Here is a 54,927-nt window from a genome sequence, read left to right as displayed (position 1 = left end):
GCGCATTAAAGTCACCACGTAGCAGCGAGGCCAGCGCCACGCCTGCCGCCACCATCAAACCACCGTAACCCAGGTACAGCAGAGGTGGATGGAGGATTAACCCGAGATGTTGCAGCATCGGGTTAAGGTCGCGCCCTTCAATGGCAGGCGGGAAGATGCGCACGAACGGATCGGACCATACCACCACAAACAGCAGCAGCAGGGCCGTTATCATTGAAAGGACGCTGAGCGTCAGCGGAAACAGCGCGTCGGTATCACGCCGATAGCGTAAAGCGAACAGCGCGCTCCAGCCGGAAAGAAACAGCACCCACAGCAGCAGCGATCCTTCATGACCGCCCCACACCGCCGCCAGTTTTAATCCCCACGGCAGCAGGCTGTAGCTGTGCTGAGCAACGTAGACCACCGAAAAGTCGCTGGTCAAAAAGCAGAATACCAGAATGGCAAAAGCCAGCAGTAGCAGGGTAAATTGCGCCCACACGCCCACCGTTGCAAGGCGCATCACCCCTTGCCAGCGCTGGCGGACACCCACCAACACGGCAAGCGGGGTCAACACGTTGACCCCAAGGCTTAATAACAGCGCCAGAAAACCGGCTTCAGGAAGGAGAACGTCCAGATATCACCTTACGCAACGGTTAGCTGACCCGCATAGAGTATAAAAAAACGCAGCAGCAGTACGCCGGTCAGGCTGGCACCGCAGACTGCCAGCACGCCATGAAACGTCGAACTGCGGTTGGCCCAGGGTTTTAGCAGCATCGGCAGTATCAGCCCAAGCCCAGCCACGCCAAGCCAGAACCACCAGGTCCAGAATCCGCCGCCCAGTGCCGCCGCCAGCGCGCGCATTTTGCCGTCATCGCCCAGCGCCAGACCGACGAAGAACGCCGCCAGCAGGAAGATCTCCAGCCATACCACCGGGACTTCCATGCGATGCACAAAGTGCGCTTCGGTACTGTGCGGGTTGCTACGATGGCGTAACGCCATGGCGATCAGCGCCACCGCGGCACCGGAGGAGATCCCAGAGAACAGGAACAGCACCGGCAGGATCGGGTTATTCAGGAACGGGTAAGATTTCAGCGCCGACAGCAGAAAACCGGTGTACGCCCCGAGCAGGACCGCCAGCACCAGCATTAACGTCTCAAGCGCACGATGGAAAGGCGCGATCAACGTCAATACTTTCTGCACGATACCTAACCGCGGCAGCCAGCGCTGTTGCAGGGCAATCACCTCTTTTTCAAAGATTTTTGCCAGCCACAGCACTAACACCACCATGTACAACTGGAACAGCATGACCCCCATCGACATCACCGAAGTGAAGCTGTAGTGGAACATCAGTTTCCAGAAAGTCCATGGCCGCGTCAGGTGGAACACCAGAATCAACAGACCGAGGATAATCGCCCCCGGCCCTAACACCAGCGTAGTGCGCAGCAGCGTGCTGTCCGAACCGCCCGCCTCCGGATGGAAGCGACGCAGCAGAATCGCCAGCGTGACCAGTCCGGCAGAGATACCTATCAGGAACAGATAGATGGCAATGGGCCAGTCCCACACCAGTGATTCAAAATGAAATGCAGAAGCGGATGTCATTGGCTCACCTCCCCAAATTTAAAGGGAACGCGGTAGACCTTCGGTTTTGTACCTAACGCCAGCTTGTAACGGTAGGTCGTTTTCTGCTGCAACAAACGGGAGATATCGCTGTTGGGATCGTCCAGATTACCAAACGTCAGCGCCTTCGTCGGACATGACTCAACGCAGGCGGGCTGTTTGCCCGCTTTCAGGTTGGTTTTCCGGCAGAAATCGCATTTATCCGCCGTTTTGCTCACCGGATGGATAAAGCGCACGCGATAAGGACACGCGGCAATGCAGTACTGGCAGCCAACGCAAAGGTCCGGGTTCACATCCACAATGCCGCTGGCGGCATCACGATACGATGCCCCCGTCGGGCAGACGTCAACGCAGGGAGCGTGGTCGCAGTGCTGGCACGAGTGACGGAAGAAGCGATACTTCACATCAGGAAACGTTCCCTGCGGCTCACTGCGAATAATCGTCAGACGCGATACGCCTTCCGGCACGTTGTTGACTTCGCGACAAGCATCCATACAGGCCGTACAGCCGATGCATAATGACTCATCATGTACCATACCGTAACGCACGCCGTTGATGTTCAGCGTCTTCGCCACAACGCGCCCCGCCGTCCCGCTCACTGCCACCAGCGCGCCGACGCCGGTGATAAACTGGCGACGAGAGCAACTCATGGATGCTCCTTAAGCAACGGAATCGACGCCGGGTTAAAGTTCGGATTGTTACGCTGATCGCTGTGGCAATCGACGCAAATCTTGATCCGTCCTTTATCGCTCAGCGTTTGCATCGTGTCTTGCTTCGGATGCAGTGAGTGACAGCTGGCACACGCCACTTTGGTTACATGGACATCGTGCGGCCAGAACGCTTTTTGCAGCTGCTCAGGCAGGTGACAGGACATACAGACGCTGTTCTGCTGCTCCACGTTGTACATCGGCTCATTAAAGCGCATCACATCTTTCACCCCTTCACGGTGGTTCGGTGATGGCTGGCCGTGACAGTTGGTGCAGGTGACCGGCAGTTTGTTATTCGGGTTGATGACTTCCGCATGCTTACCATGCATGCCTTCGGTATCCGGCTTGTGACAGTCCAGACAGGCGGCATCCGGATTACGCTGTTGGGTAACCGTCCAGCGTTGATCCGACTCCTGCGGCGTTGGCGTGGCAGTGATTCCACTCAGGCTCCATAACAAGCCTGACGCCAGCACCCCAGCAGTTAATAACGAACGTAATACGCTCATATTCACTCCGTTGAGTTATCCGCCCCTTGCGGGGCGAAATGGGGTTATTGGCTTAACAGACCGTTTTTACGCGCCTGATCTTCCCACTGCGGAATCACCGTTTTGATGAAGTCCTGCTTCTCAGCATTGATTTGCTGCATGTTCAGACCAATCGCCGCCTGGGCTTTCTCTTTGGTCGAGATATCCGGCAACGGAATTTCATGCGTGATGCCTTTGGTCGCCAGCAGACGGACCAGTTTGGTACGCGCGTCGGCGGCTTTATCCATTGCGCTACCCAGCATCCGCAGGCCTTCTTCCGGGGCGTGCATATGAATGCCGTGTGAGGCGATAGACAGGTCCCAACGCCATTGTGCGTGACGGATATCTTCCAGAATCGGCTTCATTTCCGCTTCAGTCGCGCCCGCATCCCATGCGGCTTTCGCTTCGAAGTGCGCACGAACCAGCTGATCTTCAACTTTGATTTTCAGGTCATGAATAGCCTGTTTACGCTCGGCGACCACTTTTTGCAGGGATGCTTTGTCCTGGGTGTGGCAGTTCGCGCAGGTCTGAGGGAAGTTGTCGAACGGGTTACCAATCTTATGGTCGGTATAGATCTTGCCTTCCGCGTTTTGCACTTTCGGCATGTGACAGTCGATACAGGTCACGTTGTTCTTGCCGTGAATGCCCGCGCTCCAGGTTTCATACTCCGGGTGCTGCGCTTTCAGCATCGGCGTTTTAGACAGGGAGTTGGTCCAGTCAGAGAAAGCAATGTTGTCGTAGTATTTCTCCATGTTCTCGACTTTCATGCCGTCGTCCCACGGGAACTTAACGGCTTTGTTTTTACCGTCGAAGTAGTATTCCACGTGGCACTGGCCGCAGACCATGGATTGCTGGTCAAAGCGACCGGCTTTCTCAAACGGTTTACCGATGGCTTCCATCGCGCGTTCTGCATAAGGACGCGACAGGGTCAGTTCTGGCTTGCCTTTGGCGAAGTCTGGTGACGCGGTATTATGGCAATCCGCACAACCGAGGTTGTTAACAATTTCCGGACCGCCGCGCGCCCATTTACCGTGGAAGTAGCCATCTTCACCGTCTTTCTGGATAAGACGCGCTACGTCCGGGCTTTTACAGCTCCAGCAAGCCATCGGCAGCGGACCATCTTCTGCCGTTTTTGGTGCGCCGGTACGTAAGGTTTCACGGACATCAGTCACGGCATACGCGTGTCCCCGCGGTTTGTTGTAATCGCGCGAGAATGGGTATCCCGCCCACAGGATCACCAGACGCGGATCTTCTGCCAGTGCATCTTCACGGGCTGATTGCTCAGACGTGGCTTTCCAGGAGAGATATTGATCGGGATGCTGAGGTGCGAAGGTTTCATTCTTCGCTTCAACGGTGACGGTTTTTGCAGGTACAGAAGTTTGTTCAGCGTGAACAGCAGAAATAAATAATAAAGGTAATAACAGGCTGAAGAAACGGCGTACGCGTGATTTTATCCTTGCCATAGGGGTCTCATCCAGATGACGCCATTATCTGCAATGGCGGTTCTTTTATTGTTTTCCACAACAGCAACCACACGAATACTGTCATGACATTGCTCCACCCTATTTGTAACAAGAAACCACACTGAAAATGTTGTTTTTAATCAATTGTAAGTGTATGTAAAATACCACTTTAGAGTTATAACACCCCTCTAACCTCTCACTCTTTTGTCTAATTCAGAGATAGATCACCTTTTCAACAATCCTTTAGATAACTGCATGTTATCGCGAGATTTAATCAATTTTTGCTAGTTCCCTTCAAAATTCAGTTTGTCGCTAATTTGCACAATTCGTTTATTGCGTGATCTGCCGCGCAAATACTAAACAAAACTCTCAAAGCCCCTACATTTAACGTTTATGAGACATATTATTAACATCCTACAAGGAGAACAAAAGCCATGAGCCAAATACATAAACACGCTATTCCCGCAAACATTGCGGATCGTTGCCTGATAAATCCGGAGCAGTACGCAGAGAAATACCAGCAATCCGTTAACGAACCCGACACATTTTGGGGCGAGCAGGGAAAGATTCTTGATTGGATCAAGCCGTACAGCCAGGTGAAGAACACCTCCTTCGCACCAGGCAATGTGTCTATTAAATGGTACGAAGACGGCACCCTGAACCTGGCCGCAAACTGCCTTGACCGCCATCTGCAGGCAAACGGCGATCGTACCGCCATTATCTGGGAAGGCGATGACGCTACCCAAAGCAAAAACATTACCTATCGCGAGTTGCATCGCGATGTCTGCCGTTTCGCCAATACGCTACTGGATTTAGGCATTAAAAAAGGTGACGTGGTGGCCATTTATATGCCGATGGTGCCAGAGGCTGCGGTTGCCATGCTGGCCTGTGCCCGCATAGGGGCCGTGCATTCTGTCATCTTCGGTGGTTTCTCACCGGAAGCCGTCGCCGGACGTATCATCGACTCTAATTCACGCCTGGTGATCACCGCCGATGAAGGCGTACGCGCCGGACGCGCTATCCCGTTGAAAAAGAACGTCGATGATGCGCTGAAAAACCCGAATGTGAAAACCGTTGAACATGTGGTCGTCCTCAAACGTACCGGTGGTAAAACGGAGTGGCAGGAAGGCCGTGACCTGTGGTGGTCCGATCTTATCGAGAAAGCCAGCTCAGAACACCAACCGGAAGAGATGAACGCGGAAGATCCGCTGTTTATCCTGTATACCTCCGGTTCAACCGGCAAGCCGAAAGGCGTGCTGCACACTACCGGCGGGTATCTGGTCTACGCTGCAACCACCTTTAAGTACGTGTTTGATTACCATCAAGGCGATATCTATTGGTGCACCGCTGACGTGGGTTGGGTAACCGGACACAGCTACCTGCTGTACGGTCCGCTGGCCTGCGGCGCAACCACGCTGATGTTCGAAGGCGTACCAAACTGGCCAACGCCTGCGCGTATGTCGCAGGTTGTGGACAAGCACCAGGTCAATATTCTGTATACCGCACCGACCGCCATTCGCGCACTGATGGCAGAAGGCGACAAAGCGATTGAAGGTACTGACCGTTCGTCGCTGCGTATCCTGGGTTCCGTTGGCGAGCCGATCAACCCGGAAGCGTGGGAGTGGTACTGGAAGAAGATCGGCAACGAAAAATGCCCGGTCGTCGATACCTGGTGGCAGACCGAAACCGGGGGATTCATGATCACCCCACTGCCGGGCGCTACCGAGCTGAAAGCCGGTTCTGCAACCCGTCCGTTCTTTGGCGTACAGCCTGCGATTGTCGATAACGAAGGTAATCCACTGGAAGGCGCGACGGAAGGTAACCTGGTGATTACCGACTCGTGGCCAGGCCAGGCGAGAACGCTGTTTGGCGATCACGAACGCTTTGAGCAAACCTACTTCTCTACCTTCAAGAATATGTACTTCAGCGGCGACGGCGCGCGCCGTGACGAAGATGGCTATTACTGGATCACCGGACGTGTGGACGATGTGCTGAACGTCTCTGGCCACCGTCTGGGAACGGCTGAAATCGAATCGGCGCTGGTGTCACATCCGAAGATTGCCGAAGCCGCGGTGGTGGGAATTCCGCACAATATTAAAGGCCAGGCGATCTACGCCTACGTCACGCTGAATCACGGTGAAGAGCCGTCACCTGAGTTGTACGCCGAAGTTCGCAACTGGGTGCGTAAAGAAATTGGCCCGCTGGCAACGCCAGACGTGCTGCACTGGACCGACTCACTGCCGAAAACCCGCTCCGGCAAAATCATGCGCCGCATCCTGCGCAAAATTGCGGCGGGCGATACCAGCAATCTGGGCGATACCTCGACCCTCGCCGATCCTGGCGTCGTGGAGAAACTGCTCGAAGAGAAGCAGGCCATCGCGATGCCATCATAACAAAGTCCTGAAAATGCCGGATGGCGACGCGAAAGCGTCTTATCCGGCCTACAAATCTGACCCTACCCTCTCTTCACCGGGAGGGAAATATAAAAAACCTCCCCCCAAAGGATTTCGTGTTACAGGAAGGCGGCAAGCGAGCACATCCCCAAAAGCATAGTTCACTATGTGACTGGGGTGGGCAAGTGCGGCCAACGAACTTGTAGCACGAAAGACGCAGGGGGACCTCTGGAGAGCTCTGTGATGAATGACCAAATTTATCAGCGGATAGAAGACAGTGCGCGTTTCAGGGAGTTAGTAGAAAAACGGCAACGGTTTGCCACCATTCTGTCCATCATCATGCTGGCAGTTTATATCAGCTTTATATTATTGATTGCCTTTGCGCCGGGCTGGCTGGGTACTCCGCTACACGCGGGAACCAGCGTCACCCGCGGTATTCCGATTGGGGTCGGTGTGATCCTTATCTCCTTCATCCTGACCGGGATCTACATCTGGCGGGCAAACGGTGAATTCGATCGCCTGAACAATGCGGTTTTGCACGAGGTTAAAGCATCATGAAGAGAGTCCTGACGGCGCTTGCCGCCACGCTGCCCTTCGCCGCAAACGCGGCGGATGCTATTAGCGGTGCAGTCCAACGCCAGCCAACCAACTGGCAGGCGATTATCATGTTCCTGATTTTCGTCATCTTTACGCTCGGCATTACCTACTGGGCGTCAAAGCGCGTACGTTCGCGTAATGACTACTACACCGCTGGCGGTAACATCACCGGTTTCCAGAACGGGCTGGCGATTGCGGGCGACTATATGTCGGCGGCATCGTTCCTCGGGATTTCCGCGCTGGTCTTTACCTCCGGTTATGACGGGCTGATCTATTCACTCGGCTTCCTGGTCGGCTGGCCAATTATTCTGTTCCTGATTGCTGAGCGTTTGCGTAACCTGGGTCGTTACACCTTTGCAGACGTTGCGTCTTATCGTCTGAAGCAAGGGCCAATCCGTATTCTGTCGGCCTGTGGTTCCCTGGTGGTGGTTGCGCTGTATCTGATCGCGCAGATGGTTGGTGCAGGTAAGCTGATTGAGCTGCTGTTTGGTCTGAACTATCACATCGCTGTCGTACTGGTTGGCGTGCTGATGATGATGTACGTTTTGTTTGGCGGCATGTTGGCGACCACCTGGGTACAGATCATCAAAGCCGTACTGTTGCTGTTCGGTGCCAGCTTTATGGCCTTTATGGTGATGAAGCACGTCGGCTTTAGCTTCAATAATCTGTTCACCGAAGCGATGGCGGTACACCCGAAAGGTTCAGCCATTATGAGCCCGGGCGGGTTGGTAAAAGACCCAATCTCCGCACTGTCATTAGGTCTCGGCCTGATGTTTGGTACGGCGGGCTTGCCGCACATCCTGATGCGCTTCTTCACGGTTAGCGATGCCCGTGAAGCACGTAAGAGCGTGTTCTACGCCACCGGTTTTATGGGTTATTTCTATATCCTGACCTTTATCATCGGCTTTGGCGCAATCATGCTGGTAGGTGCAAATCCGGCGTACAAAGATGCTGCGGGCGCGCTGATTGGCGGTAATAACATGGCGGCGGTTCACCTGGCGAATGCGGTGGGCGGTAACCTGTTCCTCGGCTTCATCTCAGCCGTGGCGTTTGCCACCATTCTGGCGGTGGTTGCCGGTCTGACGCTGGCGGGCGCATCGGCAGTGTCTCACGACCTGTACGCCAACGTGTTCCGCAAAGGCGCCACCGAACGTGAAGAGCTGCGGGTTTCGAAAATCACCGTGCTGGTGCTGGGCGTGATTGCCATCGTGCTCGGCGTGCTGTTCGAAAACCAGAACATCGCCTTCATGGTCGGCCTGGCGTTCGCCATCGCGGCGAGCTGTAACTTCCCCATCATTCTGCTCTCTATGTACTGGTCGAAACTGACCACGCGTGGCGCAATGTTGGGTGGCTGGTTAGGCCTGCTGACGGCAGTGGTGCTGATGATTCTTGGTCCAACGATTTGGGTCCAGATCCTCGGTCACGAAAAAGCCATTTTCCCGTATGAGTATCCGGCGCTGTTCTCCATCAGCGTAGCATTCCTCGGGATCTGGTTCTTCTCTGCCACCGACAACTCAGAAGAAGGCAACCGCGAACGCGAGCAGTTCCGTGCTCAGTTCATCCGTTCCCAGACCGGGTACGGCGTAGAACAAGGTCGCGCGCACTAACTTCCCTTCTCCTCCGGCTTTCGGGCCGGAGGATTACATCCTTTCTCAGAACATCAGCCTCGCCACCAGCGGTGCCACCAGCACCATTACCACGCCGGAAAGCATCATCACCAGGCTGGCAACGACCCCTTCCTGCTGACCGAGTTCATAAGAGCGTGCCGTGCCTGCGCCGTGCGATGCTGCGCCAAATCCTGCGCCTTTCGCCATCCCTTCACGAATGGAAAGCCGTAAAAACAGCACATCGCCGACCGCCATACCAAATACGCCGGTCACCACCACGAACAATGCCACCAGGTCCGGCTGCCCGCCCAACGGTTCTGCCGCCGCCAGCGCAAACGGTGTGGTGACGGAGCGCACCGCCAGACTGCGTTGGATCTCATCAGGCAACATAAACAGGCGCGCCAGCCATACGGAACTGGTGACGGCCACCAGCGTTGCCGTTACCACGCCCGCCGTCAGCGACATCCAGTGACGCTTAATCACGGCAAGGTTGTCATACACCGGAACAGCAAACGCGATGGTCGCCGGGCCTAACAACCACAGCAACCAGTGCGATTCACCGATATAGTTTTGCCAGGAGATATGGCCGAAGACCAGCATCAGCACCAGCAGGGCCGGGGTGAGAACTAATGGCATTAGGGGTAATTTACGAAAACGGCGATACAGGCGCTTATTGGCAAAGTAGATACCCAGCGTAATCACCAGACACAACACGCTTAACTGGAAATTACTCACGGTTTAGCCTGCGCATTTCATAGCGATACACTTTATCCACCACCCACGCCGTTGCGCCGAGCACCATCAGCGTACTGATCGCAATCACGGCAAATATACGCCAGCCATCAACCAGCAACAGCTGCGTGTAGTTCACAACGGCGACCACCGCCGGGACAAAAAATAGCAGCATTTCAGCCAGTAACCAGCGAGCACCTGCGCGAATCCAGTTCAGCGGGATAACCCGACAGACAATTAACGCCAGCATCAGCACCATCCCGACCAGGTTGGCAGGAAGCGGCAGATGCAGCCAGGAGACAAGATATTGAGCAAATACAAAAAGACCTGCGTACAACAGAACCTGAACAGGAATCTGGAGTCGATGAATAACAGCAGGCGTCACGCGGCTTATCGCCACAGCCATGAGGGTATGTCCTTAAAAAATAGAGAGCGCCAGTATAGAGAGCCCCCTTCCAGGACTGAAATGAATTAAACTCATTGCAGGCATAGTCTTAAGGAATAATCATGGATATCAGAACGCTGCGATATTTTGTTGAAGTGGTTCGTCAGCAGAGCTTTACCCGCGCAGCGGAGAAGCTTTTTGTCACCCAGCCCACCATCAGCAAGATGTTGAAGAACCTTGAAGACGAGCTTAACTGCACGCTGTTAATCCGCGATGGTCGGCGACTGCTGTTAACCGACACCGGGCAGGTCGTTTTCGAACGCGGCCTGGCGATCCTTGCCGAGTTTCGCCAGCTTGAAGCGGAACTCAGTGACATAAATCACCTCAACAAGGGCGTGCTGCGCCTCGGTATCCCGCCCATGGTGGGGATGTTAATGGCTGGGCCGATCGGCCTGTTTCGCCAGCGCTATCCCGGCGTTGAGCTGAAGGTCTCTGAATTTGGCGGCTTAACCGTTCAGCAGGCGGTAATGAACGGTGACCTGGATGTCGCGATGACCGCGCTGCCAGTTGAAGAAGAGAGCGGTCTGGCAACCTTACCGCTTTTTAGCCATCCACTCTGCGTGTTGGTTCCTCGCTCCGGTCAGTGGACAACGTGCGAATCCATTTCCCCCGAGGCGCTGGCGGAACATCCGCTGCTTATCTACAACGAAGATTTCGCGTTGAGCCGCCAATTGCTTGAGCTGTTTAGCCAACACAACGTCAAGCCCCGCATCGCGGTTCGCAGCGGGCAGTGGGATTTTCTGGCGGCAATGGTACAAGCCGGGGTCGGGATTGCCATTTTACCGGAGCCGATTTGCCAGCGGCTGGATAAGCAAACGTTGCGCTGGATTCCTCTGGAGAGCGACTTACGCTGGCAGTTGGGCATGATTTGGCGCGAAGGCGTTTATCTGTCGCACAGCGCCCAGGCGTGGCTCAAATGCTGTGAAGGGTTTTGGCTACCGCAAGCGTCGTAAAATGCCGGATAAGGCGTTAGCCGCATCCGGCCTACATCGGTATGCCGGTGTTGTAGGCCTGATAAGCGTAGCGCATCAGGCACGTTCGCCCGCATTAAAATCCATGATTTCACCTGCCCAATCTTGCGGGTACAAACCGTGCCTCACATCACGATGAAATGTTGAAAAAGGCCAATCCTGTACCTGTTTTACCCAGGCGTGCTTCACAGGGTTAATGTAAATATAATCAACATGCTGGCGATAATCATGTTCATCACGGATGGTGTGCTCCCAAAAGCGAGATTGCCAGATATGTCGGGAAGACAATGAGTGGGTGAAATGCTTCTTAATTTCCCGCCAGCGAGAGGAATAATCCGCATCATTGCCAGGTAACGTCCATATACAATGCATATGCTCGGGTAAAACGACCCACGCATTGATGCGAAAAGGCCTAACCTTTTTGACCGCAGCGATTGCACACCGAAGCGCGTGAATGTTGTCTGTCAGAAGGTGGCTTCGACGGTCCTGCAGATTTACCGTAAAAAACCAGGTTCCCCCATTGATGTAATTTCGTCGATAGTTGGACATGTTTCCCCCTTTCCTCAACCGTATGGAGAAAAGAGGGAATCGACAAGAGGGATGGATTCGTTCAGGAATGTCGCTCGCAAATTACACGATGAATAATTTCTTGCAGCCAGTTGCGCGCCATTTGGCCCACCTTTCGCCGGATGCGGCTAACGCCTTATCCGGCCTACATCGCTATTGCCGGTTTTGTAGGCCTGATAAGCGTAGCGCATCAGGCACCCCTTCGCCGGATGCGGCTAACGCCTTATCCGGCCTACATCGGTATGCCGGTCTTGTAGGCCTGATAAGCGTAGCGCATCAAGCACACCCTTCGCCGGATGCGGCTAGCGCCTTATCCGGCCTACATCGCTATTGCCGGTCTTGTAGGCCTGATAAGCGTAGCGCATCAGGCACACCCTTCGCCGGATGCGGCTGACGCCCTATCCGGCCTACATCACTATTCCCGATCTTGTAGGCCTGATAAGCGTAGCGCATCAGGCACACCCTTCGCCGGATGCGGCTGACGCCCTATCCGGCCTACATCACTATTCCCGATCTTGTAGGCCTGATAAGCGTAGCGCATCAGGCACACCTTTCGCCGGATGCGGCTAGCGCCTAATCCGGCCTACATCGCTGTTGCCGGTCTTGTAGGCCTGATAAGCGTAGCGCATCAGGCGCTATCGTTTACTGATTCTCAATCAACAGCGCTTCCAGCAAATCCAGGTCGTGCAGTAGTTTTTGCAGCGTTTCATTGCTGATTTCACGCGTGGCGCGCAGGTGATAAAGCTCCGCGCGTTCTGAACGCAGCGCTGCCAGGCGGAAACGTCGTTCGAGGTTTTCTTCCTGCATAGAGCTTTCCACATCGTTGCGCCCGTCGGCGCGTCGACGCAGGTTACCAATCACGCGTGAACTCACCTCGGTGAGCAACTGGTTATCGATGTTCTCTTCGGTGTCCGCGGCCAGTCGCTCCTCCATTTTCTGGATCGCGACAATCGCCACTTCTGCCGTGGCGGCGCGGGCAATACGTTCCTCTTTCTGCTGCTGCGAGTGGTCTGCCACTTCCAGATGTTGTAGCAGAATCGGCAGCATCACCACGCCAACAAACAACGAGAACAGGATCACGCCTGCGGCAAGGAAGATCAGCTCATATCGCGCCGGGAAGCCGCTACCGTCCGGTAACAACAGAGGAATGGAGAGTACACCGGCGAGGGTAATGGCCCCGCGTACACCGGCAAAAGAGGCGATCATGATTTCACGCGTCGTCCAGGATCCAAACTCCATCGGTTTTTTCTTCAGGAAGCGCAGACTGAACTTTTTCATGGTCCACAGCCAGCCAAAACGCACCAGCATTAGCGCCACGTAAATCAGCACGACATCGGTAAACAGCATCCAGATTTCAACATTCGGATCGGCCTCGGCCGCCGCCAAAGAAGACTCCAGAATTCCCGGTAACTGTAGCCCTAACAGCAAGAAGACCATGCCGTTAAATACAAACTCCAGCATCGCCCAGGTACTGTTAGCACGTAAACGCATCGCCAGTGGCGCGCGGCGCATCACCCCGGAACGGGTGATCGTCATCCCGGCAGCGACCGCCGCGAGGATACCGGAAACGCCGATATGTTCCGCAATCAGGTAAGACGCAAACGGCAGCAGGAACAGCAGGACGATTTGCGTTGCCGGCTCGTCACCGCCCCAGCGGCTGAGGAAGCGCAGGGAGCGGCCGTACAGCCAACTGACGACAAAACCAGCCAGGATGCCGCCAATCGCCACTTTGAAGAACTCAAGCGTTGCGCCACCAACGGTGAATACCATCGTCCCCATCGCCACGGCGACGGCAAACTTCAGAGAGACCAGACCGGAGGCGTCGTTCATCAACGCTTCGCCCTGCAGGATACCCATGATTTTCTTCGGTATACGTCCCTCTCCCACAATGCCGGAAAGTGCGACGGCATCGGTTGGCGATAGCACAGCAGCCAGCGCAAAGGCTGGGATGAGAGGGATCCCCGGCACCAGCCAGTAAATCATAAATCCAATGCCGACCACCGTGACCAGCACCAGCGCCAGTGCCAGGCCGAAAATCTCTCGCCCGTGCTCGAGAAACTCACGCGTTGGCGTCTTCCAGCCATCGGCAAAGAGCAGCGGCGGGATGAACAGAACCAGGAACAGCTCAGGATCGAATTCCACATGCAAACCAAACGTCGGCCACGCCAGCAAGGCGCCGATGGCGATCTGCATAAGGGGTAAAGGAAGTTGGAAGGGCAATACGCGAGTAAATACCCCCGACAGCGAGACCACAAGGGTCATGATGAGTATGGTGAAAAAGATTTCCATGCGTTCCCTGTTTGCGATGTTTCTTATGATTGCTAATGAGAGGCGTCGTGCCTCAATTCTATCTAATTGAGAGTAACGCAAAAGACAACGAGTGTGTTCTGAAAATGAAAACGGGCGGCCAAAGCCACCCGTTTTTAGGATCGTCAGGAAATCAGAATCAGATAGCCCAACCGCCGGCGTAGAAGGCCACCAGCGCGATGGCGATCACCACGGTGCCGATGTTCAGTTTGCGCCATTCACCAGAAACGATGCGGCCAATTACCAGGGTCGCAAAGCCAATCATGATGCCGGTAACGATGTTACAGGTCAGCACGATAAATACGGCCGTAACCAGTCCCGCCATCGCGTCGACAAAGTCAGCGAAATCGATTTTCGCGACGTTGCTCAGCATCAACAGACCCACATACATCAGCGCAGGTGCCGTTGCGTACACAGGTACAAGATAAGAGAGCGGAGAGAGGAACAGGATCAGCAGGAACAGTACGCCAACGGTGATCGCTGTCAGGCCAGTTTTACCGCCTGCCGCCGTACCCGCTGCGGATTCAATGTAAACCGCCGCCGGAGCTGCGCCCACCAGACCAGAGAACACGCTGCTCAGGGAGTCAGTGGTCAGCGCCTTACCACCGTCGATAATCTGTCCGTCTTTATCCAGCAGATTCGCCTGTCCGGCTACCGCGCGGATGGTTCCGGTTGCATCGAAGACAGCGGTCATGACCAGCGCCAGCACGCTCGGCAGGACAATCGGGTTCAGTGCCCCCATGATATCCAGGCTGCCGATCAGCGAGTTGCCGTTTTCATCACTCAGAGACGGCATGGCAAAAATGCCGGAGAAATGCACTGCCGGGTCGAAAATCAGACCAACCACTGAAATACCGATAATGGTCAGCAGAATGCCACCCGGTACTTTCAGTTTTTCGAGGCCAATAATCACCGCCAGACCAATTAACGACATAATGACCGGGAAGGTATCGAAGTCACCCAGCGCAACCGGCAGGCCGTCCAGCGGGTTCTTAATTACCAGACCGACACCGTTTGCCGCAATCAGCAGCAGGAACAGGCCGATACCAATCCCCGTACCATGCGCAACGCCCTGCGGCAGATTGCGCAGGATCCAGCTACGGATACCGGTCGCGGAAATGATGGTAAACAGGACCCCCATCAGGAACACCGCACCCAGCGCAACGGGCACGCTAATATGTTGGCCCAGCACCAGGCTGAATGCGGTAAATGCGGTCAGAGAAATGGCGCAACCAATTGCCAGCGGCAAGTTTGCCCACAGGCCCATCACAATAGAACCGACGCCCGCGACCAGACAGGTCGCCACAAATACAGCAGCAGGTGGGAACCCGGCTTTACCCAGCATCCCCGGAACCACGATAACGGAGTAGACCATGGCCAGGAAGGTCGTTAATCCGGCAACGACTTCCTGACGAACGGTACTGCCGCGGAGCGAAATTTTAAACCAGGCGTCGAGTGAACCGCCGGTACGCGCTGAAGGCGTAGACATAGAAAACATCCCCTGAGAGTTTATTTTTTCGTCATTATGCGTGCTGGACAATCCACTGCCTGCTAAACGTTTTCTCCATGTGCCAGGTTTGCGTCAATAGGGGTGTCGCAAAAAAGCAAACGTTTAGCTCCGCGCATAAAAAACGGGTGGTAAAAAAAAGCAAACGATTATCCAGCGATCATACGCTGGTTTTCAACTGAACTTTGCCGCTTTTTACTCATTTCTTCTTATAACGCGCAAGAAATAACCAGTCGATGCGCAAACGTTATCGTCAATGCGCAATTTGGCAACAAATTTCGCGGAGTTATTACAACATCGGCGTGTTTATTTCGCGCAACTCGCGCAAGAAAACAGGTGAAGATGCGTAAAATTTTTTGGCTAAAAAATCACCATTTCACTGGCAAATGGAGGGAGGTGGCTTACACTTACATTATCAACACAGGCCGGAACCTCCCCTAATGTGCTCGACTGAGGGGTGTTGATGTCGGGGGAAACCCTCCCGTGAACCAGCGGGATAGAGTGAAAGACAAAGACCGGAACCAAACTAAAGCGCCCTCTGTGGCGCTTTAGTTTTATATCCTTCATACCCGTCACATATTTTAAACCAATTAATCATCTTCCAGCAGGCGCGCTCCGGTCCCCTGCTCGCCAAGCTGATCGCCAGGGTTACGCAACGGGCAATCGCTACGTGACAAGCATCCGCAACCAATACACCCATCCAGCTCATCGCGTAGCGCCACCAAAGTATGGATGCGTCGGTCCAGTTCTTCACGCCATTGCGAAGAGAGCTGCTTCCACTCTTTGGCACTAAGCGAATGCCCCTCAGGTAATACCCCTAACGCGTCACCGATCGTGGCCAGCGGGATCCCGATGCGTTGAGCAATCTTGATTATCGCGACGTAACGCAACACATCACGTTTGTATCGGCGCTGATTGCCGCTGTTGCGCATGCTACTGATTAACCCTTTGCTTTCATAGAAATGCAGGGTCGATACCGCCACGCCGCTACGTTTGGCGACTTCACCTGGTGTGAGCAGCGCTTTTATCCGGGGTAATTTCTTTTCCATAAATCGCTTTACCTCAAGTTAACTTGAGGAATTATACTCGCCCACAGACAAAACGACGAATCGAATACTGAGAAAGAGGCAGCCCTATGTCCCATCAGCAGATTATTCAGACTCTTATTGAATGGATTGATGAACATATCGATCAACCGCTGAACATTGAGGCGGTGGCGAAAAAATCAGGTTACTCGAAGTGGTATTTACAAAGAATGTTCCGCACGGTGACGCGCCAGACCTTGGGTGACTACATCCGCCAGCGTCGGCTTTTGCTGGCCGCCGTTGAACTGCGGACAACTGAGCGACCTATTTTTGATATCGCGATGGATCTTGGTTATGTGTCGCAACAAACCTTCTCGCGTGTGTTTCGCCGCGAATTTGATCGTACTCCCAGCGACTACCGCCATCGTCTGTAAGATTATTGCCCGCTCTGCGTCAGTATGGCGGGCGACCGTTGTATCCAGTGCATGAACTCCTGCGGCGGCAGCGCCTTCGCAAAATACCAGCCCTGACAATACTGTACGCCGCGTTCAAGCAGCCATTCGATTTGCTCCTTCGTTTCCACCCCTTCCGCAATCGTCTTCAGGTGTAAGCTTTGTGCCATCTCAATAATATGTTCGGCAATCAAGTGACTGGTGCTGTTAGTGGACAACGTGCTAATAAACGATTTGTCGATCTTCAGGATATCGACATTCAGCGCTGACAAATTATGCAGATTGGAATATCCCGTGCCAAAATCATCAAATGCCACTTCATAACCCGCTTTGCGGAACGCCTGGATTACGGGGGTCATTTTATGTACATCTATGAACCCACGCTCGGTCACTTCGACTTTAATTTGCTGGGCCGCCACGGAGTACTCACGATTTTTGTCGTTAATCAGAGCAATCAATCGGGATGAATGAAAGTCAGAAGCGGAAAGGTTAATCGATATAGAAAGCTGAGGATGCGCCGAAAGAAAATACCCCAAATCGTTGAACACCTCTTCAACGACATAATCCGTGATCCGCTCAATCATTCCCTCTTTTTCAGCCAGCGGAATAAACTCCGTCGGGCTCATCACCTCACCTTTACAGCCCGGCCAGCGCAGCAGAGCTTCAGCGCCAACACATTGACCGTTCTTGATATCAATAATCGGCTGGTAATGCAGGCAAAGCTGACGTTTTTTGATCGCGCGTTTTAGCAAACGCCGAGGGGATAAGTATTCCTGGCGCGTGCGCCACCACATTAGCAATATCAGGATGCTGCAGATAATCCCGAAGGGGATGGTTAATACCGCCTCGTGATAGAAAATCTGACTTACGCGGTTGTCTGAGGTCGACACAATAATCGCAATTGGACGTTTTTCTGAATGCACGATGGTGTAGAAGCGATCGTCTTGTTGAAAGGTCGATGCTTCACCGCGTATGAGCGGCGCGAATTGCGCAATATTTGCCGCTTCACTAGCAGAGAAAAACGTATCTGTTACTGTGTCATACACGCCCCAGGAGAGATCCGGATCATCTGACATGACTTCGCTGTAGGACAATGGATTGATGACTGCGACGTAGTTCCCGCGTTGCATGTACGTCATTCTGTAGCCAGCGAAAAAAGGGGTATCGCGGTAGTAATAGATGGCGATATCCGGCGTACGTTTATAGTCAGGTGTCGGCATAATATAAGTAACAGGCGGCGCCATAGACGTAGAGCACAAAAAATGATCGCCCTGCGCATAAATTAGCTCACTGATATATAAACGACCGCGAATAATATTTAGCATACTTTTCTGATGTGCCGGGGTACACATCTTACCCTGATACAACTGGCCCATATCACGCGCCAAATCAGCTTGTAGGATCACCAATTCTGTTTTATTTAACACCAGTTGAGCAAAAGAGCGGAGTTGGCTATGGGTTTCGGTCATCGCCCGGATGTGCGCAAACCATATCGCCAGCACCACGGGGAACAATACCACCATGAATGTTCCCAGGAACTTCAGCATCTTGCGTCGCGCTCTGTGATTCATGTCAGCCCTATTTCCCTGTTTCGTATATGCCAGAACCCATCAAGGCAGGATGCTATAAACACCGACTGATTAAGTTGCATGAATCTATCAGTATTAGCAACAGACTTCTCTATGTAAAAGTCTGATAATAGTTGATGATGATATTATTTTTCCGTAAGGCAAACTTAAAGTTATGCTTATTTCATAACGTTATTATCCCCACGGAGTAATTTTTTATGAGCATTATCCTGGCTGCATTTAAGAAATTCATTAATTTTTTTTAACGTTTAATTTAGGATAAATATAACAAGTAGACTAAATGCATGTTTAAAACATGGTTATTTATTATCAACTCTTCATTAAACAAAACCACACACCTGGAGTGGTTATAAGCCTACAAAAATAACGGCCAATACTGGTGAACAAACGACCAGATGTGATATAGTTCACAAAAATCATGTAACAGAAACAATGTTTCATTCATGTTATTGCCCGTCGATAGCCAGAGTATCACACCCTCGGTGAACACCCCCGCGCTGTCCTGGGCATCCAGACTTTCTGAGGACGTTTTTCATGGCGACAATAACAACTGGCGTGGTTCTTCTGCGGTGGCAACTACTCAGCGCGGTGCTGATGTTTTTAGCCAGTACGCTCAATATCCGTTTTCGTAAATCAGATTATATTGGCCTGGCCGTCATTAGCAGCGGTTTAGGGCTGGTTTTTGCCTGCTGGTTTGCGACTGGATTGCTCGGCATAACCCTGGTGGATATGTCCGCTATCTGGAAGAACATTGAAACCGTAATGGCTGACGTGATGAGCCACACACCGCCAGATTGGCCGATGGTGTTGAACTGATAACAAAATTGCATATGGCTACCCCAGTCTTGAGGTAGCCATTATTTTCAGCGTAACGCAGTGGGATTAGAACGGAATATCGTCGTCGAAATCCATCGGCGGCTCGTTAGACGGCGCTGCCGGCGCTGACTGTTGCGGACGAGACTGCGCGCCGCCGCTGAACTGGTTGCCACCCTGCGGCTGCTGAGGTTGACCCCAACCACCCTGCTGCTGACCGCCACCTGCCGGAGCACCACCACCCTGACGACCACCCAGCATTTGCATGGTGCCGCCAACGTTAACCACAACTTCTGTGGTGTACTTTTCTACACCGGACTGATCGGTCCATTTGCGGGTACGCAGCTGACCTTCGATATAGACCTGAGAACCTTTACGCAGATATTCGCTGGCCACTTCCGCCAGTTTGCCAAACAACACAACACGGTGCCATTCAGTCTGCTCTTTCATTTCACCGGTCGCTTTATCACGCCAGGATTCGGAAGTAGCCAGCGTAATGTTGGCAACTGCGCCACCATTCGGCATATAGCGTACTTCCGGGTCCTGGCCCAGATTACCGACGAGAATCACCTTGTTTACGCCTCTGCTGGCCATGATCGTGTCTCCTGAAAAACGTTACTGAATAAGTGTAAGCGCGGGATTGTAGCATTTCCAATAGCGCTTTTACTACGTTGCGAAGTTGATTCCAGTAAACAACTCCAGCCAGACATTGTTGCACAGACATCTGCGTTTTGCATTCCAATACTGTATATCCATTCAGGTCAGGTTGTGTCATAATTAACCGTTTGTGATCGCCGGTAGCACCATGCAGCCAGGCAAAAAAGCGTTTAATCCGGGAAAGATGAATGGATAAGATCGAAGTTCGGGGCGCCCGCACCCATAATCTCAAAAACATCAACCTCGTCATCCCGCGCGACAAGCTGATTGTCGTCACCGGGCTTTCGGGCTCAGGCAAATCTTCGCTCGCTTTCGACACCTTATATGCCGAAGGGCAGCGTCGTTACGTTGAATCCCTTTCCGCGTACGCGCGTCAATTTCTGTCGCTGATGGAAAAACCGGACGTCGACCACATTGAGGGGCTCTCTCCTGCCATCTCAATTGAACAAAAATCGACGTCCCATAACCCGCGATCCACGGTAGGTACAATTACCGAAATTCACGACTATCTGCGTCTGCTGTTTGCCCGCGTTGGCGAGCCGCGCTGTCCGGATCACGACGTTCCCCTGGCAGCGCAGACCGTAAGCCAGATGGTGGATAACGTCCTGTCGCAGCCGGAAGGTAAGCGGCTGATGCTGCTGGCGCCGGTGATCAAAGAGCGTAAAGGCGAGCACACCAAAACGCTGGAAAACCTGGCAGGCCAGGGCTATATCCGCGCCCGTATCGACGGTGAAGTCTGTGATCTTTCCGATCCGCCCAAGCTTGAGCTGCAAAAGAAACACACCATTGAAGTGGTGATTGACCGCTTTAAAGTCCGTGACGATCTCACCCAACGACTGGCGGAATCCTTTGAAACCGCGCTGGAACTGTCCGGCGGTACGGCGGTCGTTGCCGATATGGACGACCCGAAAGCAGAGGAGCTGCTGTTCTCCGCCAACTTCGCCTGCCCTATCTGCGGCTATAGCATGCGCGAACTGGAACCGCGGCTGTTCTCGTTTAACAACCCGGCGGGCGCGTGTCCAACCTGTGACGGTCTCGGCGTGCAGCAATATTTCGATCCTGATCGGGTGATCCAAAACCCGGAGCTGTCGCTGGCCGGTGGTGCTATCCGTGGCTGGGACCGCCGTAACTTCTATTACTTCCAGATGCTTAAGTCTCTGGCGGAACACTATAAGTTCGACGTTGAAGCCCCGTGGGCCAGCCTGAACCCTGCCGTGCATAAAGTGGTGCTGTACGGTTCCGGTAAAGAGAATATCGAATTTAAATACATGAACGATCGTGGTGATACGTCCGTACGTCGCCATCCGTTCGAAGGCGTATTGCACAATATGGAACGCCGCTATAAAGAAACGGAATCCAGCGCAGTACGTGAAGAATTAGCCAAGTTCATCAGTAACCGTCCTTGCGCCAGCTGTGAAGGGACGCGTTTACGCCGGGAAGCCCGTCACGTATTTGTTGAAAATACGCCGCTGCCTGCGATTTCTGACATGAGCATCGGTCATGCAATGGATTTCTTCAACAATCTGAAGCTTGCGGGTCAGCGGGCGAAGATTGCCGAGAAAATTCTTAAAGAGATTGGCGATCGTCTGAAGTTCCTGGTCAACGTCGGCCTCAACTACCTGACGCTATCGCGGTCGGCGGAAACACTCTCCGGCGGTGAGGCCCAGCGTATTCGCCTGGCAAGCCAGATCGGTGCGGGTCTGGTCGGTGTAATGTACGTACTGGATGAACCGTCTATCGGTTTGCATCAACGCGATAACGAGCGTCTGCTGGGTACGCTTATCCACCTGCGTAATCTGGGAAATACCGTCATTGTGGTCGAGCACGATGAAGACGCGATTCGCGCCGCTGACCACGTTATCGATATCGGCCCGGGCGCGGGTGTTCACGGCGGTCAGGTCGTCGCCGAAGGGACACTCGACGACATCATGGCAGTGCCTGAGTCGCTGACCGGCCAGTACATGAGCGGTAAACGCAAGATTGAAGTGCCTAAACAGCGCGTTGCGGCTGACCCAGAGAAAGTGCTGAAGCTCACCGGCGCACGCGGTAACAACCTGAAAGATGTCACCCTGACGCTGCCGGTAGGTTTATTTACCTGCATTACCGGTGTTTCCGGTTCGGGTAAATCGACGCTGATTAACGACACACTGTTCCCGATTGCACAGACGGTGCTGAACGGTGCGACGCTGGCTGAACCTGCGCCGTATCGCGACGTTCAAGGCCTGGAGCATTTCGACAAAGTGATCGACATTGACCAAAGCCCGATTGGCCGTACGCCGCGCTCTAACCCGGCAACCTACACCGGGGTGTTTACGCCAGTGCGCGAACTGTTTGCCGGTGTACCGGAGTCACGAGCACGCGGTTACACGCCGGGGCGTTTCAGCTTTAACGTCCGTGGCGGACGCTGTGAAGCCTGTCAGGGCGACGGCGTGATCAAAGTCGAAATGCACTTCCTGCCGGATATCTACGTGCCGTGCGATCAGTGCAAAGGCAAGCGCTATAACCGCGAAACGTTAGAAATTAAGTACAAAGGCAAGACTATTCACGAAGTGCTGGATATGACGATTGAAGAAGCGCGTGAGTTCTTCGATGCCGTTCCGGCGCTGGCGCGTAAGCTGCAAACGCTGATGGACGTTGGCCTGACGTACATTCGACTGGGTCAGTCCGCTACCACGCTCTCGGGCGGTGAAGCACAGCGCGTGAAGCTGGCGCGCGAGCTGTCCAAACGCGGTACCGGGCAAACGCTGTATATTCTCGATGAGCCGACCACCGGTCTGCATTTTGCGGATATTCAGCAACTGTTGGACGTGCTGCATCAACTCCGGGATCAGGGCAACACCATCGTGGTGATTGAGCACAATCTGGACGTGATCAAGACCGCAGACTGGATTGTCGATCTCGGTCCGGAAGGCGGCAGCGGCGGCGGCGAAATCCTTGTCTCCGGCACACCAGAAACGGTCGCTGAGTGTGAAGCCTCACACACGGCCCGCTTCCTCAAACCGCTGTTGTAATTACGCAACACTTGTCTGGCCTACAGAATATGCATAAAGCTTGTAGGCCGGATAAGACGCATTCGGCAACCGTTGTGCCTGATGGCACTGCGCTTATCAGCGCCTACGAAACTACAGAATACGCATAAAGCCTGTAGGCCGGATAAGGCGCTTGCGCCGCATCCGGCGAACCGGATCAGGGCTGCGTCAGTATCCGGCGTTTATCTTCCGGCAACGTGTTCACAGCCTGCTGATAAGAGGCGTCGACCAGATAATAAATCTGTGAATCCGGCAGCGAGCCGTCCAGATACACCGTACTCCAGTGCGCCTTATTGAGATGCCTGCTTGGCCGAACATCGCTATGCTGCTGGCGCAACAGTTCTGCCAGTTCAGGGCTGGTTTTCAGAGACACCGCCGGGCGTTCTTCCACCTCTTTTACCATGGCAAAAAGCACATCTTCGACTTTGATTTGCGTGGCCTTCCAGTCACTGTGAACGCTCTGTTCTGCGCCCGTTTTTGCCATGCAGTATTGCAGCAACTCCGAATTCGTCATCTTTATTCCCCTTACCAGCATATTGCCTCATGAGAACATCTTTTATTCAGTGTGCAGCAAGTCCGCAAAAGGTAAAAGCCAGCAATGTAAATTTGTTTAAAAAAACAGCAACCCTCAGCCAGCGTCCTCAATATTCCGAGTTGACAATCACCTCTTCACCAAACGCACCGGCCTGTGGCAGCGGCTTATAAGTGGAGTTAGAGGCGCGCAAAATGCGAATACCGCGAATACCCACGTCGCGAGCGGCGGTAATGTCATTATCGGAGTCACCGTAGAACATGCGGATATTTTTATCCTGCAGCCACTGCGTTTTGGTGTTCTGACCCGGCTTGTCGCCGGCAAAAATGACCGGATTCATATTTCCAGCTGGGATGTGAAAGTTATCAGACAACGTTTTCGACACCGTTTCAGTCTTCGTCTGGCTACGCCCGGTCACGAAAAAGATGCTGTCACCGCGACGCACGTGCATATCAATCAGTTGGCGCGCGACTTCTTTTGGAATACTAAACTCGTCCCAGCCATTGTTCATTTTTTCCCAGAAGGCCGGATTCTTCAGGTAATCCTCACTGTCCGGAGAATACGTTTTTTTACCGCGCCAGAAGCCTGGGCTGGAAAAAAGGACAGTGTCATCGATATCAAACCCGACGGCCATCGGTGGACGTCCGGTCAGACTGTTTTCAATTTGTGCCACGGAGACCCAGTGAATGGGTGCCTGCTCAGCGAGTTTTGCAACGTTGGTGCCAGGATTAAGCTGAGAGGGAGAGGAAACTAACGCCTGGGCTGGCTGATTTAGCGTGAACAATAAACAAACGGCACTCAGTGCCAACGTAAACTTGCGCATATTTTTCCCTAAGTAGTCAGTTAGTTATCATTTTTTTATTAACAACTGGTCAAAAAACTATCTGACCTTACCCCTTAGGGGAAGGGAAAGGAAGGATTTTCTCTGGTTTTGTCCTGGAAAAGGAGCACGATCACATTGGAAAACAGGCCTGATGGCGCGACGCTTATCAGGCCTGCAAAGTCGATTACATGACGGCGGCAAATGCCTTCGCCACGCGCTGCACGTTACCGTGATTCAACCCGGCCACGCACATGCGACCGCTGGCGATCAGGTATACACCGAACTCATCGCGCAGACGATCAACCTGGGCTGCGCTAAGCCCGGTATAGCTGAACATCCCGCGCTGTTGCAGCAGGTAGTCAAAGTTACGGCCTGGGATCTCCGTATTCAATACGTTAACCAACTCCTGGCGCATCGCCAGAATGCGGGTACGCATCTCTTCAACTTCCGCCTGCCAACTGGCTTTCAGCGCGTCATCACCCAGTACCGCGGCAACTACCTGCGCACCAAAGTTTGGCGGGCTGGAGTAGTTCCGACGCACCGTCGCTTTTAGCTGCCCCAGCACGCGGCTGGCGGCTTCAGCGTCTTCACATACCACTGACAGTCCGCCGACACGCTCGCCGTATAAGGAGAAAATCTTCGAGAATGAGTTACTGACCAGAGCAGGCAATCCGGCGCTGGCAATGGCGCGAATCGCATAGGCATCGTCTTCCATTCCGCCGCCGAAACCCTGGTAAGCAATATCCAGGAATGGGATCAAATCGCGTGCTTTCAGGATCTCAATGACGCTATCCCACTGCGCAGGCGTTAAATCCGCCCCTGTCGGGTTATGGCAGCACGGATGTAGCAGCACGATGCTGCGCGCCGGTAGGGTATTCAGCGTTGCCAGCAGGTCGTTGAAACGCACGCCGTTGGTCGTGTCGTCATACCATGGGTAAGTGCTTACTTCGAATCCGGCACCTTCAAAAATCGCGATATGGTTTTCCCAGGTCGGATCGCTGACCCACACGCCAGAATCAGGGAAATAACGTTTCAGGAAGTCTGCGCCAACCTTTAACGCACCGGAGCCGCCCAGCGTCTGAATGGTTGCGACGCGCTGCTGCTGGAGAACCGGATGTTCTGCGCCAAACAGCAGCGGCGCAATAGTATGGCGATACGTGTTCAGACCTTCCATCGGCAGATACAGCGAAGCGCCATGCGGTTTGGCATTGAGGCGGGCTTCCGCTTCCGCCACAGCTTTAAGCTGAGGAATAATGCCGTCTTCGTTGTAATACAGGCCGATGCTGAGATTCACTTTGTCGCTACGTGAATCTTCTTTGAAGCGCTCCATGAGCGATAAGATCGGGTCGCCGGCGTAGGCGTCAACTTTTTGAAACACGTGTGGTTCTCCGGGTTTACAGGCAGGGGTTACGAACACAATAAACCGGAAGTGGGAGAAGATCGAGAGGATGTTGAGAGGAATATTGCCGGAAGGCGGCGTAACCACCTGTCCGGCACATCATGCTGCTAATCGATATACTTCATCGCTACCCTTGAGGTCAGGCGCGTAATAAGTTCGTAAGCACTTACTTTCGTCATTTCAGCAATGCGTTCAACGGGCAAGCCCTCGCCCCACAGAATCACCGAATCGCCGGCTTTATCCTGCGCTTCGGGGCCTAAATCGACGCAGATCATATCCATCGCAACGCGACCGACGATCGGCACTTCACGGCCATTGACCAGCACCGGTGTTCCAGACGGCGCCGCACGCGGGTAACCATCACCATACCCCATCGCCACCACGCCTAAACGCGTGTCGCGCTCGCTCTGCCAGGTACCGCCATAGCCGACCGGTTCGCCCGCTTTGTGCTCACGCACCGCAATCAGGCTGGAGGTTAGCGACATTACCGGCTGGCAGCCAAAATCAGCGCCGATAGAGTGGTTTTCCAGCGGTGATACACCGTACAGAATCAGCCCCGGACGCGCCCAGTCGAAGTGAGACTGCGGCCACAGCAAAATACCACCCGACGCGGCAATCGAACGCTGCCCCAGTTTGCCTTCACAAAAACTGTTGAAGATATCGAGCTGTTTTTCGGTCGCGCCACACTCAGGCTCGTCCGCGCGAGCAAAGTGGCTGACGATATTGACCGGCTGGCGCACGTTTTCACACTGTGTTAAGCGCTGATAAAACGCCTCGGCCTGCTCAGGGCGTACGCCCAGTCGATGCATACCCGTGTCGAGCTTCATCCAGACGGTAACGGGTTCAGCCAGTTTAGCGGCTTCCAGGGCTTCGAGCTGCTCCTGGTTGTGGACGGCAGTATGCAGGCGCTGCGCGGAAATAGTCGGCAGATCGGAGGCATCAAAAAATCCTTCCAGCAGCAGGATGGGCTGCGTGATCCCTCCCGCTCGCAAGCGCAGGGCTTCTTCAAGACGAGCGACACCAAAAGCGTCCGCATCGGGGAGCGTTCGCGCGGTCTCTAACAGACCATGGCCGTAGGCGTTCGCTTTCACAACCGCAACCAGTTTGCTGGCTGGAGCCAGTTCACGCAGACGTTGCAGGTTGTGTCGCAGAGCGCGGCGGTTAATAACTACAGTTGCCGCTTGCATTTGTATTCCTTAGAAATTACTCATCGTCATATTGAGGACCGGCATAGTTGTCAAAGCGCGACCACTGTCCGTTAAACGTCAGGCGAACCGTTCCGATCGGGCCGTTACGTTGCTTACCAATAATGATTTCTGCGATCCCTTTCAGGTCGCTGTTTTCGTGATAAACCTCATCACGATAGATAAACATGATTAAGTCGGCATCCTGCTCGATGGAGCCAGACTCACGCAGATCCGAGTTGACCGGACGCTTGTCGGCACGTTGTTCCAGAGAGCGGTTAAGCTGCGACAGCGCCACCACCGGCACATGCAGTTCTTTCGCTAACGCTTTCAGCGAGCGGGAGATTTCTGCAATTTCCAGCGTACGGTTGTCGGAGAGCGACGGTACGCGCATCAGTTGCAGGTAGTCGATCATGATAAGTCCGATACCGCCATGTTCACGGGCGATACGACGGGCACGCGAGCGCACTTCCGTAGGCGTCAGGCCGGAGGAGTCATCAATATAGATGTTTCGTTTCTCCAGCAAAATACCCATTGTTCCGGAAATTCGCGCCCAGTCTTCATCATCCAGTTGACCGGTACGAATTTTGGTTTGGTCTACGCGTGAGAGCGAGGCCAGGGAACGCATCATGATCTGTTCTGAGGGCATTTCAAGACTAAAGATAAGAACCGGCTTATCCTGCAACATCGCCGCATTTTCGACGAGGTTCATTGCAAATGTCGTTTTACCCATCGACGGACGCGCGGCGACGATAATTAAGTCTGACGGCTGCAAACCAGCCGTCTTTTTATTGAGGTCGTCATAACCGGTGTTCACCCCGGTGACGCCGTCGTGCGGTTGCTGGAACAGCTGCTCGATACGCGCGACGGTGGCGTCGAGCACATCCGTAATATTTTTCGGGCCTTCGTCTTTATTAGCGCGGCTTTCCGCGATTTTAAAGACACGGGATTCTGCAAGGTCCAACAGATCTTCACTGGAGCGTCCTTGCGGATCAAAACCGGCTTCCGCGATTTCGTTTGCAACTGAAATCATGTCACGAACAACGGCGCGTTCGCGGACGATATCCGCATAAGCGCTAATATTCGCCGCACTTGGCGTGTTTTTAGACAACTCAGCCAGGTAAGCAAAACCGCCGACGCTGTCCAGTTGTCCCTGAACTTCCAGCGACTCTGCCAGCGTGATCAGATCGATGGGTTTTCCCATCTCCTGCAGGCGATGCATTTCCGTGAAGATATGTCGGTGCGGTCGGGTATAAAAATCTTCCGCCACCACACGCTCGGCGACATCGTCCCAGCGTTCGTTATCCAGCATTAAACCGCCCAACACCGACTGTTCCGCTTCAATCGAGTGCGGCGGTACTTTCAGCCCGGCGACCTGGGGATCGCGCTCACGAGCATCAGTCTGTTGTTTGTTGAAGGGTTTATTTCCTGCCATAGTGAATGGAGTTACCGAGATAATGATTGGGTCGAAAGATTACCACATTTCTTTTGGAGGAAGCATGGCAACACGTATTGAATTTCACAAGCATGGTGGCCCTGATGTACTCAAGGCAGTGGAGTTTACGCCCGTAGACCCGGCGGAAAACGAAATCCAGGTCGAGAACAAAGCGATTGGGATCAACTATATCGACACCTACATCCGCAGTGGTCTTTATCCACCGCCTTCCCTGCCCAGCGGTCTGGGTACCGAAGCTGCCGGCGTAGTCAGCAAAGTCGGCAGCAAAGTGACACACATTAAAGCTGGCGATCGCGTGGTGTACGCCCAGTCTGCTCTTGGCGCCTACAGCTCAGTGCATAACGTTCCGGCCGATAAAGCCGCCATCCTGCCTAACGCTATCTCGTTTGAACAAGCTGCCGCCTCGTTTCTTAAAGGGCTAACCGTTTTTTATCTGTTACGTAAAACCTATGAAATTCAACCTGATGAGCCGTTTTTGTTCCATGCGGCTGCGGGCGGCGTCGGCATGATTGCCTGCCAGTGGGCAAAAGCCTTGGGTGCGAAGCTGATTGGTACCGTCGGCAGTGCGCAAAAAGCGCAAATTGCACTGCAGGCTGGCGCATGGCAGGTCATTAACTATCGTGAAGAGAGCATTGTTGAGCGAGTGAAAGAGGTAACTGGCGGTAAAAAAGTGCGAGTGGTGTATGACTCGGTGGGGAAAGATACCTGGGAAGCCTCGCTGGATTGTTTACAGCGCCGGGGATTAATGGTCAGCTTTGGTAATGCTTCCGGGCCGGTGACCGGCGTGAACTTAGGCATTCTGAACCAGAAAGGTTCGCTCTACGTGACCCGTCCTTCTCTACAGGGTTACATCACCAATCACCGCGAATTAACCGAAGCCAGCAATGAGCTTTTCTCGCTGATTGCCAGTGGAGTGATCAAAGTGGATGTCGCGCCTGGTCAAACGTTCGCACTGCACGATGCACAGCGTGCTCATGAAGTACTGGAAAGCCGTGCCACGCAGGGATCGAGTTTGCTAATTCCTTAAGATGACGGGGAAAGAAAGAATTAGGGCTTCCCGCAGGAAGCCCTTTCTTTTTTTAGTTCGGCTGTATGTAGGGTACAGCTCGATGAATTCGTTAACCTGGCAATAGTGACAGATTTGATAATCAATTCCTATTTGGTTCTAAAGGCAATGTTGCAGGTTGTGACGTACCGCTCAATACCTTAGTAAAACCGGCGGTTATTGCGCTGATACTGTGGGACTTTTGGCGCTTTTATCGCCTTGATCACCCACACCACGGCAACAGCCAGTAGCAGCCAGGGCAACAGTTTAATCATCAAGGCAAATAGTCCGCCCAGAAACATCACGGCGGTGGCTACGACCAATGCAGCCAGAACGCCCAGCAAAGATACGCCGGTGACCATCAGCATGATAAAAAATCCAATCACAAAAAGTAGTTCCAGCATGGCTCTCTCCCGAAATGAAATTCTCTCCATTGCTTTACAAGAAACATGCCAAAAATAATGCGTTGATTTATAAAGAAAACGCCCCGCGACAAAGCGCAGGGCGTGGTGAAATTAACTAACTTTTGGTGAAAACTTAACGCTTGTCTGCCACCAGCTTCAGCGCGTGCTCCAGAACGTTAATATCTGCCCCGGCTTTATGTGCATTCTCGCTCAGATAGCGACGCCACTGACGGGCACCAGGGATGCCCTGAAACAGCCCCAACATATGGCGTGTCACATGTCCCAAATAGGTTCCCTTACTCAGTTCACGCTCAATATACGGGTACATGGCACGCACCACGGCGACTGGATCGGTATCTTCGGTGGTAGCTGCAAAAATCTCGCGGTCAACGGACGCCAGAATGCCTGGGTTTTGATACGCCTCACGCCCCACCATCACGCCATCCATATGTTGCAGATGAATTTTCGCTTCTTCCAACGATTTAATGCCGCCGTTGATCGACATCATCAGATGCGGAAAATCACGCTTTAACTGATAAACACGGTCATAATCCAGCGGTGGAATTTCGCGGTTTTCTTTCGGGCTTAACCCGGACAGCCAGGCCTTGCGGGCGTGAATGATAAACATCTCACATTCGCCTTTGCCAGATACCGTGTTGATGAAATCGCAGAGGAATTCGTAGCTGTCCTGATCATCAATGCCGATACGAGTTTTCACCGTTACCGGAATCGACACCACGTCGCGCATTGCTTTGATGCAATCGGCGACCAGTTGCGCATTCCCCATCAGGCAGGCGCCAAACATGCCATTCTGTACGCGGTCGGAAGGACAACCCACGTTGAGATTGATTTCGTCGTAGCCCCGCTGTTCAGCGAGCTTTGCGCACTGCGCCAGCGCCGCAGGATCGCTCCCGCCCAGTTGCAATGCGACCGGATGTTCTTCTTCGCTATACGCCAGATAATCGCCTTTACCATGAATGATTGCCCCAGTGGTTACCATCTCCGTATAGAGCAGCGTCTGGCTGGACAGTAAGCGCAAAAAGTAGCGGCAGTGTCTGTCCGTCCAGTCGAGCATAGGAGCAACACTAAACCGACCATTCCAGTGATTGTCAGTATTTTCAGGCATTGCGCTGGTTTGGCTGGTTTTTATCATTTTAAGATTACCGTGCATTTTTTGACATTTAAGTATATTTTTCTCTTATCAGGTTCCCACTCAGGCCCCCATACGAATGGGAACCTGAAATGACGAGACAGAGTAATGGCATACTATAACATAGAGAAACGACTAAAATCTGATGGCACTCCACGCTACCGCTGTACCGTGCTTATTAAGGAAAAAGGCGTTATCACATTCAGAGAAAGTAAAACCTTCCCAAAACAGGCGCATGCTAAAACATGGGGATCCCAGAGGGTTATGGAACTGGATCTTTATGGTCTCCCATCATCTGATGATGCAACCGGAATCACAGTCCGTGATTTGTTGCAAAAATACATCAATGATCCAAACGCCGGTGGCAAAGCGGGACGTACAAAAAGCTATGTTCTTAATATGCTCGTTGACTGCGACATTGCAGCTATCCCCCTGCTGTCTTTAACCGCAAATGACGTAATAGAGCACTGTCGATTGCGAAATAATGCAGGAGCAGGGCCAGCGACCGTAAGTCATGACGTCAGCTATCTTGGAAGCGTGCTTGATTGTGCAAAGCCAGTGTATGGCATTAACTATACTAGCAATCCGGCAAAAGAGGCACGCCCTCACCTCCTCAAATTGGGGCTAATTGGAAAATCAAATCGACGTAGTCGTCGACCAGCATCTGAAGAACTAAACATGCTGATCGAAGGCCTGAAGCAACGTTCTCAAAGGCGGGGATCAAAAATCCCATTCGTCGATATTCTGATGTTTTCTGTTTTATCGTGCATGCGCATTGGCGAGGTTTGCCGTCTGCGATGGGATGATATCGATGAAAAACAAAAATCAGTGCTGGTGAGAGATAGGAAGGATCCACGTAAAAAAGAAGGGAACCACATGAATGTCGCTTTACTCGGAGAAGCCTGGGATATTGTCCAGCGCCAGCCGCGTAAGTCAGAGCTAATATTTCCTTATATAAGCAGTTCCGTAACGGCGGGATTCCAAAGGGTTAGAAGTGCTCTTGGAATTGAGGATCTAAGATACCATGACCTTAGAAGGGAAGGCGCAAGCAGACTTTTTGAAGCTGGATTCAGTATAGAGGAAGTGGCCCAAGTCACTGGCCACAGATCGCTGAATGTACTGTGGCAAGTTTACACAGAGCTATTCCCTAAATCACTTCATGTAAGGCTTGAGCAATTGCAAAAGTCCAGAAAAAATGACTAAGCGAAAGCCCGTACAAGCGGGCTTTTTTTCATTACATAACTGGGCAATCGTCGAACTCTCCATTCCTGGCATCATTAATGATGTACGTGATCACCCCGAATATAGCGGGTGCAGAACTGTAACCGCCATCATCTACTGGCAGCGCCTCCCTTCTCCCGTTTTCTAGATTTATCAGGTGGGGCTGAGGGTGAGTTCGGTATCGCTTGATCCTGAATTCCCCGTCTATTGCACATATCAGTAGTGAACCATCGCAGGCAGTAAGTGATGCATCCACAACAAGCAACGCTCCCTGGAGTATTCCTTCCCTGAAATGTGAACGCGATGCCCGCATGAAATAAGTCGCTGCGGGCTGGCTAATTAGTTGCTGATCGAGGGAGATTCGTGTTTCAACATAATCTGCCGCAGGTGATGGGAATCCCATGTTTACGCTCTCTCTTGAATACTGGATAAAAACACAGTATAAATACTGTATATCTACCCAGTAAAGGAGCAATAAGCAATGTTCGTGGAACTCGTTTATGACAAAAGGAATTTTGATGGTCTGCCCGGTGCAAAAGATATCATTCTGGGCGAATTGAGTAAGAGGGTTCACCGGATTTTCCCCGACGCTGACGTCAGGGTTAAACCGATGATGACATTGCCGGCGATCAACACTAACGCCAGCAAGCACGAGAAGGAACAGATAAGCCGTACTGTTCAGGAAATGTTTGAAGAGGCTGAATTCTGGTTAGTGAGTGAGTAAAGATTTTCAATGCCCGCCACAGTTTCGTCTTGATTACGCTGTGGCGGATATTCATTTTCGTAAACGTTCCTATATTGGCATCTCAGGCCAGACAGGGTTTGCTGAGTCAACCTTTGTTAGTGCATAGCGATATTTCTGCCATGCAGTCAGCTTTGGCTTATCCGCATCATCTATATATCCCCCCTCCAGGGCGTCTTTCAATGGACTGATAACTGAATCAGCCTCGGCGCGCAGCGCGTTAATTTTCGCCTGCACTCCGGCCTGCAACTCCTCGACTGTCGGTGGTGGAGGGGTAATCCAGGCTGGCCTCCCATTCTCGGTGCCAATTACCTTTCCCTGAGCGGGATTGAGGAAAATCGCTGCATGTTGCTCATCGGTAACCTCAACCCCATCATCAGGCCATAATCCCAGCGATTTATATCTATCTTGTTCACTTAAGGGATAGAAGCCATTTTTTTTTGCACTCCAGATATAATCCATCGTTAATATCCTATAGCTATATAGTCAGTATTGAATCCACCTGGACCTGCCTGCCATGACTGAAATGTAGTCAATGTACGGGAAGAAAATTGAGTGCCGTTGCTCGCAGGGTTCTGAGTATCTCCGGTTGCTATATTCTGAACGTCACTCCAGGACTGTGCGACAGAATATTCCAGACTGGTAAATGCCCTCGGCAGTGTAACCAGAACGGATGTGATGCCAACTTGGTGTCCAATTCGTCCGCGCTGAATAATCAATCCTCCAGGCAGCTTCACCCACCCAGAACCACTTTCATACCCCAAATACTGGAGAATGCCATTCGCATCTTTCCCGCTCAGTGTTGTCAGAGTCGCATCTTTATCTTGTTTGTCGTTCAGACCATTTTGCAATGCGGTGGTAGTGGCTAATCTAATTACTGCATCTGTTGTGACATGCCGCATGTATGGAATTGCGGGATCGTTTGATTCAAATCCGGCAAATGATGCGTGGTCAGCTCGCAGGACGTTTTCAAGACCAAGGTTTGAGAGAGCCTCTGCAATTGCTGCAGCTCCGTCTGCTTTAATATCTGCAAAAGGATGTGCGCGGCTTAGCAGCAGTGCTTTCAGGGCAGTCAGTAACTGGTTATGTTTTGATTTTTCCAGGTTAACGCCGCTTGCTTCTACCACTCCAGCCAGTTCTTCCTGCAACATGTCGAAATAGTCGTCATCCAAATCAGTGGCAGGCGTTCCTGTTTGCGGGTTTCCACGAGTAAAGCCGTTCTTTCGCGCGCCGAATTTATCTTTCTGCGCAGTAGGTGTGTCAATACGATGCATAATGTCTCCGATTACAGATATTTGAATATTACGTAGGTATGGGACGGGCAAAGTTTATTGATAACGCACTCGGCAACAGTATCGCCCCAGTAACGAATGGCCGTTTCGCAATTGTCTGAGCAGGTCATCCAGGTGGCGTCCGTTGAAGCAGGCATATTTACCTGCCAGTAATAACGCCATTCAGTTGAATAGGTCGCATCCATACACGACGACGTACATTTGAAAGGTCCCTTGTTATAGCGCGTGATAGTGGCGCCGGGCTTCCCCAAAGCGGCCAGTTGACGAAGATAGAAATCTTCGTTGATTCCTCCGGTAAGATTAACTTTTGCGTCCAGCCGTTGCTGTCGCTGCCGTAACGTCTGTGTGCCTGATGGTATGCATTCATCAGGCAGACCGCAGCACCGCTCCCATCGGTCAATAAGTTCTGTTGTGGTACTCGGATCAAGCTCCTGAATGAGTTCATCAGCGCGCTGATGCACCCTGAGCAAAGAAGGCGCTACGCCACTTATTGCAACATCGTCAACTGACCATGCAGGTCCGGGTGGAAGCAGCGCACTCAGTAACTGGACATAATCATCATTACTCACGCCCACGTTATTACCCCCAGTACAGCCAGTTCATTTTTTGCAACTGGCGTATCAACTGTTGGAGAAAGTAGCTTATGGCTGTACTCACCGGCAGCTATAGAAATCGCCTCGTTTGTACGGGATAGCTCAAGCGTCCCTTCCGGATAGCCGTCACGCAGCAGAAATGAACGAAGCTCGGCCTCAACTGCGGCGCGTATTTCAGGAGTATCCGGGTTCAGGTCAATGGTGTAGTTGACCGTTTTTGGCGTCCCCTTAAATACATAGAGGTCTGAACCCGCTACGGGTGCCAACGGTTCAATATGTGCCTGAGCCGCAGCAACTGTTGCATCATCAAGAATCGGGTTAATCAGGTCGCTACTGGCAATCATAACGCCAACCGTGCCCGTCCCCATCCAGTGCCGGTAAGTCCACGCACGTGTTACGCCTGGCACTTCTTTTGCCCAGACAACATAATCACCGTCAGCGCCGCCTTGCGGGGTCCAGTAATAGCGTTCCAGGACACGGGCACGCCAGACATCAAGGTCTTCAATATCAAAACCGCCAGTGACCGTATCGGCCATGCCGCCGGAAGGAAGTCCGTTAACCGGCGTAACCAGTGAGAGCGCCTCACCATCATCCATATTTCCGGTCGTGCCTGTCACGCTGCAGGCAACGGGCACACGAAGCACACCACCGGCACTCGTTACGTCTGCCTGAACGATGTACTGGACGAGATCGTCACGCTGAATTACCGAACCGGCGCTAACCTTCAGCCCGTTCGTTACGCCATCCCAGCGCATAAAACCTGATGCGGCCACGGCATCTTTTCTCGGGCATCGTTTCATAGCAGCATGCCGATAAAGCCATGACTCATCGCACAGGTCAGGCAGCATATTCATCGCCAGATAATCGATATAGCCATAAACCGTATGCAGCGCCCCGGCATAAACCTTGGCCCTGACATCTTCATCCATGCGGCGAAGTTCATCATTGATGTCAAGGCGTGCAAAAAGGTCTGTGCGGATTATGCTGATGTTTTCGGCCAATGTTGGCCGCTGAAATTCACTGTCCGCCATTGGTGATTACACTCCACAGATCGTTAAAAGAAATCGTTACCGGACCATCCCGTCGCCAGAGAACAATCTTATTCCCAAGTTCATTAATACCGGTTCGCTGGATATCAATGTCGATACGAGATACCACACCGTCATCCAGCATCCATTGAAGAGCTTCACGCAGATAGTTGCGCACGGTATTCACCAGGGCGTTCGTGAGCTTGCTCCGCTGGAGTAGCCACAATTTCGAACCATAACGGTCGTTCGCGACAACCGGCCAGGTATCGCCCCACCACCCCATCGGAACATCAGCGTTATCATCAGGATCGGCGCGGCGGTGGGTGAATAAAGAAATCACTACAGCGCGGGTGAGCGGATCAAGCTGAGAACCGGCGCTTACCCGTTTCCCATTTACCGTAAGCCAAAGTTCCATCACACCCCCATTTGTTTATCAGGTGTATCGGTGTTATTGCCCAGCCCGTTTTCTCTGTGTTTATGCCCGTTATAAGCAACACGCATCGCCGACATTGTCTGGCCAGAAGTATCACAGAGGTCTTTTATCTGGCCCGTTGACTCAATATCCATTTCAAAGCGGGCTTTAGGCGCGTTTTTAAACGTAACCACCTTGCCACCACCATCAACAACAATCCCGGCGCGTGTCAGCGTGACTGACTGCCCCTGGTCATCGTAGAGAGCAACCTCCCCCGTTTTGAGCCCCTTCATGCGATAGCGACGATCAGACACGGTGATCGCAACGGCGTGAGAACGGTCACCATCAGGAAACAAAACAACAGCCTCAGCCCCCGCTTGTGCACGAGAAGTGAAGCCATAGGGTTCAAGGTGCTCAATACCCGCCTTTTGCTGCCCAGCCAGTAACTCAACATCTATCATCTGGCACTTGGAAGCTGCGTTGATACTCTTCACAACAGCGCGTCCAATGAGTCCCAGAACCTGTCTCTGAAGGCTTTGCATTACTCCCATTAGAACGGGTCCTCTTTGACTTTGCGTTTTTTAGCACGCTTCTGACTGCTCTCTTCGGGCTCAGGAAGATAGGCATCCGGCGGCCCGACGCGTAACTCTGTCAGGGTGCCGTTATTGTCTTTAGTGAATGAGACTTCAGAGATGAGGAGTTCGCGGTTGTTGAAGCCGCAGATCGGATCGAAAACAATAACCCGCTGGTTTGGCTGCCACAGAGAACCATCCCCCTGTCGCCAGCCCCACACCGTGTACGTGGCTTCATCGGTACGTGCAGCGCGTTGTCGCGCCTCGAATTCGGCGCGCGCAATGCAACTGGCGCCAGTCGACTGCCCTATTTGTTGTACTGCCATAGGGCGGTAACGGCCAATTGAGGCATCTGTTGTTTTTGCACGAAGAGCCGTCGTGGTAGCAGCACCAAAATCATCATCATTTCCGGCGCGCTGACCAGAAACCTGATAAGTGGAAAAACGTTCACGAATACTTTTTTCGGTATCACAGGAAATAACGTTTTTTCCCAGCACCAGAGCTGTATGAGCGCGCGTGGTACCAATGCCGCCGATTACCAGCCTTCCACGCTGATCGTCGTAGGCCAGCGCCTGCTGCTGTCCAAGCATCTTGTTCAGGACTTCAATAACCGTTTCACCGTGGTCGGGTTGTACGCCGGGAATAACACCACCCGGCGCGCCAGCGTTTATCACCGCAATGCCAAAAGGTCTGGTAAGCGCCGAGGCAACCTGAACGAGTGATTGCCCATTGAATTGAGTCGGCTCAGCAGCACAATCAATCAGATCGGCGGTCAGACTACGCCCGCTAATTCCGACACTAATTGATCGCGCATCATAGCGAACCGGCGTTGCTTCAACCCAACCGGTAACCACCAGGTCATCACCGATTAAAACCTCAACCTTGTCGCCGTTTTTAACCCTGGGCTGAAGTGACGCAACACCATCACCACCGGGCCACTGGCGGGTAATCTCTACACTAAAATCTCGGGCCAAACGCTCAATCCCGCAACCAATACGAATTGACGTCCAGCCACCCCACTCACGACCGTTGACACGGAGAGTCACGTTATCGTTCATCGTACAGGAATCCTCAGCGGAGCTACCGGCACAAAGCCCGGGTGAGCCACAGCATTACGCCTGACAATGTCAGACTCCCGTGAAGCGTTATCGAACCAGGTTGCCGCCAGAACCAGTGCAGGCGTTACCTCATCAGGCGTTCTGATAACGGTCTTTTGGGTCTGTATCAGGCGGTGTTTTATGTCGTTGTTAAGGTCAGACTTCACTCTGCGCAAAGCCAGAAACAAACGATCATCGGTCGTGCGGGATAGTTCTTTATCAATAGCAGTATTCAGCGTGTCACGGATATCGACCAGATCATCCCATGTAGGCACGTCGACAATTGTCGCTTCATCAGGAGCATGATTCAGCTCAGGATGAGTAACAGAAGGCCAGCCAGTGGACTGCTGACTTTGCTCGCTTGTCGTGACAACTGGAGCAGGTAACGTCGTGACAGCATAAGCCGCTTCGCTTATTGCCGTTGTACGAACCGCGCTGGCAACATAATTACTTTGCTGTTTCTGGCTCTGCGTCGTCTTGCTGTCCGTTTTCCATACGCCACGCGGTGCCAGATCACTCCCCATGGAGATACCTGAAAAGTTTTTAATCATTGTGAACAGGTCGCTGGCATTACCAGAGAGTCGATTCCCCGAACGCCACATTGTCTGCAATTGGTCAACGAACCCCTTGCCTGAAGATGGCGGCGGGAGCAGAACAGAGATATCCCCCTGCATTAACCGTGCGGCGGCGGAAATACCAGAATCGACCATCGCCATTTTGTCAGAGACATAGCCAAGCATGCTGGTCGCATCTTCAATCACACCGTTCTGAACGAAATCAGGCATGCCGTCCATACCGAACTTCTCGAAGTTATCGCTAATACAGTCATCAAGGGCAGAACAGGAGGAAACAAGCGTGTTGGCTGTCGCGGTCCCAGATGTCGGATAAGTAAGTTCACCTGCCTCAACGAAACGAAGCTCAAAGCGCACCATGCGCCCTTCACTGCTTGATGTGCTTACGTTGATCTCACCGTCAACACAGACGCTCATCTCACCATATGCCGGATGAACAAGCGTCCCCGGCCCCGGCTTATTAAGCGCTTCTATCAATCTGTCTCGTTGTTCATAGCAGTCATCGCCGATGACATACCCAGAAAATTTAGGCCGTGAGGTTGCTTTGCCCAAGTCTTCCGTATAAGGCTTATCACGGTTCACAAATTCGTGTGTTTCGACACGCCGCCCAGCGGTTAGACTCTCGTCTTCAGTTTTGAACGGAACGCCACGAAACGACGCATCCACCAGCCGATCTTTCCACGCCATATAAACTCCGGGCATAAAAAAACCCGCCGCAGCGGGTTGATGAGGTTTGGCTAACTTTTAGATATACCTTTACAAGGCCTCTCTATTTCAGTCTCTTTCCCATTACTATAAGTTTTCACTCTCATTCTGACACTGCCATTATTTTTAGTGAGTATTGTCAAATATCCGCTTGCACTCTGAAAATAATAGTCCCAACCATCAGCATCGCTCACATCGTCAGGTAAAACCATACCATCAGGGAAAGATGGGTTACTCATAATGGCACTATATTTAACGCCATTAACTTCAGTTATAACTTTCCCTGAAGTACCATCAATAGTTAGCTTCTGCTTGATCTCATCACAATGTAAAAATAACGTAGAAGTAACCGGTTTGTTTTCACTGTCCTTGCCATTATTAGCAACAAGCTTATTGAACTCTGCTATGTAATGACTTTGCTCATTATTTAGCGCTGACACGGCACTTGAAGTAAAACCACCGAGAATCCCAGTAATTAATAGTACCTTTTTCATCCTTTCCTCCCATTGGCATCTGGAAGTTAGCATATACCAAAATACTCAAACATTACCCGCCCATTCCAGTACGCCCAATGCGGGTATAGCCCACATCATGATTTACATCTATACCGGAAGCATGTGTACCAGTAACTTTCATTCCCTGTGGTGCGTTCTCAAACTGAACGGTAACGGCGGCCTGAGGTTTAGTATTTCCCCCTTGTTTTATCTGGTAAGGGTTATATCCTGTGCTTGCCACTCCGGAACCATAAGCACCATAACCACCGGCCCCCCATTGAGCTGCATTCGCAGCTGCAACCGTATCGCTCGCGCCATCAGAGAACCATTCAATTATAGGTTTCAATTTTGCCCACATATCCTGAAACCACTGAACGACTGGACCCCAGTTGTTAATAACGAGTCCTAATGGGGTCCATCCGAACACTGTTTTAAGTAACTCCCATCCCATTTCGAAATAAGGTGAGATAGTCTCCCAAAAGGATTTGAAGTATGGTCCAACAACATCCCAATTAGAAATAATTAAGCCCGCTGCCAGCGCGATCCCGGTAAGGATCATACCAAGAGGCGTCATCGCCGCCAGTCTACTGGCGAGAGTAATCGCCTGACCAACACCCATAATTCCCAACTTAAGCACAGCAAGACCAGCAGCAAGACCAGCCACGCTACGAATAACTCGAGGATTCTGGTCTGCAAAAGTTGTGAATTTTTCACCTAAATCACCAAGCCAGACCGTCAGATTTTTTATGTCACCTGAGAAGGCGCTTCCAATGGCCGCGAGGCCATTAGTTGCTGTACCGGTCATCGCTTCCCAGAGGTTAGCTAGGGTTCCAAGTTGGGCTTCGACGCGCTTATTAAGGCTGGCCTGCTGGTTCATTTTCTGTTGAACTTGGTCATAGCCGTCTTTTCCCTTATCTATAAGGGCGTTAACTACTTGGAGTGTTTCCGCATCATCACCAAACAGAGCTTTTAACACTCCCGTTCGCTTCACATCAGTTAATTTTCTGAGTTTCGATAACTGCATAAACATTTTATCAATACCGCCGAAGCTGCCTTTACCATCGGTAAAATCAAGATTCACGCCGAGCTTTTGACGTTGCAGGACTTTATTGACGCTATTGACTTTCTTGATATCTAAACCGGACTGGATAACTTTGCGAAGGGCGTTACCGGCTGACTCACCTTGCATCCCCATCTGGTCCATCATGACGCTGATCGGAGCAAGTCCCTGAGCGGCTTTCAATCCGTCCTTATTAACCATCTTCAGAACTGAGCTGGTTTTGGTGAAAAACGACAACATGTTGGTGTCGTCGACACCAAGGTAAAACGCTTTCTGGATGGTATCAAACAGCCCCATCATGTCATCTGATGCGGTCCCAGTTGCGTCCTGCATTTTTGCGGCGAATTCTGCCGCTGCTTCAGGTGTTTTTTTAAGCTGTACAGCAAGGTAGGCAGTCGCTTTACCTACCCCACCCAGAATGTTTTCTGCCGGAATACCCTGGCGAACAAGCATCTGCATCATGTTCTGAAAATCAGCAGTCGTGCCAGGTAACTGATTCCCAAGCCCAACAGCCAGTTTGTTTATTTTTTCAAAACTATTGCCGACTTCTCCGTTCGCCTGCATCATCGCGACCTTCAGCCCTGTAGCCGCATTCTCCTGATCCGCATAGGCTTTCAGCGATACAGTCAATCCAGCAGCCAAACCACCAGCCAGCGCTAATCCCCCCTTTGAAGCTTCCTCTGCCTGGCGCTTGAAACCACGGATGTTTTTCTGCATCCGTGAAAGTGCTGGAGATAGCTTATCTACGCCAGTAATCAGAGCCTTAAGCTCAAATTCAGCCATTGCCTTTCTTCTCCTGCTCTATCCTGTTTGCCTGACTGACCAGCAGCGGAATCTCACTGATTGGCATTTTCAGCAATTCAAATGGATTAATGCGCCAGTAACTGGCGCAGTCAAAAAAGCAATTAGTGAGATAATCAGCAGTCAGGCCTGGAGGAAAAAACCTGCAACCAACCAGCCTGCACTATTTAGATCGCCAGGCTTCATTTGATCAACCGTACTCAGCGGTACATTTGCCAGCCGAACAATGTACTTCGCGATAATATGCGCCTGCAGTTTGATGGATTCATCCTGGTTCATCTGGTACGGATAACCAAGCTCACGAACGTCTTTACCAGTCGGTTCGTTAAATTCCAGGACACTGATTGTTTCACCATGCGCAGTTACTGGATGGTTTAGTTCAAGTTCTTTCATTACTGGTAATCCCCTTCTTCACCGTGGAATTCAAGATCAGCCGTACCTTCTTCGGCGTTGTGGTTTGCCTCACCGTGTAGCCAGGCAGACGACAAGACATAAACCTGACCATTTGCCAGTTCTGCTGTAATGGTCATCTGGTCTGAAGTCGTTACTTTGCTGACCGGAAAATCTTTCGGCACTTTGAAGGTGCCTTTGATATACGGTGCGCGGTGCGTTTCTTTACGATCCACCGAGCCATCAAGGCCAATAACATCATCATTGACCTTAGTATTCATCGGTACCTCAATACCGCCGGTCATGGATAATTGCTGACCATCAATTTTGAAATAACAAGTACCTGCAATGCGCGGCATTATGCGGACTCCTCTTGATACTGAAGGCGGAACTGGTTAACGACCGCAAATACTCGCAGCTGGTTAACGTAGTCAGGCGGGAACAGGGTGTTGATACGGTTTGGGTTTGTCGCGTCACGTTCAACCTTCAGGTATTGCTTGAACAGGTCGTAATTTTCTACGATCCCGGCGCGCTCCATCTGGCGGTAAGTCGCCAGCAGTTCCCCTTTGATAACTGCCGGGGTAACAATCGCCTGACCAGGACCGAAGCGGGTACCGTCGTTCGCCAGCTTATGGCGCCCATATTTACTGGTGATAACCGATTTCAGCCTGCGCAAGACATAAGCGCTGGTATGCAGCGTCTCGCTGTCGAGATAGCTGTTGTCTGCAACACCATAGGCGTTTTTCTTGTACGTTGTAACGTCGCGCTGAATGCGCAGCGTGCCGCTTTCGACGTATGACGTTGCAATCCCATGTGACAGCAGAGACTGCTGCTCGGTCATCGTGAAGCGCTTCCCTTTTGGCGCTGGCAGCATGTCCACCAGTTCGCCAGTTTGTGTCGGACGGGCCGGATCATTGCGGATAAATACCGCGTTGCGCGCGGTACGACTGGCTACCAGTTCATCTGCCGGGGTCTGAGTTTCTTTTTCGTACCCCGCCACGGTGATGTGCTGCTGGTTAAGCTGATCGCCTGCGGCAACCAGATCTGAAAGCGTTCCGAGTTTTGCAGTATAAACGTGGCCATAAAGCTGGCGCGCGTAGCTCCAGCGACCGCTGGTATCGTTCATTTCGCTGACAAACGCGTTTACCGAGGCCAAATCGCTGAACGGATGACCAATATAATCAAACGGCTCATCGGCCATGGCGGCAATAGCACCGTTGAGTACCGGGGCACCTGTTCCGGCAGTACCAGCGGCAACGGCTACAGCTAAGCCTGCGGGCAAAACTTCCCCTCCACCATAACCGTAATAATTCAGAACCACGGGGATTTCATTCCCACTCAGACCTTTGTGGCGCGCTGTCAGAGTGACCACGCCAGCGGAAGACGAAGCGATAACCGGCAATGTCGGATCAGCATTGATTGCATCTTTAATGCTCGATGCCACAGCCTCAACATCATCACCGCTTACAACTGCTGCCTGAATACGAGTACGCCCGACATAAACATTCACCGTGCCGCTCTCAGTTGCTGCGCCAGTTACGGTCAGGGTATACGTGGCCGCCACTCCTGCCGCTGGCTCAGGGACAGCAATGATGTAAAGCTCACCAAAAGGATCGGTTTTGCGATACGCAGCAACCATGCGTGCAAGCTGACTACCGGGACCACAAATTTGCTTTGCGTAATCAGCGGACGGCATCAGCACCAGTGAATCAGGCTGAATTGACGCACCTGTATTCGCATGGCCCAGCAGCAATGATGGCGCTGACTCCTGACTTGTATTCGCCGCCGAATTATCCATCTCAGCATAAAACAGTGGCACCAGCGTATTTGCCGGGATAGTGCTGAAACTAACGGTCATTGGTTTCCACCTTTTTTTGTTTAACTTTGTTCACGCGCCTGATATCGCCAGCGGCTTCCCGACGCAGCCAGTAGCTGCTTTCTTCAACATTTCGCCCTTCAACAGGCAAAAGGTCGCCTCGGGCAGGGTCATGTACTGACCGCCCTTTTTGGGGTTTTACAAACATGGTTTTCCTCAGGAGGGGAGAGTTATCTCTGTGTGATGCTCGGGCTTCCCGTCGGGGCCATGTCCCGGATCGATAAAATCAACATCAATCGCCAGCGTTTTAAAATCATCCAGACTGCTCAGTTCATCCTGCTGACGGGTGTCATCCTCAGTCAGTTCATTCTCAACAGTAAAATCGAACTGGTAGCTCAGTTCATGCCGGTTCACATCAAGCAACGTACCACCTGCATAGGTGATAGGGTTTCCGCACTCTTCAGGATTCCAGCCCAGGATCGCCTTGAACAGTGACTGTCGCACATCGTGAACAACATCATATGAGGCAAACTGACCGCGCTCATCCCGGCCATTGCTGGCAAACACAATGACTGAAAACCCTTCGGTTAAATCCTGCCAGTAGTCCGTCTGGCTCTTCTGTTCCCCTGGAGAATCATCGCCGGGAACAACATATGCCGCCGGCAGTTTCATCTTTCCGACTTCCGGCAAGTCCTTAAACTGCGCAGCACCTGCTACACGATTCTGGAACTCCGGGCAACGCGCCCGAAGTGCTGCAATAATCGGGGCCAGTTTCATCAGCGTCGCCTCTCCGGTTTGAGTGATAGCCGCAGTTCACGCGCCAGGAAGTAACGCGTCCACGGGCTGTTTTTGTTGAGTGTCTCAACCATAAAATTATTACGCGGTGCCAGCCGCCAGCCGCTACCACCAGAAGCGCCACGGTGATGACTGCGCCGACGTTTTGCACCACCTCGCACACCGTAGAACAGAAATGCCGGGTAAAAATCGCCGGTTATGAGCCGGTTCCCCTGCCCGTTCTTCTGGTTCGGTGCAATACGTGCCATAAACCCCGGTCGCCGCCCACTTGCTTTTGGCACCATATAGCCAATTGATTTTGCCAGGCGTCCTGTCTGATATCCGGGGTTTTCCCCCGGCTCAGAACGTCCGCGGCGCATTACCAGTCGACGTGCATCACGCATATGTCGCTGGCCAATGGTGACAAATGCCCGCCGGACACGCGCGCGGTTGAATCGCATTTCGTTCGGCTGCTGAAAATCAACGTGTAAAAAGGGTTCCGCCATTGGAATTCCCCCCGGTATTTTCTGTAAATGAACCCAGTTCGGTGCACTCAAGAAGCAGAAACCGCCGTTTACTGTTTAGATCACGAACACGTTTCACGCGGTACACCTCATCCCCCTTCGCCACTTCAAAATCGCTGGTAATTCCGCGGCGCCAGCGAATGGTGATGTAATGCGTGATCACGTTATCGGTCTGAGCCGTTTCCTGGTATGTCGTCGCGCTGGTCTGGATTACCTTAACCCAGACCGGAAATACCACCGGATATTCAGATTCGGTACCAAAATCAGCAGAAGGGACATCAACCCGTTTTCTGAGTATCACCCGTTTATCAAGCTCACCAGGATCGGGCAGCAGGTATGTCGCACTTGTTTGCGCCTGTCTCAGTTTCATAATGGGATGAACCGATAAGGGCCGACGAGCCAGTTGAAAGACTGGGGCATTTCCGTTTTTTCCACTTCAGATACAGATGAGCGGTTCTCATAAAAATGAGTAGCTAAAAGCAGCATCCCCAGCCGAATATCCTCAGTAAGAACCAACCCGTCAGGATCGTTATCTGGAACGCCGGTATTTTTGTCATAGAGGGTTCGGTTGAGAAAACTCTCCGTCCTGGTCTGTACCGCACTACCGATCAACTTCAGCAGTTCATCCTCGTCGGTGTAGTCGTCCTCCAGCCGCAGCTGGATCTTAATTTCGCTCAGAGTCAGCAGCATAAATATCCCTATGCCCGCCTGAGGACGGGCACAAAAAAACCGCTAACGCGGCATCAGGAGACAGCAGAAATATTGATTACGGTGCTTTACCCACCAGCGCTTTGATGGCCGCGGTATCTTCCAGCACGCAATCGAAGCGGTGGAAAGCAAGGAATGCGGTCTGATCATACTCCGCATAACGCTCTACCAGACGCTTCAGGGTCATGTAGGAAACGCGGCGAACAATGAAGCGATTGAAATCACCCAGGAAAATAAATTTCTTACTCGCTGCAGCGGCATCAATTGCCTGATCAATTACATAGGGAATGCCCAGAACGGTTGCCGGAGAGCCACCAACAACATCCGGGAGCCACAGTGGGCGCTTCTGATCATCCACCATTTCTTCGATTACCTGAAGCGTTCCGTCATTAAATGCCCAACGAAATTTTGGACCACCGCGATATGCCGGATCAATCGCGTGTTTCAGGCTATTCATTTCCTGCCAGGTGAATGCTGCGGCCGCCGCCGCAGAAACAGTCCCGGTTACTGAAGCCGCCAGCCCTTTTGGCTGCAGCGGTGTGCCAGCCCCCGTGCCCTGAACCAGATATTTAGCTTCGCCGCGGCCAATACGTTGTGCAATGCGCCCCGCAAGGTATGATTCGATATCTACGCCGCTGTCCTGCAACAGTTCGTTAGATACGCGGATAATTTTAGATGACAACTTCTTAGCACCCAGGATCGCGGTACCGAACGTCACATCACCTTCACTGGCTGCACTGTTTTCTGCAAGCAGTTCGCCTTCTTCAGCAGTACCGTCAGAAGTTGACCAGGTAATATCCTGACCGTTTGAGGTATTAAGAATTTGCGCAACGCTCACGATCCCGCCGTAGGCTTTCATTGAATCAATGATGGTATTACGCATCTGAGTTGGGACGGTATAGCCACCTTTATCATCAGGTGTAGTTCCCTGAGCACGCAGCTCTTTAACGGCCTGACGCTCTTCGGCAGTTAACTCACTAAAGCCGTGGCGAAGAAGACGATCAAAAGCAGCGGCACGGCGTTCATCAGCCTGGGTCTCCGGGTTTTTCTGACGCTGGCGCTGTTCCGGCTCCTGCTCATCAATTACATTCTGATCGTGACGGCGCAGTTCTTCTTCACGGGAAATACGCTCATCAAGCGAATCCAGCTCAGATTTTGCAGCGTTCCACTGAGTGCGCTGCTCATCTGTCCAGGTTGCATCGCCGATTTTATCGTGCAGAGCACGCATATCAGTGGCGATAGTGTTACGTTTTTGCTTCAGTTCGTGCAATTTCATGGTTTTTCCTTACGCGTTAAGAAGGGTCAGCAGGCGCTCGCGCGCCATTCGTTGATTAATAGCTTGCGCCAGCGCGCCGCTGTCGCGCGCTTCCTGCCAGGCTTTCATGGATCGGATGCCGGAATCAGCCTCCTGATAAGCCGGATAAGTCACCGGACTGACATCAAAGAGGCGAGAAAAACGGTTAATTTCGCGAATGACTATCCCCTCATCGTCCTGATACCAGTTCTCACCATCGTGGGCGACCCGGAATGCAAAAGACGACTGATTGATATCACCGCGCATCATCGGAGCCAGCACCAGATCGCGAATGGTCTGAGTATCCGGTGCCGCGATGTCATAGCGCAGGCCTTTATCATCGACGTTTACGTTTAACGTTCCTGACGAACTACGCCCCAGAATAAAGTTCGGGTCATGGTTAAATAACCCCCGGATATCGTCGCCAAGCACGTCATCGAAAGCGCCTGGTTTGATAATTTCGCGAAACCCCCAGAGGGGTTCTGAGCGACTGTTAAACACCGAGCCGTAACCGATAATTCGCGTGGGCTGCTCGCCCTGCTGCTCGGCACGGACCTCACCGCTGTAACAGCGAGTTTCGCGATCACTCATCGGTTTTATCCTCTTCGGTTTTGGTTTTGTTTTTCTTGAAATCGTCTGCAGGGTTGGCGGCATTAACGCTGACAAGCATTTCGTCCAGCCCATCGACCGGGTTCATATCTTCAAAAGCACGGGCTTCATTGCGGCTCATCCAGCCATCGGTGATCGCGAAGTGATAGAACTGCGCGCGCTCCTGCGGTGTACCGCGCAACAACCCAGTAAGATTAAAGCGAACGTAATAACCTGCTGCCAGTTCTGCCCGTGTAAATAGCCGACGGTTAAGCTCCTGCTCCCAGTTCGTCACCCAGGGCATCATTGAGTAACGAACAAACTGAATGGCCTGTTGTGTTATGTTGCTGAAGGTGGCTTTTTCGAGGTCGTTAATCATGTGTGCCGGTACGTTGAAAATCCCGGCTATCATTGAGCGATTTAGCTTGGACATGTCGATGATCTGCGCGTCAATTGGCGATACAGTCAATGCCCTGTAATCCAGATCCGCAGGCAGCAGCATGGTTTTGTTTTCCTGGCTCCGTAGCGCCAGCGCGGCTTTTTGCCAAACCTTTTTGAGCCGTTCCCATCCTTCGTTTTTAATTTCCCCCTTCACCGTGACGATGCCAGCAGGCCTTGCATTCCCACTAAAGAAGCTCTCCGTATACTTCTGACCGCTCATACCCATACCGATTGTTTCAGCATGCTGCATCACTGGACTAAGCCCCATTTTCTGGTTATTACCCAGCGCGCGTATGTGAACCATATCGTCAGGGCTGATGGCGAAAGCGCCCTCTTCGTTGTAAACCCCATAAGTGTAACGACCACCGGTATTAATCAGGGTCGTTTCCCATGGCATGCAGCAATCCAGTGCAGTTACTTCGCCGCGGCGGTTGCGTTTCACCCAGGTGTACCCATTCCCCCAGCCGAGGATGTGGCGTTGCTTCAGCTCGCGCCATTTGTAACTGGTCTGCCAGGTGTTTGGCTCATCATGAACCAGATAAAACGCAGGGTGATCCCGTGCAGGTTCAACCTTACCATTGTGCTTACGCATAACATGCAGTGGCATCTGGGCAAGGTTGGAAGACAATACATAGATACAGGCATACACCGCCGCCAGTTTCATCGCAGTCTCAGGACTGACATAAACATCTGCCCGGAACAACCCATCAGTATCAACAGCATCCCCGGTAATCGGGGTGGAAGGATTTTCCAGTGACTCACTTCTGAACATAGCATCAAGCAGCACGCGTCCCCCTTCTGGCTATAGCCAGGGCGCCGACCAGCAGGAGTCCGCCGGAGAACATGAGAGCCGGGGCCAGACCAAACTGCAGGTAAAACCCAGACGTGAGCAGGCCGAAACCGGCCATACCGATAACATCAGCAATAAGTGATTTCATAGAATTAAGAGATCATCGTCCGGATCAAGAGATGAGAGGAAATCGCCAGGCTCTTTAAGCATTGCCCGTCCGATCGCCATTATCAGCGCCACCGCGCCGTCGATTTTATTTTCGTTCTGCTCCTTGATAGGCTTCACAACATCATCATTCCCCGGCAGATATTTCCCCACCACATTGCTGATACACCAGCTCATTATCGGGTTTCCGTCGTGATGAAAACGCCCAGACTCAATGGCTGCTTCCAGCTCTTTCATTGGGTCTGACATATTGGTGTAGTTCTGAACGATAGTGATCGGATTAAGACTTTCATCAGCCAGATCATGTGAAAGCCCCGTCGCGCCGAATGGGTCAATCGGTGACTCACTGACCGGGTTGAGTTTGTTTGCCGCTTTGGCCTCTTCAAGGATGTAGCGGTAATCAACTTCAGCGCCATCAGTAACTGTAAGCAGTTCCATTTCAACCCATTTCTGAAATCGCTCCGCAGTACGACGATCTTCGTTCTTTTCAACACTGAATACTGTGTCGTAGGGAACCCAGAAGCGGGGAGCAACGCTGTAGTAATGTGTCTTGCCGTCAATTTCCCTGGTGAACAACCGCGCCATACTGTTCATATCCAGCTTGCGCGCCAGGTCAAAAGCCAGAACACATGGTTGACCTTCGAACATTTCCAAGGTCAGGGTTTTATCTTCGCAGTTCTGCCAGGATACCAGGTTGAAGAAAGCTGCTCGGGCAGCAACCCAGATATTGAGATGCTTGGTTTTGAACACGCCAGCCTGGCGAGCATTATTGATAGCACGCTGTTGCTGGCTTAACAGAAAGTCGCGGTAGACTGAGACACCCATATTCGGGTTGGCTTTCTCAAGCACCTTTGGATCAGTCCAGTCGTCACCTTCATCAACCGTATAGATCACGCCAAACAACTCGTCGTTGGGTACCGTGCCGTTTAGCATTTCAATCACTTCACGTCGTTTGTCGTAGCATGGACCTTCGATGTTGTAACCTGCTGTGGTGATCGCCCACATCAGCGGTTGTCGCCGCGCCCCCATACCAGTCAGCATTGTGGTGTAGAGCGAATCTGTTGGGTGTTCGTGATACTCGTCAACAATCGCACAGTGCGGTGAAGCGCCGTCCCCAGGGTTACCAATCAGCGGTTCAAAACGGGCGCCATCCTCTGGCCGGTTCAGGTTGGACGCATTAACCTCGATCCCGAACGCTTCCACCAGCAGCGGTGTACGCTTACACATCAGGCGAGCGGGTCTGAATACTTCCCACGCCTGCTTTTCAGTTGTGGCCCCGGAATATACTTCAGCGCCAAACTCGTTATCACAGGTAAAACAGTACAGTGCCACACCCGCCGAAATAGCTGATTTCCCGTTTTTACGCGGTATCTCAGTGTAAACCTCGCGAAAGCGACGAAGCTTCGAGCCTTTCTGGACCCAGCCAAAGGCGCAGCACACAATAAACAATTGCCATGCCTCCAGGGTTATCGGCATCCGCTTGAATGCCCACTCTCCTTTTGTATGTGGCAATAACTGGATAAATTTCGCAGCCTTTTCTGCCATGTCTTTATCGAAACGGTAACGAAATTTCTTACTCTTTTCAGCCGCCATGTCATCGATATGACGCTGGCAGGCCTGAATGACAAACTGGCACGCCGGGATTTTCCCCCGCACAACGTTGCGGGCGTATTGATTCGCGGCGTTTACGTTGGGGTACGATTTCCGGCTCATGAGTTGATCATCTTCAGGAATGGGTTAGAGGTTTTCTTCTGTCCGGCAAGGCCGATCAAGCGCTGCCGGCTGCTGGGGTCAAGGCCAAGCATGGAGCCGGTAGAGCTCATCTCCGATTCCTGCTCTTTCTTTGCGGTTAGCTCAGGGTTTTTTATCTTCCCTCCCATAGCACCAGTGATAGAAAGCCCATCTCTGGCGATATTTTTAACCGCCCTGCGCCAGAACTCGTAGGCAACACACCAGCGCTCAAGTACGGCAAGATCGGTAACACAGAGTAGCCCCTGTCCACATAATTCTTTCGTGGTCAGTTCCCACATGACGGCCGCCATTGGCAGACCGTCATCCTCAGAAAACCAGTCAGGTGGTGCCACACCTTTAATCGGTGTGAATACAGGTTCCTCTTTATTCAGAGCTCGTTTGCCGGGGTTCCCTGCCAGCTCCTTGCGCGCCGTTGGCTTGGGGCGACGCCCGGAACGCCCCGCCGTTCCAGCCATAAGCGACACTCCTGGTTAAATTTCATTTTTCGCGGGTATAAAAATACGAGGAGGCGGGCAGTCCGGAAGGCGCGCGGTCGCAGAGATTTGACCTCCCCCTACCCTGGCTGATGATGACATTAATTCTCACTTGAGCCGCTCACGCGCGGTCTTAGCGGCGTGACACGACCAGCACAGGCTTTCAAGGTTGCTGTCTTCATCAGTACCGCCGTGGGCCTTCGCCTTGATGTGGTCCACGCAGGACGCCTGCTTCACTATCGCCTGCCGTAGATGGTTCTGACACAACCCTTTGTCGCGCTTAAGTATCCGCTCCCGGATAACTTCCCACTTTGTTCCGTATCCTCGCTGCTGCCGTGATTGACCTGGCTTGTAGGACTTCCAGCCTTCACCTTTGTGATTTTCACAGTAGCCAGATGGGTCTGTTGTGGTGTTGCGACAGCCGCGAACACGGCAAGCCTTTGGTGTGCGCGGTGGCATATTCACTCCCCAAAAACGTATAGCATTATCGCAGACACTCAATGAATGCCTGCTGTAATGCCGCTAATCGTCGAGTTGCAATACACCGTGCTCAAGTGACTCTGAGTAGGCGATCAGCCCTGTGTATTCAGGGATAACCTCGCCATCATCCGCTTCGAATTCCGGGATTGTCCCAGTGGTGATGGTGTATTGGGGCTGGCCATCTTCTTTTGCGAAGGCTGCCAGGTCTTCAATCTGCTTAGCTGTAAGAACTACTGTCATGCTCATTCCTCAGTTGTTAAAAAGCCCCACTATTGCGAAGCCCGTGATTGTTCAATTTCCCTGATGCCGGCCTTGTCGATGTTGCACTGCCCCAGCGCCGACAGCAGGCTCACATTCAGATCCAGACTGGCCCCGTAGGTTAGCGGGTCTGGAATATATGGCTGCGGGGTTTCAGCGGTCAGGTTGGACGGAACTGGTTGCTGCGGCACTGGTACGTACACTGTCCGCGTATTGCCGCAACCGGTCAGCAACTGCAGCAGGCACAGCCCGATGAGCGCAATCATCATTCGCAACAGCCACTTTGATATCTTCCTGGGTTCTCTGTGACTCCAGTGCGATCTGGTTTTTTGCATGCTGGTTAGCTCCCAGAATCATATTGGTGATGGCAACGGTTTTCAGTACGTTATCCATTACAGCGCGGTTGCTGTCGTTCGCATCCTGTAGCGTGTTCAGGCTGGCACTAATGCGAGTGTTTTCGTTCCAGAGCCAGGAGAAGATAACCAGCGCACCGATAGTCAGCCACCAACGCCAGTGCGCTTTCATCAGCTCAAAGGCTGTAGTAAAGGCCGTCATGCTTCGCTCACAGAACGCGATCCAGTCATGATCGGGAGCAGGCGCGTATCCTTCGGCTCATTGACCGGCCAGCGATAGCCACTGACCCGAGTGCGCGAGAAGACTCTGATATTGATGGCATCGGACTGATTACCACCCAATACCATCAGGTCACCATTTTGCTGCTGTCCGACCACAAATCCGACATGGCCGCCGCCGTCTCGTGTGAATACAACAATGCAGCCGTAAGCAGGCTCCTGAAGTTCGACGCCCCAGGACAGGTAGGATTTAGCAGACTCGAACCGGGTTGATTTAATTCCAACTCTTTCAAGCATGGATCCGACATAGGCTGCACACCACGGCGTTTCATCATCCTTAATCCCTCCACGCTTAATGTCTTTCCAGAACTGGATAATTAACGGGTTATGACGCGGACCTTTTATTTCCAGTTGCCCAATATATTTTCTTGCCTCAGTAAGCCACCGTGGATCATTTGGCATCGCTTCCTCCGAACCTGACGTTAAATACTCGCGTTGCCACAGTTCGTACCTGTTCAACGCCAACGAAACCCAGCGCGCCACCGATAGCGATGGAAAGAGACTGCGGAAGGCTGAAATACTCGAGTGCGGAAACAGCCGTCAGCGTCATGGCGCCACACATCAAACCTTCCAACACCATCTTTTTCCAGCCGCCGCCGCCATACGCAATCCGCAGTACAGCCATCGCTACCGATAAAAGAACTGCGCCCATTGGCGTATCACCGCGCCACCAGCTATGAAGTAACTCAATTAACTCCGTCCAGGAGTGAGGGTCGTTGTGCATTTTCATGGTCTCTCACCTCCGACTTTTCGGATGGCGCTGTGTGTGATGAAAAGGTCAGGCTTCACGGGCTGGATTTATCAACAATATGTATCGTGGATGATTCCCGTGAGCCTGAATCAGAACGGGCTCTGCGCAAGCGCCTGTCAGATTGGGTTGTGAGCCGTCCGTCAGTGAGCCCTGAATATGAAAAAGCCCCGCTTGGTTGCGAGGCCTTGTTTTCTTTTGGTGGGGGTTTGCAGATCGACGATGTGACAGGGGAACTAACGCAATACTTCTCGCGAATTTACCTGTCATATCGCCGGAAACAAAAAACCCGCTCGGTGGCGGGTTTCTTAACTCTGAACATACAATGCCCATCGTTAATGTCAAATATACACAAAAACGGCAACATTGCAAACATCATGACGCTAAATTACGCGATATTTATCACATCTTCACTTTTCGTTACTCTGTTCAATTGAGAGTTCGAATAACTCTCCTCCTGGAAGCATTTGGTCACCAGCATTTCATAGAATGGTTTCCAGCTATAACGCCACGTTCGGTCGGGCAGACTGGGCAACTCCGAAAAAACACCGCGATAGGCAACCGATGATTTTGGTCGGCTGTACCCCCGCCCTTCGCAGCGCTTACATTCTTTGTAAACAGGTACGCCCTGCAGTTCTGTCGCTTTACGGTCAATCCTCTTACCTGTGCCGCCGCACTGGCATCGCTTACTTAACTTTCCGGAGCCATGGCAGCGGGGACATAACGTTTGATCAGTGTCAGTTACATCGCGCTTTACCTCAAAGTCAGATGGTGACTGTCTCAGGTCTTTTGCCCATTGTGGCAATCGCATTGTGTAATGGCTTTTAATCACAGTTTTAGTGGTTGTAATCAACCCTTTACCACTACATTTTGGGCATGCCACGCTATCAGCTGCTGATGAGGAATAATCGTTATAGGCAAACCGGGCAAGGATACGCATGCAGAGGGAAAACTTTTTCCCTGATGCTTTGCGAATGGCCATGGGCGCATGCTCTTTCGCGTACTCAGTTAGCCAGGTTATTGACGCCTCTCTGTCCTGGCTGCTGATACCAGCTTTACCTAAAAACATTGCCAGCCCGATCCCCGCATCGGCCTGAGTCATCCCCAATGCAGCCATTACATCAGTCACCGTCAGTTGTTCACTGGTTGTCGCTCTGCTGGTATCTGATATGTACATTCCTTTAGGCGCAAAAAATTTTAAAACATTGTCCAGATTCATACGGTCTCCATACTTCTTAAGCTTTCGCAATTACGCCGATCGCCAGCGCCCGATCCATAAAACGCAGTAGCAGCTCAAGCTGCGTACCATGCTTCTGCTCGAATGCTGGTACATCGGCGTGTAACTCGTCGTGGCACTCTCTGCACAGAGGGATCACGAAGAGGTCATGGGCTTTTGTTGCTGTACCACCCTGCCCGTGGCCAATCAGGTGGTGGGGGTCGTCTGCTGGTTTATTGCAACATACGCAGGGTTGTGTTTTTACCCAGCGGGTGTAAGTCTCATTTATCCAGCGCCGTCGCTTTGGCCTGAGCA

62 protein-coding genes (1 of these 62 only partly in view) are annotated in these 54,927 nt (G+C 52.3%); 10 read left to right on the top strand and 52 right to left on the bottom strand.

Going from position 1 to position 54,927, the window contains the following annotated elements; all coding sequences use genetic code 11:
* The 5 genes in view from nrfF to nrfA are tightly spaced (at most 44 nt apart) and all read right to left on the bottom strand, a layout consistent with a single transcriptional unit that may run on beyond the window.
* Nucleotides 1-613, bottom strand: partial view of a heme lyase NrfEFG subunit NrfF gene (nrfF, locus tag ACHHZ7_RS17810; RefSeq protein WP_060683099.1) — the beginning only. The gene continues 1,601 nt to the left of window position 1, outside the view; 613 of the gene's 2,214 nt are visible here — the first part of the coding sequence; its start codon is at nt 611-613; its stop codon lies beyond the left edge, outside the window.
* 8 nt (nt 614-621) lie between these two features.
* Nucleotides 622-1,578: a cytochrome c nitrite reductase subunit NrfD gene (gene nrfD / locus ACHHZ7_RS17805; protein WP_032942109.1), complete on the bottom strand. Its 957-nt coding sequence runs from the start codon at nt 1,576-1,578 to the stop codon at nt 622-624.
* Nucleotides 1,575-2,246, bottom strand: coding sequence for a cytochrome c nitrite reductase Fe-S protein (gene nrfC / locus ACHHZ7_RS17800; RefSeq protein ID WP_003031761.1), 672 nt, complete (start codon nt 2,244-2,246; stop codon nt 1,575-1,577). The genes nrfD and nrfC overlap by 4 nt, the downstream gene beginning before the upstream one ends.
* Nucleotides 2,243-2,809 (bottom strand): cytochrome c nitrite reductase pentaheme subunit, encoded by a 567-nt coding sequence (gene nrfB, locus ACHHZ7_RS17795; protein ID WP_003826649.1) that lies wholly within the window; start codon nt 2,807-2,809, stop codon nt 2,243-2,245. The genes nrfC and nrfB overlap by 4 nt, the downstream gene beginning before the upstream one ends.
* Before the next feature lie 44 nt (nt 2,810-2,853).
* Nucleotides 2,854-4,290 (bottom strand): ammonia-forming nitrite reductase cytochrome c552 subunit, encoded by a 1,437-nt coding sequence (nrfA, locus tag ACHHZ7_RS17790; protein ID WP_003826647.1) that lies wholly within the window; start codon nt 4,288-4,290, stop codon nt 2,854-2,856.
* 434 nt (nt 4,291-4,724) lie between these two features.
* On the opposite strand from nrfA, the gene acs reads away from it, so the two are divergent.
* From acs to actP, 3 genes are all read left to right on the top strand, one after another.
* Nucleotides 4,725-6,683 carry an acetate--CoA ligase gene (gene acs / locus ACHHZ7_RS17785; RefSeq protein WP_003826645.1) on the top strand — a complete coding sequence of 653 codons (1,959 nt, stop codon included), beginning with the start codon at nt 4,725-4,727 and terminating at the stop codon, nt 6,681-6,683.
* A gap of 243 nt (nt 6,684-6,926) precedes the next feature.
* Nucleotides 6,927-7,241 (top strand): DUF485 domain-containing protein, encoded by a 315-nt coding sequence (locus ACHHZ7_RS17780; protein ID WP_003031750.1) that lies wholly within the window; start codon nt 6,927-6,929, stop codon nt 7,239-7,241.
* Nucleotides 7,238-8,887: a cation/acetate symporter ActP gene (actP, locus tag ACHHZ7_RS17775; protein ID WP_008786931.1), complete on the top strand. Its 1,650-nt coding sequence runs from the start codon at nt 7,238-7,240 to the stop codon at nt 8,885-8,887. Before ACHHZ7_RS17780 ends, actP begins: the two co-directional genes overlap by 4 nt.
* Before the next feature lie 45 nt (nt 8,888-8,932).
* Here actP and ACHHZ7_RS17770 read toward each other — a convergent pair whose 3' ends face one another.
* On the bottom strand, nt 8,933-9,622 hold the full coding sequence (locus ACHHZ7_RS17770; protein WP_003031745.1) for an LrgB family protein: 690 nt from the start codon (nt 9,620-9,622) through the stop codon (nt 8,933-8,935).
* Nucleotides 9,615-10,025 carry a CidA/LrgA family protein gene (locus ACHHZ7_RS17765; protein WP_003826638.1) on the bottom strand — a complete coding sequence of 137 codons (411 nt, stop codon included), beginning with the start codon at nt 10,023-10,025 and terminating at the stop codon, nt 9,615-9,617. Before ACHHZ7_RS17765 ends, ACHHZ7_RS17770 begins: the two co-directional genes overlap by 8 nt.
* A gap of 101 nt (nt 10,026-10,126) precedes the next feature.
* On the opposite strand from ACHHZ7_RS17765, the gene ACHHZ7_RS17760 reads away from it, so the two are divergent.
* Nucleotides 10,127-11,017, top strand: coding sequence for a LysR family transcriptional regulator (locus tag ACHHZ7_RS17760; protein WP_032942105.1), 891 nt, complete (start codon nt 10,127-10,129; stop codon nt 11,015-11,017).
* A 75-nt stretch (nt 11,018-11,092) separates the two neighbouring features.
* Here the strand turns inward: ACHHZ7_RS17760 and ACHHZ7_RS17755 are convergent, their stop codons facing one another.
* From ACHHZ7_RS17755 to soxR, 4 genes are all read right to left on the bottom strand, one after another.
* A complete protein-coding gene (locus tag ACHHZ7_RS17755) occupies nt 11,093-11,584 on the bottom strand; it encodes a transposase (RefSeq protein WP_060683098.1) in 492 nt (163 codons plus the stop codon).
* Between the two features lie 660 nt (nt 11,585-12,244).
* Nucleotides 12,245-13,891 carry a Na+/H+ antiporter gene (locus tag ACHHZ7_RS17750; RefSeq protein WP_003826634.1) on the bottom strand — a complete coding sequence of 549 codons (1,647 nt, stop codon included), beginning with the start codon at nt 13,889-13,891 and terminating at the stop codon, nt 12,245-12,247.
* A 157-nt stretch (nt 13,892-14,048) separates the two neighbouring features.
* The gene (gene ghxP, locus ACHHZ7_RS17745; protein WP_003826632.1) at nt 14,049-15,398 is read right to left on the bottom strand and encodes a guanine/hypoxanthine transporter GhxP; all 1,350 of its coding nucleotides are present in this window, start codon (nt 15,396-15,398) and stop codon (nt 14,049-14,051) included.
* A gap of 608 nt (nt 15,399-16,006) precedes the next feature.
* Complete coding sequence (gene soxR, locus ACHHZ7_RS17740; RefSeq protein ID WP_003826630.1) at nt 16,007-16,465, bottom strand: redox-sensitive transcriptional activator SoxR; 459 nt, start codon at nt 16,463-16,465, stop codon at nt 16,007-16,009.
* Between the two features lie 86 nt (nt 16,466-16,551).
* Here soxR and soxS point away from each other — a divergent pair, with 86 nt between their 5' ends.
* The gene (gene soxS, locus ACHHZ7_RS17735) at nt 16,552-16,875 is read left to right on the top strand and encodes a superoxide response transcriptional regulator SoxS (RefSeq protein ID WP_003031731.1); all 324 of its coding nucleotides are present in this window, start codon (nt 16,552-16,554) and stop codon (nt 16,873-16,875) included.
* Between the two features lie 2 nt (nt 16,876-16,877).
* Here the strand turns inward: soxS and ACHHZ7_RS17730 are convergent, their stop codons facing one another.
* Nucleotides 16,878-18,464, bottom strand: coding sequence for an EAL domain-containing protein (locus ACHHZ7_RS17730; protein WP_192463995.1), 1,587 nt, complete (start codon nt 18,462-18,464; stop codon nt 16,878-16,880).
* 552 nt (nt 18,465-19,016) lie between these two features.
* Between ACHHZ7_RS17730 and ACHHZ7_RS17725 the strand changes: the two genes are divergently transcribed.
* Complete coding sequence (locus ACHHZ7_RS17725) at nt 19,017-19,298, top strand: YjcB family protein (RefSeq protein ID WP_060683096.1); 282 nt, start codon at nt 19,017-19,019, stop codon at nt 19,296-19,298.
* Between the two features lie 66 nt (nt 19,299-19,364).
* Here ACHHZ7_RS17725 and ssb1 read toward each other — a convergent pair whose 3' ends face one another.
* The gene (gene ssb1, locus ACHHZ7_RS17720) at nt 19,365-19,889 is read right to left on the bottom strand and encodes a single-stranded DNA-binding protein SSB1 (RefSeq protein ID WP_003826621.1); all 525 of its coding nucleotides are present in this window, start codon (nt 19,887-19,889) and stop codon (nt 19,365-19,367) included.
* A gap of 251 nt (nt 19,890-20,140) precedes the next feature.
* Here ssb1 and uvrA point away from each other — a divergent pair, with 251 nt between their 5' ends.
* A complete protein-coding gene (uvrA, locus tag ACHHZ7_RS17715) occupies nt 20,141-22,963 on the top strand; it encodes an excinuclease ABC subunit UvrA (protein WP_060683095.1) in 2,823 nt (940 codons plus the stop codon).
* 175 nt (nt 22,964-23,138) lie between these two features.
* Here the strand turns inward: uvrA and ACHHZ7_RS17710 are convergent, their stop codons facing one another.
* The 5 genes from ACHHZ7_RS17710 to dnaB form a co-directional block, all read right to left on the bottom strand.
* Entirely contained in the window at nt 23,139-23,495 is a 357-nt protein-coding gene (locus ACHHZ7_RS17710) for an MmcQ/YjbR family DNA-binding protein (protein ID WP_008786927.1), read from the bottom strand.
* A gap of 127 nt (nt 23,496-23,622) precedes the next feature.
* Complete coding sequence (gene aphA, locus ACHHZ7_RS17705; RefSeq protein WP_003826615.1) at nt 23,623-24,336, bottom strand: acid phosphatase AphA; 714 nt, start codon at nt 24,334-24,336, stop codon at nt 23,623-23,625.
* A 184-nt stretch (nt 24,337-24,520) separates the two neighbouring features.
* Nucleotides 24,521-25,714, bottom strand: a complete 1,194-nt coding sequence (gene tyrB, locus ACHHZ7_RS17700; protein WP_060683094.1) for an aromatic amino acid transaminase — start codon at nt 25,712-25,714, stop codon at nt 24,521-24,523.
* Nucleotides 25,715-25,842: 128 nt separating this feature from the next.
* Nucleotides 25,843-26,922: an alanine racemase gene (alr, locus tag ACHHZ7_RS17695; protein ID WP_395149141.1), complete on the bottom strand. Its 1,080-nt coding sequence runs from the start codon at nt 26,920-26,922 to the stop codon at nt 25,843-25,845.
* A 16-nt stretch (nt 26,923-26,938) separates the two neighbouring features.
* Complete coding sequence (gene dnaB / locus ACHHZ7_RS17690; RefSeq protein WP_003826610.1) at nt 26,939-28,354, bottom strand: replicative DNA helicase; 1,416 nt, start codon at nt 28,352-28,354, stop codon at nt 26,939-26,941.
* Nucleotides 28,355-28,418: 64 nt separating this feature from the next.
* On the opposite strand from dnaB, the gene ACHHZ7_RS17685 reads away from it, so the two are divergent.
* Nucleotides 28,419-29,402, top strand: coding sequence for a quinone oxidoreductase (locus tag ACHHZ7_RS17685; protein WP_008786924.1), 984 nt, complete (start codon nt 28,419-28,421; stop codon nt 29,400-29,402).
* Nucleotides 29,403-29,581: 179 nt separating this feature from the next.
* Here ACHHZ7_RS17685 and pspG read toward each other — a convergent pair whose 3' ends face one another.
* Entirely contained in the window at nt 29,582-29,824 is a 243-nt protein-coding gene (pspG, locus tag ACHHZ7_RS17680; RefSeq protein WP_003031713.1) for an envelope stress response protein PspG, read from the bottom strand.
* A 133-nt stretch (nt 29,825-29,957) separates the two neighbouring features.
* Nucleotides 29,958-30,995 carry a tRNA dihydrouridine(20/20a) synthase DusA gene (gene dusA / locus ACHHZ7_RS17675; RefSeq protein ID WP_395149140.1) on the bottom strand — a complete coding sequence of 346 codons (1,038 nt, stop codon included), beginning with the start codon at nt 30,993-30,995 and terminating at the stop codon, nt 29,958-29,960.
* Nucleotides 30,996-31,082: 87 nt separating this feature from the next.
* On the opposite strand from dusA, the gene ACHHZ7_RS17670 reads away from it, so the two are divergent.
* Complete coding sequence (locus tag ACHHZ7_RS17670; RefSeq protein WP_047722298.1) at nt 31,083-32,177, top strand: site-specific integrase; 1,095 nt, start codon at nt 31,083-31,085, stop codon at nt 32,175-32,177.
* Between the two features lie 31 nt (nt 32,178-32,208).
* Here ACHHZ7_RS17670 and ACHHZ7_RS17665 read toward each other — a convergent pair whose 3' ends face one another.
* Nucleotides 32,209-32,598: a S24 family peptidase gene (locus tag ACHHZ7_RS17665; RefSeq protein ID WP_044712045.1), complete on the bottom strand. Its 390-nt coding sequence runs from the start codon at nt 32,596-32,598 to the stop codon at nt 32,209-32,211.
* Nucleotides 32,599-32,676: 78 nt separating this feature from the next.
* Here ACHHZ7_RS17665 and ACHHZ7_RS17660 point away from each other — a divergent pair, with 78 nt between their 5' ends.
* A complete protein-coding gene (locus tag ACHHZ7_RS17660) occupies nt 32,677-32,919 on the top strand; it encodes a DinI-like family protein (protein WP_049027964.1) in 243 nt (80 codons plus the stop codon).
* 69 nt (nt 32,920-32,988) lie between these two features.
* Here the strand turns inward: ACHHZ7_RS17660 and ACHHZ7_RS17655 are convergent, their stop codons facing one another.
* The 31 genes from ACHHZ7_RS17655 to ACHHZ7_RS17505 all read right to left on the bottom strand — a co-directional run.
* A complete protein-coding gene (locus ACHHZ7_RS17655; RefSeq protein WP_284633406.1) occupies nt 32,989-33,399 on the bottom strand; it encodes a tail fiber assembly protein in 411 nt (136 codons plus the stop codon).
* Between the two features lie 2 nt (nt 33,400-33,401).
* Nucleotides 33,402-34,211: a hypothetical protein gene (locus tag ACHHZ7_RS17650; RefSeq protein ID WP_395149139.1), complete on the bottom strand. Its 810-nt coding sequence runs from the start codon at nt 34,209-34,211 to the stop codon at nt 33,402-33,404.
* An 11-nt stretch (nt 34,212-34,222) separates the two neighbouring features.
* Nucleotides 34,223-34,804 (bottom strand): YmfQ family protein, encoded by a 582-nt coding sequence (locus ACHHZ7_RS17645; protein ID WP_395149138.1) that lies wholly within the window; start codon nt 34,802-34,804, stop codon nt 34,223-34,225.
* A complete protein-coding gene (locus ACHHZ7_RS17640; RefSeq protein ID WP_049015484.1) occupies nt 34,795-35,853 on the bottom strand; it encodes a baseplate J/gp47 family protein in 1,059 nt (352 codons plus the stop codon). The genes ACHHZ7_RS17645 and ACHHZ7_RS17640 overlap by 10 nt, the downstream gene beginning before the upstream one ends.
* A complete protein-coding gene (locus ACHHZ7_RS17635) occupies nt 35,840-36,265 on the bottom strand; it encodes a phage GP46 family protein (RefSeq protein ID WP_049015482.1) in 426 nt (141 codons plus the stop codon). Before ACHHZ7_RS17635 ends, ACHHZ7_RS17640 begins: the two co-directional genes overlap by 14 nt.
* The gene (locus ACHHZ7_RS17630; protein ID WP_049015481.1) at nt 36,265-36,813 is read right to left on the bottom strand and encodes a phage baseplate assembly protein V; all 549 of its coding nucleotides are present in this window, start codon (nt 36,811-36,813) and stop codon (nt 36,265-36,267) included. The genes ACHHZ7_RS17635 and ACHHZ7_RS17630 overlap by 1 nt, the downstream gene beginning before the upstream one ends.
* Nucleotides 36,813-37,892 carry a phage baseplate assembly protein gene (locus ACHHZ7_RS17625; RefSeq protein ID WP_395149137.1) on the bottom strand — a complete coding sequence of 360 codons (1,080 nt, stop codon included), beginning with the start codon at nt 37,890-37,892 and terminating at the stop codon, nt 36,813-36,815. The genes ACHHZ7_RS17630 and ACHHZ7_RS17625 overlap by 1 nt, the downstream gene beginning before the upstream one ends.
* Complete coding sequence (locus ACHHZ7_RS17620; protein ID WP_049015478.1) at nt 37,889-39,190, bottom strand: DNA circularization protein; 1,302 nt, start codon at nt 39,188-39,190, stop codon at nt 37,889-37,891. Before ACHHZ7_RS17620 ends, ACHHZ7_RS17625 begins: the two co-directional genes overlap by 4 nt.
* A gap of 50 nt (nt 39,191-39,240) precedes the next feature.
* Nucleotides 39,241-39,702 carry a hypothetical protein gene (locus tag ACHHZ7_RS17615; protein ID WP_049015476.1) on the bottom strand — a complete coding sequence of 154 codons (462 nt, stop codon included), beginning with the start codon at nt 39,700-39,702 and terminating at the stop codon, nt 39,241-39,243.
* Nucleotides 39,703-39,754: 52 nt separating this feature from the next.
* Entirely contained in the window at nt 39,755-41,545 is a 1,791-nt protein-coding gene (locus ACHHZ7_RS17610; protein WP_049015474.1) for a phage tail tape measure protein, read from the bottom strand.
* Between the two features lie 141 nt (nt 41,546-41,686).
* Entirely contained in the window at nt 41,687-41,956 is a 270-nt protein-coding gene (locus ACHHZ7_RS17605) for a phage tail assembly protein (RefSeq protein WP_005120659.1), read from the bottom strand.
* Nucleotides 41,956-42,312, bottom strand: coding sequence for a phage tail tube protein (locus ACHHZ7_RS17600; RefSeq protein ID WP_049015471.1), 357 nt, complete (start codon nt 42,310-42,312; stop codon nt 41,956-41,958). Before ACHHZ7_RS17600 ends, ACHHZ7_RS17605 begins: the two co-directional genes overlap by 1 nt.
* Nucleotides 42,312-43,811 (bottom strand): phage tail sheath subtilisin-like domain-containing protein, encoded by a 1,500-nt coding sequence (locus ACHHZ7_RS17595; RefSeq protein ID WP_395149136.1) that lies wholly within the window; start codon nt 43,809-43,811, stop codon nt 42,312-42,314. The genes ACHHZ7_RS17600 and ACHHZ7_RS17595 overlap by 1 nt, the downstream gene beginning before the upstream one ends.
* Nucleotides 43,801-43,977 (bottom strand): DUF2635 domain-containing protein, encoded by a 177-nt coding sequence (locus tag ACHHZ7_RS17590; RefSeq protein ID WP_000497746.1) that lies wholly within the window; start codon nt 43,975-43,977, stop codon nt 43,801-43,803. Before ACHHZ7_RS17590 ends, ACHHZ7_RS17595 begins: the two co-directional genes overlap by 11 nt.
* Before the next feature lie 8 nt (nt 43,978-43,985).
* Nucleotides 43,986-44,546 (bottom strand): hypothetical protein, encoded by a 561-nt coding sequence (locus tag ACHHZ7_RS17585; protein WP_395149135.1) that lies wholly within the window; start codon nt 44,544-44,546, stop codon nt 43,986-43,988.
* The gene (locus tag ACHHZ7_RS17580; RefSeq protein ID WP_131445648.1) at nt 44,546-45,049 is read right to left on the bottom strand and encodes a hypothetical protein; all 504 of its coding nucleotides are present in this window, start codon (nt 45,047-45,049) and stop codon (nt 44,546-44,548) included. Before ACHHZ7_RS17580 ends, ACHHZ7_RS17585 begins: the two co-directional genes overlap by 1 nt.
* Nucleotides 45,024-45,437, bottom strand: a complete 414-nt coding sequence (locus ACHHZ7_RS17575) for a phage head closure protein (RefSeq protein WP_395149134.1) — start codon at nt 45,435-45,437, stop codon at nt 45,024-45,026. The genes ACHHZ7_RS17580 and ACHHZ7_RS17575 overlap by 26 nt, the downstream gene beginning before the upstream one ends.
* Entirely contained in the window at nt 45,434-45,757 is a 324-nt protein-coding gene (locus tag ACHHZ7_RS17570; protein ID WP_049015462.1) for a head-tail connector protein, read from the bottom strand. Before ACHHZ7_RS17570 ends, ACHHZ7_RS17575 begins: the two co-directional genes overlap by 4 nt.
* 76 nt (nt 45,758-45,833) lie before the next feature.
* Nucleotides 45,834-47,051: a phage major capsid protein gene (locus tag ACHHZ7_RS17565; protein ID WP_131445651.1), complete on the bottom strand. Its 1,218-nt coding sequence runs from the start codon at nt 47,049-47,051 to the stop codon at nt 45,834-45,836.
* A 9-nt stretch (nt 47,052-47,060) separates the two neighbouring features.
* Nucleotides 47,061-47,660 carry an HK97 family phage prohead protease gene (locus tag ACHHZ7_RS17560; protein WP_131445654.1) on the bottom strand — a complete coding sequence of 200 codons (600 nt, stop codon included), beginning with the start codon at nt 47,658-47,660 and terminating at the stop codon, nt 47,061-47,063.
* Nucleotides 47,653-48,885, bottom strand: a complete 1,233-nt coding sequence (locus ACHHZ7_RS17555; protein WP_131445657.1) for a phage portal protein — start codon at nt 48,883-48,885, stop codon at nt 47,653-47,655. Before ACHHZ7_RS17555 ends, ACHHZ7_RS17560 begins: the two co-directional genes overlap by 8 nt.
* Nucleotides 48,875-49,036: a hypothetical protein gene (locus ACHHZ7_RS17550; protein ID WP_046671243.1), complete on the bottom strand. Its 162-nt coding sequence runs from the start codon at nt 49,034-49,036 to the stop codon at nt 48,875-48,877. The genes ACHHZ7_RS17555 and ACHHZ7_RS17550 overlap by 11 nt, the downstream gene beginning before the upstream one ends.
* Nucleotides 49,033-50,766, bottom strand: a complete 1,734-nt coding sequence (locus ACHHZ7_RS17545; RefSeq protein WP_131445660.1) for a terminase large subunit — start codon at nt 50,764-50,766, stop codon at nt 49,033-49,035. The genes ACHHZ7_RS17550 and ACHHZ7_RS17545 overlap by 4 nt, the downstream gene beginning before the upstream one ends.
* Nucleotides 50,763-51,260, bottom strand: a complete 498-nt coding sequence (locus tag ACHHZ7_RS17540) for a phage terminase small subunit P27 family (protein ID WP_046669959.1) — start codon at nt 51,258-51,260, stop codon at nt 50,763-50,765. Before ACHHZ7_RS17540 ends, ACHHZ7_RS17545 begins: the two co-directional genes overlap by 4 nt.
* Nucleotides 51,261-51,386: 126 nt before the next feature.
* Nucleotides 51,387-51,737 carry an HNH endonuclease gene (locus ACHHZ7_RS17535; RefSeq protein ID WP_016239647.1) on the bottom strand — a complete coding sequence of 117 codons (351 nt, stop codon included), beginning with the start codon at nt 51,735-51,737 and terminating at the stop codon, nt 51,387-51,389.
* Nucleotides 51,738-51,800: 63 nt separating this feature from the next.
* Nucleotides 51,801-51,998 carry a hypothetical protein gene (locus tag ACHHZ7_RS17530; protein ID WP_049015451.1) on the bottom strand — a complete coding sequence of 66 codons (198 nt, stop codon included), beginning with the start codon at nt 51,996-51,998 and terminating at the stop codon, nt 51,801-51,803.
* A gap of 29 nt (nt 51,999-52,027) precedes the next feature.
* Entirely contained in the window at nt 52,028-52,351 is a 324-nt protein-coding gene (locus tag ACHHZ7_RS17525; protein WP_080971887.1) for an Rz1 lytic protein, read from the bottom strand.
* A 216-nt stretch (nt 52,352-52,567) separates the two neighbouring features.
* Nucleotides 52,568-53,050 (bottom strand): TIGR02594 family protein, encoded by a 483-nt coding sequence (locus ACHHZ7_RS17520; RefSeq protein ID WP_049015450.1) that lies wholly within the window; start codon nt 53,048-53,050, stop codon nt 52,568-52,570.
* Nucleotides 53,040-53,378, bottom strand: coding sequence for a phage holin, lambda family (locus ACHHZ7_RS17515; protein ID WP_048241161.1), 339 nt, complete (start codon nt 53,376-53,378; stop codon nt 53,040-53,042). The genes ACHHZ7_RS17520 and ACHHZ7_RS17515 overlap by 11 nt, the downstream gene beginning before the upstream one ends.
* Nucleotides 53,379-53,784: 406 nt before the next feature.
* A complete protein-coding gene (locus tag ACHHZ7_RS17510) occupies nt 53,785-54,615 on the bottom strand; it encodes an antitermination protein (RefSeq protein WP_395149133.1) in 831 nt (276 codons plus the stop codon).
* 16 nt (nt 54,616-54,631) lie between these two features.
* Nucleotides 54,632-54,927, bottom strand: a 296-nt coding sequence (locus ACHHZ7_RS17505) for a DUF968 domain-containing protein (protein WP_395149132.1), incomplete at its 5' end; no start/stop codon positions are given.

The organism is Citrobacter freundii complex sp. 2024EL-00216 (assembly GCF_043945515.1).
Taxonomy (GTDB): Bacteria; Pseudomonadota; Gammaproteobacteria; order Enterobacterales; family Enterobacteriaceae; genus Citrobacter; species Citrobacter portucalensis.
This window is presented reverse-complemented; position numbering and strand designations above follow the sequence as displayed.

What these genes read in the sequence shown, in the direction of transcription:
- nrfD (WP_032942109.1), bottom strand. Translation starts at nt 1,578, where the DNA reads ATGACATCCGCTTCTGCATTTCATTTTGAATCACTGGTGTGGGACTGG.
- nrfC (WP_003031761.1), bottom strand. Translation starts at nt 2,246, where the DNA reads ATGAGTTGCTCTCGTCGCCAGTTTATCACCGGCGTCGGCGCGCTGGTG.
- nrfB (WP_003826649.1), bottom strand. Translation starts at nt 2,809, where the DNA reads ATGAGCGTATTACGTTCGTTATTAACTGCTGGGGTGCTGGCGTCAGGC.
- nrfA (WP_003826647.1), bottom strand. Translation starts at nt 4,290, where the DNA reads ATGGCAAGGATAAAATCACGCGTACGCCGTTTCTTCAGCCTGTTATTA.
- acs (WP_003826645.1), top strand. Translation starts at nt 4,725, where the DNA reads ATGAGCCAAATACATAAACACGCTATTCCCGCAAACATTGCGGATCGT.
- ACHHZ7_RS17780 (WP_003031750.1), top strand. Translation starts at nt 6,927, where the DNA reads ATGAATGACCAAATTTATCAGCGGATAGAAGACAGTGCGCGTTTCAGG.
- actP (WP_008786931.1), top strand. Translation starts at nt 7,238, where the DNA reads ATGAAGAGAGTCCTGACGGCGCTTGCCGCCACGCTGCCCTTCGCCGCA.
- ACHHZ7_RS17765 (WP_003826638.1), bottom strand. Translation starts at nt 10,025, where the DNA reads ATGGCTGTGGCGATAAGCCGCGTGACGCCTGCTGTTATTCATCGACTC.
- ACHHZ7_RS17760 (WP_032942105.1), top strand. Translation starts at nt 10,127, where the DNA reads ATGGATATCAGAACGCTGCGATATTTTGTTGAAGTGGTTCGTCAGCAG.
- ACHHZ7_RS17755 (WP_060683098.1), bottom strand. Translation starts at nt 11,584, where the DNA reads ATGTCCAACTATCGACGAAATTACATCAATGGGGGAACCTGGTTTTTT.
- ACHHZ7_RS17750 (WP_003826634.1), bottom strand. Translation starts at nt 13,891, where the DNA reads ATGGAAATCTTTTTCACCATACTCATCATGACCCTTGTGGTCTCGCTG.
- ghxP (WP_003826632.1), bottom strand. Translation starts at nt 15,398, where the DNA reads ATGTCTACGCCTTCAGCGCGTACCGGCGGTTCACTCGACGCCTGGTTT.
- soxR (WP_003826630.1), bottom strand. Translation starts at nt 16,465, where the DNA reads ATGGAAAAGAAATTACCCCGGATAAAAGCGCTGCTCACACCAGGTGAA.
- soxS (WP_003031731.1), top strand. Translation starts at nt 16,552, where the DNA reads ATGTCCCATCAGCAGATTATTCAGACTCTTATTGAATGGATTGATGAA.
- ACHHZ7_RS17730 (WP_192463995.1), bottom strand. Translation starts at nt 18,464, where the DNA reads ATGAATCACAGAGCGCGACGCAAGATGCTGAAGTTCCTGGGAACATTC.
- ACHHZ7_RS17725 (WP_060683096.1), top strand. Translation starts at nt 19,017, where the DNA reads ATGGCGACAATAACAACTGGCGTGGTTCTTCTGCGGTGGCAACTACTC.
- ssb1 (WP_003826621.1), bottom strand. Translation starts at nt 19,889, where the DNA reads ATGGCCAGCAGAGGCGTAAACAAGGTGATTCTCGTCGGTAATCTGGGC.
- uvrA (WP_060683095.1), top strand. Translation starts at nt 20,141, where the DNA reads ATGGATAAGATCGAAGTTCGGGGCGCCCGCACCCATAATCTCAAAAAC.
- ACHHZ7_RS17710 (WP_008786927.1), bottom strand. Translation starts at nt 23,495, where the DNA reads ATGACGAATTCGGAGTTGCTGCAATACTGCATGGCAAAAACGGGCGCA.
- aphA (WP_003826615.1), bottom strand. Translation starts at nt 24,336, where the DNA reads ATGCGCAAGTTTACGTTGGCACTGAGTGCCGTTTGTTTATTGTTCACG.
- alr (WP_395149141.1), bottom strand. Translation starts at nt 26,922, where the DNA reads ATGCAAGCGGCAACTGTAGTTATTAACCGCCGCGCTCTGCGACACAAC.
- dnaB (WP_003826610.1), bottom strand. Translation starts at nt 28,354, where the DNA reads ATGGCAGGAAATAAACCCTTCAACAAACAACAGACTGATGCTCGTGAG.
- ACHHZ7_RS17685 (WP_008786924.1), top strand. Translation starts at nt 28,419, where the DNA reads ATGGCAACACGTATTGAATTTCACAAGCATGGTGGCCCTGATGTACTC.
- pspG (WP_003031713.1), bottom strand. Translation starts at nt 29,824, where the DNA reads ATGCTGGAACTACTTTTTGTGATTGGATTTTTTATCATGCTGATGGTC.
- dusA (WP_395149140.1), bottom strand. Translation starts at nt 30,995, where the DNA reads ATGCACGGTAATCTTAAAATGATAAAAACCAGCCAAACCAGCGCAATG.
- ACHHZ7_RS17670 (WP_047722298.1), top strand. Translation starts at nt 31,083, where the DNA reads ATGGCATACTATAACATAGAGAAACGACTAAAATCTGATGGCACTCCA.
- ACHHZ7_RS17665 (WP_044712045.1), bottom strand. Translation starts at nt 32,598, where the DNA reads ATGGGATTCCCATCACCTGCGGCAGATTATGTTGAAACACGAATCTCC.
- ACHHZ7_RS17660 (WP_049027964.1), top strand. Translation starts at nt 32,677, where the DNA reads ATGTTCGTGGAACTCGTTTATGACAAAAGGAATTTTGATGGTCTGCCC.
- ACHHZ7_RS17655 (WP_284633406.1), bottom strand. Translation starts at nt 33,399, where the DNA reads ATGGATTATATCTGGAGTGCAAAAAAAAATGGCTTCTATCCCTTAAGT.
- ACHHZ7_RS17650 (WP_395149139.1), bottom strand. Translation starts at nt 34,211, where the DNA reads ATGCATCGTATTGACACACCTACTGCGCAGAAAGATAAATTCGGCGCG.
- ACHHZ7_RS17640 (WP_049015484.1), bottom strand. Translation starts at nt 35,853, where the DNA reads ATGGCGGACAGTGAATTTCAGCGGCCAACATTGGCCGAAAACATCAGC.
- ACHHZ7_RS17635 (WP_049015482.1), bottom strand. Translation starts at nt 36,265, where the DNA reads ATGGAACTTTGGCTTACGGTAAATGGGAAACGGGTAAGCGCCGGTTCT.
- ACHHZ7_RS17630 (WP_049015481.1), bottom strand. Translation starts at nt 36,813, where the DNA reads ATGGGAGTAATGCAAAGCCTTCAGAGACAGGTTCTGGGACTCATTGGA.
- ACHHZ7_RS17625 (WP_395149137.1), bottom strand. Translation starts at nt 37,892, where the DNA reads ATGAACGATAACGTGACTCTCCGTGTCAACGGTCGTGAGTGGGGTGGC.
- ACHHZ7_RS17620 (WP_049015478.1), bottom strand. Translation starts at nt 39,190, where the DNA reads ATGGCGTGGAAAGATCGGCTGGTGGATGCGTCGTTTCGTGGCGTTCCG.
- ACHHZ7_RS17615 (WP_049015476.1), bottom strand. Translation starts at nt 39,702, where the DNA reads ATGAAAAAGGTACTATTAATTACTGGGATTCTCGGTGGTTTTACTTCA.
- ACHHZ7_RS17610 (WP_049015474.1), bottom strand. Translation starts at nt 41,545, where the DNA reads ATGGCTGAATTTGAGCTTAAGGCTCTGATTACTGGCGTAGATAAGCTA.
- ACHHZ7_RS17605 (WP_005120659.1), bottom strand. Translation starts at nt 41,956, where the DNA reads ATGAAAGAACTTGAACTAAACCATCCAGTAACTGCGCATGGTGAAACA.
- ACHHZ7_RS17600 (WP_049015471.1), bottom strand. Translation starts at nt 42,312, where the DNA reads ATGCCGCGCATTGCAGGTACTTGTTATTTCAAAATTGATGGTCAGCAA.
- ACHHZ7_RS17595 (WP_395149136.1), bottom strand. Translation starts at nt 43,811, where the DNA reads ATGACCGTTAGTTTCAGCACTATCCCGGCAAATACGCTGGTGCCACTG.
- ACHHZ7_RS17590 (WP_000497746.1), bottom strand. Translation starts at nt 43,977, where the DNA reads ATGTTTGTAAAACCCCAAAAAGGGCGGTCAGTACATGACCCTGCCCGA.
- ACHHZ7_RS17585 (WP_395149135.1), bottom strand. Translation starts at nt 44,546, where the DNA reads ATGAAACTGGCCCCGATTATTGCAGCACTTCGGGCGCGTTGCCCGGAG.
- ACHHZ7_RS17580 (WP_131445648.1), bottom strand. Translation starts at nt 45,049, where the DNA reads ATGGCGGAACCCTTTTTACACGTTGATTTTCAGCAGCCGAACGAAATG.
- ACHHZ7_RS17575 (WP_395149134.1), bottom strand. Translation starts at nt 45,437, where the DNA reads ATGAAACTGAGACAGGCGCAAACAAGTGCGACATACCTGCTGCCCGAT.
- ACHHZ7_RS17570 (WP_049015462.1), bottom strand. Translation starts at nt 45,757, where the DNA reads ATGCTGCTGACTCTGAGCGAAATTAAGATCCAGCTGCGGCTGGAGGAC.
- ACHHZ7_RS17565 (WP_131445651.1), bottom strand. Translation starts at nt 47,051, where the DNA reads ATGAAATTGCACGAACTGAAGCAAAAACGTAACACTATCGCCACTGAT.
- ACHHZ7_RS17560 (WP_131445654.1), bottom strand. Translation starts at nt 47,660, where the DNA reads ATGAGTGATCGCGAAACTCGCTGTTACAGCGGTGAGGTCCGTGCCGAG.
- ACHHZ7_RS17550 (WP_046671243.1), bottom strand. Translation starts at nt 49,036, where the DNA reads ATGAAATCACTTATTGCTGATGTTATCGGTATGGCCGGTTTCGGCCTG.
- ACHHZ7_RS17545 (WP_131445660.1), bottom strand. Translation starts at nt 50,766, where the DNA reads ATGAGCCGGAAATCGTACCCCAACGTAAACGCCGCGAATCAATACGCC.
- ACHHZ7_RS17540 (WP_046669959.1), bottom strand. Translation starts at nt 51,260, where the DNA reads ATGGCTGGAACGGCGGGGCGTTCCGGGCGTCGCCCCAAGCCAACGGCG.
- ACHHZ7_RS17535 (WP_016239647.1), bottom strand. Translation starts at nt 51,737, where the DNA reads ATGCCACCGCGCACACCAAAGGCTTGCCGTGTTCGCGGCTGTCGCAAC.
- ACHHZ7_RS17530 (WP_049015451.1), bottom strand. Translation starts at nt 51,998, where the DNA reads ATGACAGTAGTTCTTACAGCTAAGCAGATTGAAGACCTGGCAGCCTTC.
- ACHHZ7_RS17525 (WP_080971887.1), bottom strand. Translation starts at nt 52,351, where the DNA reads ATGCAAAAAACCAGATCGCACTGGAGTCACAGAGAACCCAGGAAGATA.
- ACHHZ7_RS17520 (WP_049015450.1), bottom strand. Translation starts at nt 53,050, where the DNA reads ATGCCAAATGATCCACGGTGGCTTACTGAGGCAAGAAAATATATTGGG.
- ACHHZ7_RS17515 (WP_048241161.1), bottom strand. Translation starts at nt 53,378, where the DNA reads ATGAAAATGCACAACGACCCTCACTCCTGGACGGAGTTAATTGAGTTA.
- ACHHZ7_RS17510 (WP_395149133.1), bottom strand. Translation starts at nt 54,615, where the DNA reads ATGAATCTGGACAATGTTTTAAAATTTTTTGCGCCTAAAGGAATGTAC.